Source organism: Streptomyces sp. NPDC104371 (assembly GCF_055583785.1).
In genome coordinates, this window is the sequence record NZ_JBVJNF010000002.1 from 256,104 (window position 1) to 313,774 (window position 57,671).

Genomic DNA, 57,671 nt, shown 5'->3' on the forward strand with positions numbered 1-57,671 from the left:
CGGCAACACCCGCGCCCGGCCGAGTTCCAGGGCCAGGGCGGCCACCGTCAGGGCGGCCGACCCGTACAGCTCGTCCCGGGACATGCCGACCACCCTGGCCGAGCCCGCCGCCGTCAGGACACCCACGCCGAGGAAGGCGTACGGCCCCCAGTCGGCGAAGGTGGCCCGGCGGGGCTTCCATTCCGCGATCCTCATGGCCCCAGTGTCCGGCACGCCCCGCTCACTCCCAGCGGAACCAGCGCGCGGCCCCGGCGGTGAGCAGCACCGTCCATCCGGCGAGCACGCCGAGGTGGGTCCAGCCCGGCCAGTGCCCGGCGGCGGCCTGGTTCAGGGCCTGGGCGGCGGCGCCGAAGGGGGTGTAGCCGACGATCCGGGCCAGGAGGTGGGGCATGGCCTGCACCGGCACCCACAACCCCGCGCAGAACATCATCGGGAAGAGCACCGCGCTCCCGATCGCACCGGCGATCTTCGTGGTGCGGGACAGCGCGGAGATCACCGAGCCCAGCGAGAGGGCGACCAGGACGGCGAGCACCAGGGCGATCGCGTACCCGAACGGCTGCTCGGGCAGGCGTACGTGGAAGGCGAGCCGCCCGACGAGAAGGGAGAGCAGCGCCGAGGCGAGGGCCGCGCCCGCGAAGACCACCATGTGCGCCGCGAGCAGGGTGACGGGGCGGATCGGGGTGGTGGACATGCGGCGCAGGATGCCCTGTTCGCGATATCCGGTGAGGACCTGCGGCATGGCCTGCACACCCCCGAGGATCAGGCCGAGCAGGACCGCGATCGGGACGTAGGTGTCGACGAGCCGGAGGCCGCCGAGCGAGTCGTCGTGCTCCCGGAAGGACGGGATGGAGCCGAGGATCACCAGCAGCAGGGTGGGGAACAGCAGGATCCAGAAGATCGCGCCGGGTTCACGGCGGAAGAGGCGGACCTCGGTGCGCAGTACGGCAGTGTCGAGCGCCGGGGAACTCATGCGGTGGCCTCCGTCAGGTCCAGGAACGCGTCGTCCAACGTGGCGTCGGTGACACGGAGTTGGTGGGCGGTGATGTGGTGGCGGGCGAGGAGCGTGATGACCGCGTTGACGGTCGCGTCGGTGCCGGAGAGTGTGATCCGGCCGTCCTTGGCGGCGAGGGAGGCCAGTTCGGGCAGGGCGTTCAACTCCCGTTCGTCCAGCGGCGCGGACGGCAGGAAGCTGACGACGGTGGCACCCGCCGAGCGCCGGATCAGTCCCTCAGGGGTGTCCAGCGCGGCGATACGGCCCCGGTCGATGACCGCGATCCGGTCGCACAGCCGTTGCGCCTCCTCCATGAAGTGCGTGACGAGCAGGACGGTGACCCCGCCCGCCCGGACGTCCTCGATGAGCTGCCAGGTGTCACGGCGGGCGCGCGGATCGAGCCCGGTGGTCAGCTCGTCGAGGACGACGATGCGGGGGTTGCCGACGAGGGCGAGCGCGATGAACAGCCGCTGCTTCTGGCCGCCGGAGAGCTTGGCGAAGCGGGTGGTGAGCTTCTCGGTGAGACCGAGGCGTTCGGCCAGGGGGCGCCAGTCGGCCGGGCGCGGATAGAAGGTGGCGTACAGCTCGAGCGCCTCGCGCACGGTGAGCTTGGCCTGGAGTTCGCTCTGCTGGAGCTGGGCGCCGAGCACGCGGGTGACCTGCTCGTGGTCGGCGATCGGGTCGAGGCCGGTGACGCGGACCCGGCCCGCGTCGGGGACCCGGAGGCCCTCGACGCACTCGACGGTGGTGGTCTTGCCGGCGCCGTTCGGGCCGAGGATCCCGAAGATCTCCCCCTCCTCGACGGCGAAGGAGACCCCGTCGACCACGGCCCGGCCTCCGTAGGACTTGCGCAGTTCGCTGACTTCGATGACGGACATGGCAGCAGCGTCCCGCCGACCGCGGTCGGCGCACATCGCCCGAGGCGCTCGAAGCGGCATCGGCCGATCGGCTGATGCGACGCTACGACCCCGGGGCCGGGCACGGGCGTTCGGGCCGCCGAAGCCGCAGGTCGTAGGACCAACGGCGGACGGGGATCCGGCCAAAACTCGGTGGGCGAGGTGCGGGTCAGTCCGTAGGCTCGCTGGTGATGCCCACGACACCTGCCTCCGCCGAAGACCCTGCTGAACGGCCCCGTCCGGAAGAGCGTTCGGCCGTCCGTACGCTGCTGCGCCTGTGGCCGTACGTACGACCGGTGCGCGCGCGCCTGGTCACCGCCGCGCTCGTCGCGGTCGTCGCCTCCTGTATGGGGCTGGTGATCCCGCTCGTACTGAAGTGGATGGTGGACGGGCCCATCGCGGAACGCGACTCCGCAGGTGTGTGGCGGGGCGCGCTGTATCTGCTGCTGCTCGGGGTCGCCGAGGCGCTGCTGTTCGGGCTGCGGCGCTGGCTGGTGGCGCGTCCGCTGTCGCGTGTCGAGGCGGAGATGCGGGCGGATCTGTACCGGCATCTGCAGCGGCTGCCGATCGCCTTCCACGACCGGTGGGCGTCCGGTCAGTTGCTCTCCCGGGGCACGACGGACCTGATGCTGCTGCGCATGTTCCTCGCCTTCCCGATGACGTTCCTCTTCGTCAACGGCGTGACGATCCTGGTCGGCGTGGTCATCATGCTGCTCCAGGACTGGACGCTGGGGCTGGTGATGCTGGCGCCCGCCGTGCCGCTGATCGCCCTGAGCGCGGTCTTCGAGAAGCGGTACGCGCACGCGGCCCGGCAGGCGCAGGACCAGGTCGGGGATCTGACGACGGTGGTCGAGGAGAGTGTGCTCGGCATCCGCATCATCAAGGGGTTCGGCCGCCACCGCAGCCAGGCGCGGGCGTTTCGCGAGCTGTCCGGGAAGCTGCGCGGCACCGAGCTGCGCAAGGCCCGGCTGCTCGCGACCATCTGGGCGGTCATCATGGCCCTGCCGGAGGTGGCCATCGGGGCCACGCTGGTGGTGGGAGCCGTGCAGGTCTCGGACGGCTCGCTGTCGACGGGCACGCTGGTCGCCTTCCTCTCCACGGCGCTCGCCCTGCGCTGGCCGGTGGAGTCGATCGGCTTCCTGCTGGCGATGAGCCAGGAGGCGACCACGGCGACGGAACGATACTTCGAGGTGATGGACGCGCGACCGGAGCAGGAGACCGCGCCCGCCGTCCCCACCGCCGGGCCCGCCGGTACGGGGCTGCGCTTCGAGAACGTCCGCTTCCGCTACCCCGACGCCCCCGCCGGCTCCACACCGCTCCTGGACGACGTCGACCTGCACATCCGCCCCGGTGAGTCCATGGCCCTGGTCGGCGCGACCGGCAGTGGCAAGACGACGCTCACCGCGCTCATCCCCCGGCTGCACGAGGTGACCGAGGGCCGGATCACCCTCGACGGGCAGGACATCACCGAGCTGCGCCGCGAGGAGCTGCGGGCGATGGTCGCCGTCGCCTTCGAGGAGCCCACCCTGTTCTCCGCGAGCGTCGCCGACAACGTCCTCATGGGCGCGAGCCCCGACGCGGGCACGGACGAGCTGCACCGCGCCCTCGCCGTGGCCCAGGCCGACTTCGTCCACGCCCTGCCCGACGGCCCCACCACCCAAGTGGGTGAACAGGGCCTCAGCCTCTCCGGCGGCCAGCGGCAGCGCCTCGCGCTGGCCCGCGCCGTCGTCGACCGCCCCCGCTTCCTGGTCCTGGACGATCCGCTGTCCGCGCTGGACGTGCACACGGAGGCGGCCGTGGAGGCCGCGCTGCGCCAGGTGCTCCAGGGCACCACCGCCCTGATCGTGGCCCACCGCCCGTCCACGGTGCTGCTGGCCGACCGCGTCGCCCTGCTCTCCGGCGGCCGGATCGCCGCCGTCGGCACCCATCACGAACTGCTGCGCACCAACGCCGAGTACGCCCTCCTCATGTCGGGCCGGCCCACGGAGGAAGAAGAGGACGACGACCGATGACGGCTCCCACGACCTCCGCCCCCACCACCGGGGACGCCCAGGACGCGCCGCGCCCCCGGGCCGCCGACGACCCCTTCGACCGGGACGTCCTGCCCTCCGCCCCGGGCGCCACGGCCGCCCTGCTGCGCTCGCTCCTCACGCCCATGAAGGCGCGCGTGGCCGGCACCACGCTTCTGCTGCTGCTCCAGCAGGCGGCGGTGCAGGCGGGCCCGCTGCTGGTGGCGTACGCGATCGACACCGCCGTACCGGCGCTGCGCCGTGACGACCACGGGCCGCTGATCGCGGTGGCCGTCGGCTATCTGCTGTGCGCGCTGGCCTCCGGGGCGTTGCAGTGGGCGTTCATCGTCGCCGCGGCCCGGGTCAACCAGGACGTCCTGCTGGACCTGCGCGGCCGGATCTTCCGCCATGCGCAGGCGCTCAGTGTGGACTTCCACGAGCGGTACACCTCGGGCCGGCTCATCTCCCGCTCCACCACGGACGTGGAGTCGCTGCGCGAGCTGCTGGACGAGGGGCTCCAGGAGCTGGTCACGGTCATCCTGTCCTTCGTCTACATCGCGGCGATGCTGCTGTGGCTGGACCTGGGCATCGGCGCGGTCGCCGTGGCGTCCTTCGGGCCGCTGTATCTGCTGGTACGGCTCTACCAGCGGCGCGCGGGACGGGTCTACCGGGAGCGGTCCACGGCGATCGCGGCGGTGATCGTGAAGTTCGTGGAGACCATGAACGGCATCCGTCCGGTGCGCGCCTTCCGCCAGGAGGCCGCGAACGACGCCGCCTTCCGTACGCTCAACCGCCGTCACGAGGCCACCAACGGCAACGCGCTGCTGGAGATGGCCCGTTATGTCACCGGCTCCCGGCTGGTGGCCAACACGGCGGTCGCGGGCATGGTGCTGTGGGGCGCCTACCGGGTGTCGGACGGCACGCTGGAGCTGGGTGTGCTGGCGGCGGCGGTGCTGTATCTGCGGCGGCTGTACGACCCGATCGACCGGCTCGGCATGTTCCTCAACTCCTACCAGTCGGCGGCGGCTTCACTGGAGAAGATCGCCGGTCTGCTCGCCCAGAAGCCCTCGGTCCCCGAGCCCGCGGCGCCCCGGCAGCTTCCCGCGCGCCGTACGGAACTGCCGGGCCGCGAGGTCGTGTTCGACGACGTGAGCTTCGGCTATCGCACCGGGGGCGAGGTGCTGCCCCGCTTCGGGCTGACCCTCCCGGCCGGGCAGACCGTCGCGGTGGTCGGCTCCACGGGCGCCGGCAAGTCCACCCTCGCCAAGCTGCTGGCCCGCTTCTACGACCCCTCCCACGGCCGGGTGCTGCTGGACGGCGTCGACCTGCGCGACCTCTCCATGCCCGCGCTGCGCGGCGGAGTGGTGATGGTGACCCAGGAGGCGTTCCTGTTCTCGGGCACGGTCGCCGAGAACATCGCGATCGGCCGCCCGGACGCGACCCGCGAGGACATCGAGCGCGCGGCGAAGGCGATCGGCGCGCACGACTTCATCAGCGCCCTGCCGGACGGCTACGACACGGACGTCCGCAAGCGGGGCGGGCGCATCTCGGCGGGCCAGCGTCAACTGGTCTCCTTCGCACGGGCGTTGCTCGCCGACCCGGCGGTCCTCATCCTGGACGAGGCGACCAGCTCCCTGGACATCCCGGGCGAACAGGCGGTGCAGCGGGCGATGGTGACGGTGCTGCGCGGCCGTACGGCCGTGGTGATCGCCCACCGCCTGTCGACGGTGGAGATCGCCGACCGGGTCCTGGTCATGGAGCACGGCCGCATCGTGGAGGACGGCAGCCCGGCCGAACTGATCGAGGGCAAGGGGAGGTTCGCGGATCTGCACCGGGCCTGGCGGGACAGTCTGGCGTGACGGGGAGAGGTTGCCTCACTCCTCCGGCCCGCCGATCAGCTCCGTCACGTCGCAGACCATGTCGCAGTACCCGTCGCCGTCCGCGACCCGGTAGCGCGTCAGGTCGCGTTCGTAGGCCAGGCCCGGCAGGTAGACGTCGAGCATCCCCACGAGCCGCTTCGGCGTCCCCGCGCGGTCACGCAACCGCACATCGACGCCGACCGTGATCTCCTCCGGCTGGTTCTCGCCGGGGATACGGACGTAGTAGCGACCGGTCTCGTCGTCCGCCAGGACGAAACCCCACAGAGCGCAGTCCTCCAGGTCCCGCACCTGCGCGGTCAGGGCGCGCAGGGGCAGGTCCAGGGCATCGCTGATCGTGGGGCCGCATGCGGCGGCGATCTCGGGGTACCGCTGCCGCACGTCGTGTACGGGGATGCCGAAGGTGTCCGTCTCGGCGGGCCGGGCGAGTCGGCCGAGGGCGTGGTCGGCCGCCAGGCGGCGCAGCGCGAGGATGTGCAGAAGGGGGTCCAGCAGATCGCCTTCGGCATCGGTGACGGCGATGTCGAAGGCGACCGACGAGGACAGGTCTCGCCCGTTCCACAGCGCCACACGGGGGCCGCCGTCCGCGCCACGGGGCGGCAGGACACCGCGCAACACCAGTGCGTCGCCGGTCAGCGGTACCGCGACGAAGCCGCGCAGCCAGTACAGCAAGCCCTCGTACTCGGGACCTGCCACGGTGACGTGGGGGTGCCACTCGTCAGGCGCTGTGGGGACGATCCTCATGCACGGTTCACCGCATCCGGGCACTTGTTCCCTGGCCGCCCCGTGCAGTAGGCGGTGATGACGCCGACGATACCGCTGCCGTCCGTGACCCGGTACCGTCCGTCCTGCGTCGCCTTCGCGTTCTGCACCCAGGCCCGGAGCCGGGCGAGTACATGACCGCGGCCGTCGACCAACACCCCGCCGTACTTGAGGCGATGCGGATTGCCCCGCCTCTCCTGCGGGGTCTGTCGTTCCGGATGCTCACTGGTGATCACCTTGATCACCTTCGTATTGGTGATGTTGTGCGGACGCGAGAAGTGGCTCCAGCCCAGTTCTCCGTTTCCGAAGCGTGTCGGAATCCTCAGGCCGTTCGCGTCCTTGCTCCACACCTTCACTCGCTGGTTCCAATGGTCGGACAGGGCCGATCGCGTCTCGGACGAGGCCCCGTCCGACAGAGCCGAGGAGGCGGGCAGTCGCAGCGACCGCGCCGCGGACAGCGCCGCGAACCCTTCGTTGCTCAGGACATACATGCCAGGTGCCAGGGCGGAACCCCGGACCTCCGCCGACAACGGCGCCGCGACGGACGCGGCCATGGCGGAACACAGAAGGGACCCGGACACGACGGCGACGGACAGAATGCGACCGATCTTCATTTCATCTCCCCGTATTCCTGTTCAATTCTGACGGCACATCAACTCTCAATTCATGCGCGCCGACAATGACCCTTTCAGGCGGCCTCGGCACATGTCAACGGAGTGCGGGTGGTGCGGAAATGAGAACGCACCGAGCAGACCGAATCCACCGAACACACCGAAAGGAATCGAAAGGAATTCGCATTCCGCTCGCGATGTCATTCCATGGACGGCAAGGAGGCCGCTGCCCTCCCGTGGGGCCGACGACCGGATACCGCCCCCGGACGTGAGTCACCGCACGAGCCGTCGACGCCCGGGAGTTCGGTCGACGCGACCGGCGTGGACAGCGCGGACGGCACGGCGCGGTCGGCCGTCTTCGGTGAACAGTCCGTATAACGAACATGACCATCCGGGCAACGGAGCCTTTCCGGCCAATCTGTTGACGCAGACCTGACAATCACGGGGTTCTCCTGGCACGCTTCCCCACGGCCCGCTCCACAGCCACCCCACAGTGCCACGGCTGTGCCGTAGCAGGCCATGCTCGTGCTCCTGGTTCCGCGTTCCGCTTGTTCTGCCCGGACGGTCCACCTTCCGTCCGGTACCCCCCGGCCGCGCCAGTGCGCGGCCACGCAGAAGGAGTCAGTGTTGAGACGCAGTTCCTCTCGCAGACGCACCTCCCACACTCCCTCCCGTCGCGCCGCCGCGGTCGCCCTCGTTGGCGTCTCCGCCCTGCTGGCCGCAGCCGTCCAGTCCGGTGCCGCGAGCGCCGCGCCGGCCGCGCCCTCGGCCGGGAAGCTCAACTCCGCCCACGCCGCCGTGAAGCTGACCCCCTCGCAGCGCACGGAGCTGCTCCGCGACGCGAACGCGGCGAAGGCGGACACCGCCCGGGACATCAGCCTCGGCTCCCAGGAGAAGCTGGTCGCCCGTGACGTTGTCAAGGACGCCGACGGAACGCTGCACACACGCTACGAGCGCACCTACGCCGGACTCCCCGTGCTCGGCGGCGACTTGATCGTCGACACGAACAAGGCCGGGAAGACCCAGCGGGTCATCAAGGCCGCCAAGGCGACCATCAAGGTCGACTCGCTCACGCCGAAGGTCGCCGCCTCGAAGGCGGAGAGCCAGGCGCTGGCCGCCGCCAAGGACGCGGGCTCCACGCGGACCGACGCGGACCAGGCCCCCCGCAAGGTGATCTGGGCGGCCGACGGCACCCCGGTGCTCGCGTACGAGACGGTGGTCGGCGGGCTCCAGGACGACGGCACGCCCAACCAGTTGCACGTCATCACCGACGCCGCCACCGGCAAGGAGCTGTCCCGCTACCAGGGCGTCAAGACCGGTATCGGCAACACCCGCTACAGCGGCCAGGTCTCGCTGACGACCACGCAGTCGGGCTCGAACTACACGCTGACCGACGGCGCGCGCGGCGGGCACAAGACGTACAACCTCAACCACGGTTCGTCCGGCACGGGCACGCTGTTCTCGCAGACGAACGACACCTGGGGCGACGGCACCAACTCCAACGCCGCGACCGCGGGTGCCGACGCGCACTACGGCGCCGCCGAGACCTGGGACTTCTACAAGAACGTCTTCGGCCGCAACGGCATCGCGGACGACGGTGTGGGCGCCTACTCCCGCACCCACTACGGCAACTCGTACGTCAACGCGTTCTGGGACGACAGTTGCTTCTGCATGACGTACGGCGACGGCTCGGGCAACAACGACCCGCTGACCTCGCTGGACGTGGCCGGTCACGAGATGAGCCACGGCGTCACCTCCTCGACCGCGAACCTCAACTACTCCGGTGAGTCCGGCGGGTTGAACGAGGGCACGTCCGACATCTTCGCCACGGGCATGGAGTTCTACGCCAACAGCCCGAACGACCCCGGTGACTACCTCATCGGCGAGAAGATCGACATCAACGGCGACGGCACCCCGCTGCGCTACATGGACAAGCCGAGCAAGGACGGCGCGTCCCTGGACTACTGGTCCTCCAGCGCCGGCAACAAGGACGTGCACTACTCGTCCGGCATCGCCAACCACTTCTTCTACCTGCTCAGCGAGGGCAGCGGCGCCAAGGTCATCAACGGCGTCAGCTACGACTCGCCGACCTACGACGGGCTTCCGGTCACCGGCATCGGCCGGGACAAGGCGCTCCAGATCTGGTACCGGGCGCTGACCACGAAGTGGACGTCCACCACCAACTACGCGGCGGCCCGCACCGGCACGCTCGCGGCGGCGGGTGAGCTGTACGGCACCTCGAGCAACGAGTACAACGCGGTGGCGGACGCCTGGGCGGCCGTCGCGGTCGGCGCGCGCTCCGGTGGCGGCGGCAACCCCGGTGGTGGCACCGCGTTCGAGAACGCGGCCGACGTCTCGATCCCGGACGGCGGTTCGGCCGTCACCTCGTCGATCACCGCGTCCGGCCTGACCGGCAACGCCCCGTCGAACCTCCAGGTCTCGGTCGACATCGTGCACACCTGGCGCGGTGACCTCCGGATCGACCTGGTCGCCCCGAACGGGACCACGTACCGGCTGAAGAACAACAACATCTCCGACTCCGCGGACGATGTGCACGAGACCTACACGGTCAACGCGTCCACCGCTCCCGCCAACGGCACCTGGCAGCTCAAGGTGCAGGACATGTACTCCGGTGACACCGGCTACATCGATGGCTGGAAGGTGACCTTCCCGTAAGACCTTCCGCTAGGCGGCTCGAACACGAGGACAGGGCGTCGTTCCGGGAGTCTCGGCCCCCGGAACGGCGCCCGTTCACCTGCCGGAAACACGAAGCGGGCCGACGAGTTTCAGCCAACATCACCGCAGGGTCCTGACATGTACGCGCCGTTAATGCCAGGCTTCCCCCGCACGACAACCCGCACCGCAAACTTCACCCTTCCGCCGGGCCCCCACGCCTGACGGACCCCCACAGAAGGAGCTTGCGTGACTCCCCCCAACGCGCGTCACCACCGCACCAGCCTGGCCATCGCCACCGCCGTCGCGGCCGGAGCCCTGCTCGCCACCGGCCTGACCGCCGGTGCCGCCTCCGCCCAGACCACGGCGGCCCCGGCCGGCGCGGCGAAGTCCCTCGCCGCCGCCCCGACCGCGCTCTCCGCGTCGGCGCGCTCCTCCCTCATCGCCGACGCCCAGACCACGGCGCCCGACACGGCCCGTCAGATAGGCCTCGGCGCCAAGGAGAAGCTCGTCGTCAAGGACGTCGTCAAGGACGTCGACGGCACGGTCCACACGCGCTACGAGCGCACCTACGACGGCCTCCCGGTCCTCGGCGGCGACCTCGTCGTCCACGAGAAGGCCGGTAAGACCGAGGGCGTGACCCGGGCGACGAAGGCCACCATCAAGGTCGCCTCGACCACGCCGAAGGTCGCCGCCTCGAAGGCGGAGAGCCAGGCGCTGACCGCCGCCAAGGACGCGGGCTCGACCCGCACCGACGCCGACAACGCGCCCCGCAAGGTGATCTGGGCCGGCGACGGCACGCCCGTCCTCGCCTACGAGACCGTGGTCGGCGGCCTCCAGGAGGACGGCACCCCCAACGAGCTGCACGTCATCACCGACGCGGCCACCGGCAAGAAGCTCCACGAGTACCAGGCCATCGAGACCGGCACGGGCACCGGCAAGACCCTGTACTCCGGCACGGTCACCCTCGGCACCAACCTGTCGGGCTCGTCGTACCAGCTCTACGACACCTCGCGCGGCGGCCACAAGACGTACAACCTCGCGCGCGGCACGTCCGGCACCGGCACGCTGTTCACCAACACCACCAACGTGTTCGGCACCGGGGCGGCCTCCAGCTCCAGCTCGGACCAGACGGCCGCCGCCGACGCCGCCTACGGGGCGCAGGCCACCTGGGACTTCTACAAGAACACGTTCGGCCGCAACGGCATCAAGAACAACGGCACGGCGGCCTACTCCCGCGTCCACTACAGCAGCGGCTACGTCAACGCGTTCTGGGACGACAGTTGCTTCTGCATGACGTACGGCGACGGCTCGGGCAACACCCACCCGCTGACCTCGCTCGACGTCGCCGGTCACGAGATGAGCCACGGCGTCACCTCCGCCACGGCCAACCTCAACTACTCCGGTGAGTCCGGCGGGTTGAACGAGGCGACCTCGGATATCTTCGGCACCGGTGTGGAGTTCGCCACCAACAACTCCTCCGACGTCGGCGACTACCTCATCGGCGAGAAGATCAACATCAACGGCGACGGCAGCCCGCTGCGCTACATGGACAAGCCGAGCAAGGACGGCGCCTCGCTGGACTACTGGTCCTCCAGCGCCGGCAACAAGGACGTCCACTACTCGTCCGGCATCGCCAACCACTTCTTCTACCTGCTGTCCGAGGGCAGCGGCGCGAAGACGATCAACGGGGTGTCGTACAACTCCCCGACGTACAACGGCTCCACGGTCACCGGCATCGGCCGGGACAAGGCGCTCCAGATCTGGTACAAGGCGCTGACCACGTACATGACGTCGACCACGAACTACAAGGGCGCCCGTACGGCGACCCTGAGCGCGGCGTCGGCGCTGTACGGCTCCGGCAGCACCGAGTACAACGCGGTGGCCGCCGCCTGGACCGCGGTCAACGTGAGCTGAACCGTCGGCCAGTACGTCAACTGGCCGTAGCGACACAGTCCGCGCAGAGCGGACACGACGACCCCCGGCGGGCAAGCGCACGCCGGGGGTCGCCTTACGCTGGGGCCCATGTCTTCGGCTGAGTTCACCTATACCGACGTCGGCGCCACCCGTGAGCCCGGCCACTGTCCCGAGGGGTTCCACCCGCTGCACGTGCGCGCGCGGATCGGCGAGGGCGAGGCGGTGTTCCGGCGGGCGGCCGAGGCGCTGCTCACCTGGGAGCTGCACCGGGCGCTGGGCGTGGGCGTCCTGGCCGACAAGGACCGGGCGGCCCCCGGGGTCGACGTCACGATCGTCCTCGCGGGCATGGTCAAGGCCCCCTGCCGCGTGGTCTGGACCGTGGAGGAACACCGCCGCGCCGGCTGGGCGTACGGCACGCTGAAGGGTCACCCGGAGTGCGGCGAGGAGGCGTTCGTCGTGGATCGTACGGGTGACGGCACGGTCTGGCTGACGATCAACGCCTTCAGCCGCCCGGCCAAGTGGTACGCACGAGCGGGCGGCCCGGCGACCCGCGGCCTCCAGCACGCATACGCCCGACGCTGCGGCAACGTCCTGCGCAAGCTGTGCGAGGAGGCGGCGGACGACTCGCTCTGAGCCCCGCACCGCGATCCGGCCGAAACTCCACGCAACCTTTCCCGTGTTCCCTCCTCGCCGATATGGCCGATTCCGCCCTCCTCGGTGGTCTTGTGGTGGTTCGGTCCGCACGAGAGGCTGCCAAGCGGCGTGTCGGTCGTGAGGGGGCCGGGGACGGTGAACCCCGGTCGGGACGCGCCGAGTTCAGGAGGGGGACTCGAGTCATGGCTCGGATGAGAAGCGGGTGTCTGCGCTGGGCGAGCGGGGTCACCGCGGCCTGTGCGGTCGTGGCACTCTCGGCCACCGCCCAGCCCGCGCAAGCCGCCCCGGTCGGGACCGTGCTCGGCGCCGACGCTCCGGGCGCCGTCAGCGGGAGCTACATCGTGACACTCAAGGGGGAACCGAAGGACCCGTCGGCCACGGGTCGGGACCTCGCCGGGATGTACGGGGCGGAAATCAGCCACACCTACGGGAAGGTGCTCCACGGGTTCTCGATGCGGGTCGGTCCACGGCAGGCCCGGCGCCTCGCGGCCGACCCCCGCGTGGCCTCGGTCGTCCAGGACACCGCCGTCCGGCTCGACGACGTCCAGCGGGACCCGCCGTGGAGCCTGGACCGCGTCGACCAGCCGGGACTCCCGCTGAACCACGGCTACGCCTGGCCCGAACCGGGGGGCGCGAACGTCACGGCTTACGTCATCGACACCGGCATCCGTATCACCCACAAGGACTTCGGCGGCCGGGCCGCGTACGGCTGGGACTTCGTCGACGACGACAGGACCGCCGCCGACGGCAACGGACACGGCACCCACGTGGCCGGAACCATCGCGGGCACCACCTACGGCATCGCCAAACAGGCGAAGGTCGTCGCCGTACGCGTCCTGGACGACAAGGGGGCCGGAACCACCGCGCAGGTGATCGCGGGCATCGACTGGGTGACCAGGCACGCGAAGAAGCCCGCGGTGGCGAACCTGAGCCTGGGCGGTCGCGCCAACGCGCAGTTGGACGCCGCCGTACGCAACTCCATAGCCTCCGGCGTCACTTACGCGGTGGCCGCGGGCAACGACGATCTCCCCGCGAACCTGTACTCCCCGGCCCGCGTCGACCAGGCCATCACCGTGGGCGCCGCAGACCGCGAGGACGCCCGCGCGCGCTTCTCCAACTACGGCCCGGCGGTGGACCTGTTCGCCCCCGGAGCGGCCATCGTCTCCGACTCGTCCCGGAGCGACACGAGCACGGCCACCGCCTCCGGTACGTCGATGGCCACGCCGCACGCCACGGGCGCGGCGGCGCTGTATCTCGCCGGTCACCCGGGGGCCACCCCGGCGCAGGTGCGCCGCGCCCTGGTCCAGCGGGCGGCCACCGTGAAGATCGCGGGGGCGGGCGCCGGTTCGCCGGACAAGCTGCTCCAGGTCCAGCGCCCCTGACCGCGGCCTCCGCCCACCGACCGGCCTCGCCGACGGGCGGGGCCGGTCGGTGACGTCCTCAGGCGAAGGCGTCCGCCAGCGGCTTCGGCAGGTCGCCGGTGTACAGCACGCCCAGCCGCTGCGTGGCCCGGCTCAGCGCCACGTACAGATCGCTCGTGCCGCATTGGCCGGGCTCGACCACCAGGACCGAGTCGAACTCCAGCCCCTTGGACTGGCGCGCGTCGAGCAGCACCACGCTCCGGGTCAGATCCGGTTCCGCGCCCGCCGTCACCCCGTCCAGTCGCGCGGCGAGCGAACGGTGCAGCGCGCGCGGCGCGATCACCGCGAGCCGACCCTCGGCCGGGGTCATCTCCTTGACCGCCTCGGCCACGGCTCCGGGCAGGTCGTCGGTGACGCGCGCCCAGGGCCGTACGCCCGTGGACCGTACCGAACTCGGCGGCCGGAAGCCGGGGTCCGCCGCGCGCACCACGCTCGCCGCGACGTCCATGATCTCGGCGGGGGTGCGGTAGTTGACGCCGAGGCGGGTGTGCTCCCAGCGGTCCTCGACGTACGGCGCGAGGATCCGCTCCCATGAGCCGACCCCGGCGGCCTCGGCGGTCTGCGCCGGGTCACCGACCAGGGTCATCGAGCGGGTCGGGCAGCGCCGCATCAGCAACCGCCAGGCCATGGGCGACAGTTCCTGCGCCTCGTCGACGATGATGTGCCCGAACGCCCAGGTACGGTCGGCCGCCGCGCGTTCGGCCGCGCTGCGGTGGTCGGCCTCCTCGTGCCGCTCGGCGAACCGCTCGGCGTCGATGATGTCGTGCGCGGACAGCACCTCCGAGGCGTCCGGGTCGCCGTCCTCCTTGTCCTCGAACTCGTAGGTCCGGGACGCGTACGACACGTCCAGCACGCCCTGCGCGTACAACACCTGTTCCGTGCGCTCGCGTTCGGCGCGGGCGCGTGCCGACCGGTCGTCCTCGCCGAGGAGTTCGGCCGCCTCGTCCAGGAGCGGCACGTCGGCCGTGGTCCAGGCGCGGGTGACCGGGCGGCGGACGGCGGCGGCGTCCTCGGCGGACACATACCCCTCGGGGTCGGCGAGGAAGTCGGCGACCAGCCGCTGCGGGGTGATCCGGGGCCACAACTGGTCGATGGCCGACCAGACTTCGGAGTTCTCGGCGAGTTCGTCGCGGATCTGCGTGATGTCGCTCGCGTCGAGGAGGTTGGTGCCGTCGTACGGATCGGTGCCGATCCGCTCGGCGACCAGGTCCGTCAGCGTGTTCAGGATGTGGCCCTCGAAGTGCTCGCGGGCCACGTTGTGCGGCAGCTTGGCCGCGCGGGTGCGCTCGCGGGCGACGCTCACGAGACCCTCGTCCAGCATCAGGACCTCACGGTCGTGCTCGATCGCGATCACCGGGTCGGGCAGCGCCTGCCGGTCCCGTACGAGGGCGGCGAGCACGTCGGCCATGTCGGCGCGGCCCTTCACGGCGGCGGCCTCGGGGGTGTCGGTCGCGGTCGCCTTCACACCGGGGAACAGATCGCCGACCGTGGACAGCAGGACGCCCGTCTCGCCGAGCGAGGGGAGCACCTCGCCGATATAGCCGAGGAAGGCGGGGTTCGGGCCGACGATGAGGACGGCCCGGCGGGCGAGCAACTCCCGGTGTTCGTACAGCAGATAGGCCGCCCGGTGCAGGGCGACGGCCGTCTTGCCGGTGCCGGGGCCGCCCTCCACCACCAGGACGCCGCGGTGGGGCGCGCGGATGATGCGGTCCTGGTCGGCCTGGATGGTCTGCACGATGTCGCCCATCCGGCCGGTGCGGGCCGAATCGATCGCGGCGAGCAGCACGGCGTCACCGGAGGGGTCCTCGTGGCCGGTGCGCTCCCGGTCGCCGAGGTCGAGGATCTCGTCGTGCAGGGCGGTGACCTGGCGCCCCTCGGAAGCGATGTGCCGACGCCTGCGCAGGCCCATCGGAGTGTGCCCGGTGGCCAGGTAGAAGGGGCGGGCGACATCCGCGCGCCAGTCGATCAGGATCGGGGTGCGCTCCGCGTCGTCGGCGCGCAGTCCGATGCGGCCGATGTGGTGGCTCGCGCCGGAGGTGAGATCGATACGGCCGAAGCAGAGCGAACCGTCGACGGCGTTCAGCGCGGCCAGCAGCCCCGAGCGCTCGGCGACGAGGATGTCCCGCTCCAGCCGGGCCTGCATGGGTGTATCGCCCTGCGCCAGCGCGTCCGTGACGGAGCCCTCGGTGTCACCGCGCAGCGCGTCCACACGCGCGTACAGCCCGTCGATGAATTCCTGCTCCCGGCGCAATTCGTCGTCCTGGAATTCGGCGTTTGACAATTCTGCTCCCGCGCGGATATACTGTGGCTACTGAACTTCTCCGCGACACATCCCATTCGAAGTCGCGAACCATCGAATATACGCAAAGAAATCCCCCGGGCGCAATTGCTCGGGGGATTTCTTGTGTACGGCTCGCGCCGTATCGCGGCGCGGCCTCAGAGCACGTCGGCCAGCCCCTCCAGCAGGCGCCGCTTGGGCCGGGCGCCCACCATCGACCGCACGGGCTCACCGTCGCGGAACACCATGAGGGTGGGCGTGCCCAGGACGCCGTACTCGATCGTGGTCTTCGGATTCCGGTCCACGTCCAACTGGACGATCTTCAGCCGCCCGTCCCTCTCCGCGGCGATCTCCCCCAGCACCGGTGCCAACTGCCGACACGGCCCGCACCACTCCGCCGTGAACTGCACCAGCACGGGCAGCTCCGCCCGCACGACCTCCGCCTCGAAGTCGTCGTCCGTCACCTCGCCCACACCAGCGATCTGCTTGATCACCGCTCATGCCCTCCCAGCTCGCACACGGGTTCCGGACCACCCGGAACCAGCGCCTCGGCGGCCAGCTCGTCCCGCGCGCTCTCGGCGCGCGCCAACTGAGCCCCGACCTGCTCCCGTACGGCCTGCAACTCGCCGATGAGCGCGTCGAGTTCGTCCAGCTTGCGCCGGTACACCACGAGTGAGGCCGGGCACGAGTCGCCCTGTGGATGCCCGGCCCGCAGACACTCCACGAAGGGCCGTGTCTCCTCCAGGTCGAACCCGAAGTCCCGCAGGATCCGGATCTGCCGCAGCAGCCTCAGGTCCCGCTCGTCGTACGTGCGGTGCCCGTGGGCGTCCCGCCGCGCGGGCAGCAGCCCCCGTGACTCGTAGTACCGCAGCGCCCGGGTCGTGGTCCCGGCCCGCGCGGCCAGCTCGCCGATTCGCATGAGTACGACCGTAGGTGTTGACGTCGGCGTCAAGGCAAGCGCGGCGGAAGAAGCGGCTTACGGGGCACCGGGGGCCTGGCCAGGGCCGGAACCTCTCTCTGTGGTGCGCGAGCGGTTCCGGCCCGTCGATCAGCTGGTTCAGCGGCGGAGTCGGGGTGCGAGGGCCGTGCGCACGGCCCTGGTCACCTTGTGGGCGGTGGACTCGTCCTCTTCTTCGGACTCCGGCTCCGGTTCGAGCATGTCCCGTACCTGCGCCAGCAGTTGGTTGGTCGACTGCCAGAGCGGGACGAACATGCCGGCGACCGGGCCGACGCCCTGGATCGGGCCGTCGGACAGCTCGGTGACCTTCTTGGCGAGCGCGACCGTGGCCGGGTCCCGAAGGATCAGGTGCACCTCGTCGTCGACCAGCCGGAGGTCCATCTTGCGCGCGGCGGCTTCCTCCGGGTTGGCGTCGGCGGTCGCCTCCGGGTCCAGTTCGTCGATCTTGGCGGCGACCGCGTCCGGGTCGACTCCGAGTTCCCGCAGCACCCTGGCCGCCATGCTGTTCTCCGTCCGCAGCATCGCCTCCAGCAGGTGATGGCTGCCGACCGGTGCGCCACCGGCCAGCGCGCCGGCGGTGGCCACGGTCTCCTCGGTGGCGGGGGTGCCGTTCGGCCAGGGACCGGCCGCGCCGTCCTGCGATCCCTCCAGCGTGGTCAGCACCGCGGCACGGACCTTGCCGATCGGACGGATCCGCTCGGCGAGCACCTGCGCGCCGACGCCCTCACCTTCCCTGACGAGGGCGAGCAGGATGTGCTCCGTACCGATGTCGTGGTGGTGCAGTTGCCGCGCCTCGCGCAGGGCGACCTCGAGCGTCTTCTTCGCGCTCGGCGCGAACGGGATATGGCCGCGCAGCTCCTTCGTACCGGGCTCGACCAGAGCCGCGATATCGGCGCGCGCGGTCTCCTCGTCGTACCCGAGCCGGTGCAGCACGTTCGCCGCCGTGCTGTCCGGCACCTGGAGCAGTCCCAACAGGATGTGCTCCGTGCCGATGTGATGGTGCTTGAGCTTCCTCGCCTCCTCCTGAGCGGTGACGACCACCTTGCGAGCTGTCCCTGTGAACCGTTCGAATGTCATGCTTCTATCGTCACAACCCTGTCAATACACTGCTATTGACAGGGTCACCATGCTGAAAGGAGGGTGCGATGGAGACGCCGTCGAACTGGGAGGACCGGCTCGCGCGCTGGCAGAGCGAACTGGAGTTGTTCGAGCAGTTGGACGAGACCCCCTGGGTCACGCTGGCCAAGGCACAGGCGGAGACCGGCGTTTCGCGCTCGGCGCTGCGGTCCTGGTACCGCAACGGCGAGATCAGGTCCCGCCTGGTGGACGGCCCGAACGGCCCCCAGCGCCTGGTCCAACTGGAAGCGGTGATCGAACGCGCCGCCGCGTCACCGCGTATTCAGCGCCGGGCAGAGCAGGAGGTCAGCCTGGAGGCCCAAGTCGCCTTGCTACGGCACCGCGTTGATCAGCTTGAGCTGCGACTGGCGGCGCTGGAGCAGAAGTGACCGAGGCGAGCGCCCGCCCCCGTCACCCCGGCAGCAGCGCCACATGAAGGGCGAAGACGCCGAGGGCCTCCTTCTCCGGTGGGTAGATGTCGCGGCATGCCGCCAGCAACTCCTCGCGGCCCAGGCCGGGTTCACCGATCGCCGTGTTGTCCTCGGCGTTCAGCATCTCCTCGAAGGAGCTGTACTCCCTGATCTCGGTGATGCAGGTGTGCAGGGAGTCCTCGCCGGAGACGAAGCGCAGGCTGTCTCCGGCCGCCATGCGGCGGATCTTGGGGTAGCCGACGCGGATCTCGATCGTCTTGGTGCCGGTCGCGATCAGGTCGTTCTCCGGGGGTTATCCCACTGTCGTGTGATGTCGCACTGAGTGCCTGCGTGGGGCACCGTGCAACGGTTCTCACGGGGTGTAGCTCTGTGGCTCTTCGTTGGATCACGCGAGGAGCAAGGACAGCTAATGCGCGCATTCCCTGTGAGGATGCCGTCCGGAACCCGGTACTGGACGGTGCTCGACGACGAGCTGGAGGTGATGCCGATCGCGGATGGTTTCCTGCAGCACGTTCGCTTCGGTCTGGACCGTGCCGAATCGACAACGAAGGCGTATGCCGGCGCGGTGGTTCTTTATCTGCGGTGGTGCCTTCGCACCGGCCGCGACTGGCGGGTGGCGGCCACCGACATGGGCTTGTTCATGATGTGGCTGAAGTACGTTCCGGTCGGCGCCGAGGACCAGCAGGTGGTACGCGGACCGGGCACGCGGCCGGTCCGCGGCGAGCGACGCATCAACAAGGTACTCACCGCGGTACGCGGATTCCTGGCCTTCGCGGTCGCCCGGGATGAGGCGCCGTCGTGGATCCTCGGGCAGATCTACGATCTGGCGGACTCGCGCGACCTGCCGCTTGAAGCACAGGCAGAGGATGCCCGGCTGGCCTACCGACTGCGGGCTCAGCACCGGTTGCATGAGCCTGAGACGGTGGTCGACCGGGCCTCAGACATCGAGATCGTGGCGATGTTCCGGGCCTGTCGGTCGGCTCGGGACCGCCTGATCGTTCTGCTCATGGCCCGGGTCGGCCTGCGCCGCGGTGAGCTCACCGGTCTGCGACGCAGCGACGTGCATCTGCTGGTCGACAACGCCAGCCTGGGCTGCCTGGTCGAAGGGGCTCACGTCCACGTTCACCGCCGGGCCAACAGCAACAGCGCGTGGGCGAAGTCTCGACGCAGCAGAGCAGTTCCGCTGGACTTCGTTTCCGTCCAAGCCCTTGACCAGTACGTCGCTGAACGCCACCAGATCCAGGCCGCTGGGGACAGCGACTTCCTGCTGGTCAACCTGTTCCGGGCACCGATCGGGGCCCCGATGCGGCCAGACGCCATCAACGACCTGATCGACGCGCTGGTCAGGCGCGCGGGCATTCCGCGCCGGATCACCCCACACATGTCGCGTCACGCCTTCGCCAGCAACGTCAGGGATGCCGGCGGCAGCCAGGACGAACTGCAGGACCTGCTGGGGCACGCCTACGCATCGTCCAGCGAGCCTTACCTGCACCCTGATCCGAGTCGGCTGCGCGAGGCTGTCGAGCGCGTTCCGACGCCCCGGGTCTTGGTCGAGGAGGCTGGGCGATGACGGCGATGCAGCTTGAATCCTTGCCGGCGGCCGAAAAGGTTGCTGACGAGGCCACCGCAGCCCTGCTGGCCGCGATCACTCCAGAGTTCGCCGCGGCGGTCCAGTGGGACCCGACGGACCTCGTGGTGGTCTTCCCCCAGCAGCACCTGACGCTCGGCTGGAAGAAGTGCGTGGTCCCCGGCTGCGTCAAGGCCCGCTCGCTTGCAAGCGGCATCTGTGCGAGCTGCCACACCCGATGGCGCCGGCTGGGAAGCCCGCCGATGGAGGAGTACATCAAGGCTCCCAAGGTCCTCGTCCGAATGGTGGGTGTCCGTCTCTGCACGGTGACCGGCTGCGAGCGCCCCTGGAAAAGCGAACGGACGCAGCTGTGTCTCGCCCACGAGGTGCAGAAGCGCAAGCTACGGGTGTCCCTGGAAGAGTTCCTGGCCATGCCGGAGGCGACGGCCCACGCCTCGCTGGGACCCTGCCGGGCTGCCTCGTGTCTGCGAGAGCGCGCCGGCCGCGGCGCCTACTGCCTGGGGCACTACAACCGCTGGCGCAAAGCCGTGTGGGCCCAGCCGGATCTGGACGAAGAACAGTGGCGCCGCACCGTCCCCGCGATCGCCGAGGACAACAAGATCAGCTTGCGAGGACTCCCGCTACGAGTGGCTGCCGAGTTCGTCTACGGGCTGCAGCAGCGCAGCCATCACGGGGTGAAGACCAGGTTCAACATGGTGCGTCCGTTGATCGACCAGATCCGACTGCAGCAGGCCAGGACGCTGAGCGACGTGCCGCCCGAGTCCTTGAAGTCGTCCATGCGCCACCTGCGCAACGAGTTCGTACGGCACTGCGAGTTGCTTCAGTCCTCGCCGGAGACCGAGCGGCACAAGGATTTCTGGACGCTCGCCGTCTTCGGATACGCCGGCAACCTCCGGTTCACCGACATCCATCAGCCGTGGCTGCGCGAAGCTACCAAGGCGTGGGCATTCGATGTCCTGCCACAGTGCCGGGGCAGAGGCGTCGCCGGCAGTATGCAGGCGCCGATCGAGGGCATCGTCCAACTGTCCGAGAGCCTGCGCCTGCAGTGCGACGACCACGGTGAGGATCCGCGGAACCTGACCCGGACCGACATCACCGCGTTCTGCAACCGCCTCGCCTACCTCCAGGACCAAGGCGCGCTGTCTCCCCGCCTGCGATCGCGTCACTGCCACTCGGTGCTGCGGCTACTTGCCCGGATGCGCACCATGGGCCTGACCCGACCTGGTCGCCCGCTGCACGGCCTCCCCGAGGACTTCACACTCGGCCGCGAGGACCTGCCGGACGAGCCCGAAGACCAAGAAGCTGGACGGGATCTGCCCGTCGAGGCCATCCGTCACTTGTGCTCCCATCTGGACAAGATCGACGGAGGCAGCGGCATTGAGGTCCGCGCCGCCATCGAGCTCCTGATCGACACCGGCCGCCGCCCCGATGAGATCTGCCAGCTTTCTTGGGACTGCTTGATGCGCGACCAGGACGGCAAACCAGTCCTGATCTACGACAACCGCAAATCCCATCGCCTCGGGCGGCGACTGCCGATCTCCGAGGCCACGGCGTCCGTGATCGTCAAGCAACAGGAGGCGGCCCGCGGCCGTTTCCCCGGCACACCCGTCGCCGACCTGGTGCTGCTGCCCTCCACGGTCGCTGATCCTGACGGTCGCAAGCCGATCAGCGCGGACTGGGTGAGCGGTCGGCACCGGACCTGGGTCGACAGCCTGCCAGAAATTCTCGTGCCCACAGCCGTGGAGACGGACGGCAGGACGGAAACCCGGATGCTGCCGTTCGACAAGCGCCGCATCTACCTCTACGCCTACCGGCACACTTTCGCACAGCGGTATGCCGACGCCGGCGTCCGCGTCGAGGTCCTCAAAGAGCTGATGGACCACAAGCAGCTGTCCACCACACAGTGCTACTACCGCGTCGGCGAAAAACGCAGGCGAGAGGCCGTCGACCGCGTCACCACGATGCAGTTCGACCGGCACGGAAGCCGAATCTGGCGCCGGGCCACCGCCCTGCTCGACTCCGAGCACGCCCGCCGCGCGGTCGGCGAAGTCGCGGTCCCCTACGGCATCTGCACCGAGCCCACCAACGTCGCCGCCGGCGGCGGAGACTGCCCAGTCAGGTTCCGCTGCGTCGGATGTGCCCACTTCCGCACCGACGTCTCCTTCCTGCCCGACCTCGAGGCATACCTCAGCGACCTCCTGCGCAACAGAGAGCGACTGCTGGCCACCGTCGACGCCGACCAGTGGGCGAAGGACGAGGCCATGCCCTCAGACGAAGAAATCCGCCGCGTACGACGGCTGATCACGCGCATCAAGGCTGACGTCGACGAACTCAACGACGACGAACGAGCCCAGATCGAACAGGCAGTCACCACCATCCGACGCGCGCGAAACAGCGTCGTCAACCTGGGTATCCCCCGCCTTCGCCAACCTCTCCCCGACATCCGTCCGGACCGGAGCGCATGACCACCACACCCATGGCTCAGGGACGACGCGCCGACTCCGCCCGCAGGCGCCAGCGCGTTCAGAAGGCACTGAACGACGCCGCAAAGAACGGCACGGAGATCAGCGTCTCGGCGATCGCCCGCAGCGCGGGCGTCGACCGGACCTTTCTCTACCGGCACCGGGACCTGCTCGCTCAAGTTCACGCCGCCGCATCCGAACCACCGGGCGGCCCAGACGCCGCACCACAAGTCAGCAGGGCCTCGCTGCAGGCTGACCTCGCGAACGCTCAGAGCCGTTCCGTTCGCCAGGCCGCCCGGATTCACCAGCTGGAGAACAAGCTCAGCGAACTTCTCGGCGAACAAGCCTGGAGGCAATCCGGACTGGGCGCACCAGACGACATCGAGCAGCTCAAACGGCGCATCACCGCACTTGAGCAACAAGCCGTGGACCTCACACGCCAGCTCCACGAACGCCAGCAAGAGCTCGACGCCGCTCGAGCCGCCAACCGTGAACTGATCACCCGCCTGAACACGGCTCCCCGTCCGCGAGAGGTCCCCTAAAGGCAAGTTCTGGCTGCGGAGGGTGTTCGGCGGACGTATCCGCTAGTGTCGAGGACAGGCGGACACTGTGATCCAGGAGGAGCGGTGTACTACAGCGGGTTGGGGCTCGACCGTGTCGTTGATCGGCGGGGAGACTCGGACTGGATCGAGGCACTGCTGACCAGGGCCAGTACCCAGGTCATTCCCCTGTGGCAGGACGAGTGCCTGGTGCGAAACGAAACGCCGTTGCGGCTGCCCTTGGCCCAGGCGAGGGACATCCTCGTCGCGGCCGGCGACCGGGTGCTGCTCGGCCTCGAAGGCGAGAGGGCGGTGTTCGCGGCTGATGTGTCCGGGCTCGAACGGGAGAGCGCCGTCGAGCTGGCCGGCGCGGACAGGATGCTGGACGTGCGGGCGATGGTTCCCACCATCACGCCGGACGAAGCGGGTCTGCTGGCGTACGCGCGGGGAATTCTGCACTGGAACCGCAATCAGCGGTTTTGTGGCGCCTGCGGGGGCCCGGCCCGGTCCTGCAATGGTGGCCACCTGCGGACCTGCCAGAACTGTGGGAAGCTGCTGTTCCCGCGGATCGAACCGGCCGTGATCGTGCTAGTCGAGCTTCCGGGCACGCCCCGGCGCTGCCTGCTCGGCCGCCATGCGGCATCCGGCCCGAACCGCTTCAGCACACTGGCCGGGTTCGTCGAGATTGGCGAGAGCTTCGAGGACACGGTGCGCCGCGAGGTGCGGGAGGAAGCCGGCGTCACCGTGGGTGCGGTGACCTACCAGGGTTCCCAGGGGTGGCCGTTCCCGGCCGGGGTGATGATCGGGTTTCGCGCCGAGGCCGTTTCCGATGCGATCGATGTGGACAACGTGGAAGTGGTGGAGGCACGCTGGTTCACGGCCGCGGAACTGCGCGCGCGGCTGGCGGACGCTACTCTCGGCGGCCCGTACCGGGTCGATTCGATTGGCAAGGCGCTCATCGACCAGTGGCTGGCCGACACAGACTGAACCGATGCGGTGCGAAGACAGATTTTACGCTGCCTCGCTTATCTTCTGCTTCAACTCGGCCACCGCCTGCGTCCGTCGGCTAGCCGACGCCCACCCAGCCGCATACCAAGCCCAGTTGGACCAGTCGCTTCGGCTCCTTGCCTCACTCGAACGGGTATCCGAGTGGTGATGAAAGGCTGGCTGGTGTGCCGCCTCGCGGGACTGGGCCGAGTATCGCGGCGTGGGACCCAAGTGACGAGCTCCCCGCACGACACGCCTGGGTCTTCCACAGCGCATCGGCCGCAAGGCGGGCGGACCGGAACCCTTGGCCCGCAACTGAACACGCCTCTGAGAAGAGGTGGCTGGTCGAGCGGACGTTCGCGTGGCTGATGAGCTCACGCCGCCTGGCCCGTGACTACGAGGCCCGCACCGACAGTTCGGAGGCCATGATCTGGTGGTCGATGAGCATGGTCATGAGCCGACGCCTCGCCCGTCGACGCTGCTGAACATCCCCGGGCTCTCCTCGGTCAGCCAGCCTCGCGCGGCCAGGCGCTTGGTCTTCGACCGGACACCCTCGACCTTCGCGGGAACCGGTTCCAAGCCCAACGCCGAGGCGAGCTGCCGGCAGTCCACCGCCTCGCCCCGCTCCACGAGGATTTCCATGATGCGCCGGTAGTCCGGCGCGAGGATGGCGGCGTCGAGCCCTGCCCGCCACACCGGCACCACCGAGCCGGGCACCGCACCCGCGACCGGCACCGGCCGGTCGGCGTCGACATTCGGCGCCTGTCCGCGCTCATTCGGCTCCGCCAGGACCTGCCAGACCGTTTCACGGGCGATCACGAATCGCTGCCAGACGGCTTCCGCCTCCCGCAGTTCCGCCTGGAGATCCTCAACCCGCTGCCGGGCCGCACGCTCCCGCTCCTCCAACAGCCCCATCACCGACGGCATCAGGCACCTCCACCGAACAGACGACACGACACGTCATCCCTGCCGCCGAGACGCCGTCCTCACTCCCGACCAGCGGTAACTCAGCGATCACCTTCGGCACGACAACGGCTTCTAAAGGGCCGTCACCAGTTGCCGAAGCAGCGTGGGCTCAACCGGGTGAACGGGCCTATCCCAGAAGGCTGTGACGCCGTGATCACACCAGCCACAACGCGATCACGGCATCACATCGGCCGGAAACAGGAGATCACCCTCTTCCCCGTGGAGATCGAGATCAAAAAGGCGGTTCGCTGCTGCAGCCGCCCGCCCAGAGGTCTTCGTCTTGCTCGTCAGGCAGCAGACCTGTCTGTTCTCCCCAGGACTTGAGACCACGGCTGGCGATGAAGCGGTACGAACGGTTGTCGCTGGAGATCAGCACATCACGGACCAGCGGCGTGAGACGGGCACGCTGCTCAACGAGCTCTGGGGCGTCCAGGAGTGGAACAGCCGCAGCAATGGCTGCTTCCTGAACCGCAAGGTCCGGAGAGTGGAGAAAAGCAGAGACAGCCTGGAACAGGCTGGGACGCAGTGCCCGGACCTCGACGGACTCTGGATAGTCCACCGGGCAAAGACCCACGCGAGCCATGTGTGCCTCTGCCTCGCTGTCGACCTCGAAAGCTACCGAATTCACCCAGTCCATCAAGGCAGCGCGCAACGGAAGGGCCTGGCCGTCACGGTCGGTCACAACGGTGTCAGTGCGCGGGTCCCTGAGGATCTTGGCCACATATGCCGCCGCAGGCACGGTCGCTGAGTAGATCGTGTTCTGGTGATGCACCGGATCGTTGAGGTGTCGCAGAGCCCTGGCCTGCGTGCCGACGTCGTCCGCCAACAGCCCGGCCAGCAGAGCAGGCGTTCCTGAGGCCGGCCCACAGGCATGTTCGAGCGAAGCCCAGTCGGTCCCTGCCAGCAGATCCCGCGGGTCAGGCAGCAGACCGTCAACATCCGTGATCGTCGCGCATCGAGTATGGCTGTTGTTCCCATGCCTGCCCCAGCCACCTCATGCGCATAGCGGGACAGCCCTTTGGGAGGAAACCGGTGAGTCCGCCTGCACCACACCTGTCGCAGACGCTACATTCCATATCCAAGCCGCTGAGCTGCAAGAACTTCGTCAAGAGCCTGTATCACGCGCCGGGACCCCCAGAGAATGCCGCAAGTAGGGCTTGCGGATGTTGAGCACGTGCTTGCCGGACGGTGGCTGGGGCTTGCGCATCGCGGGCATCGGAGGCTCCTTCGGTGAAGCGGACCGGGCGGGGTAGCTCTCAGACCAGTACCCCGGCCGACTCCTCCACCTCCAGCAGCGACTCGCTGTGCCGCTCCTCCTCGAACGCCTTGCGGCCGCCGCGCAGGCCGAACAGTCGCTTGGTGAGGGCGATATAGAGGACCGCGATGATGTTGAGGGTCAGCGTGGTGATCTTCACGGCGCTGACGTGCTCGGTGAGTTCGTAGATCTCCAGGGGGAGGAACGCGGCCGTGGCGACCACCGTCAGGTACTCCGCCCAGCGCTTGGCGTACCAGAGGCCCACCGCCTCGATGATCTCGATCAGCGCGTACGCGACCAGCAGCGTGGCCACCAGCAGCAGGGTGGAGTGCTTGTAGCCGAAGGTCTTCTGGATGGTGCCGACCACGGGTGAGTGGTCGAGGTCGTAGTGGAAGTGCCGGAAGACAGGGCGGAGTACGTCCAGGTACTCGTTGAACAGGCGGCGTACCGCGTCCTGGCTGTTGCTGAACTTCCACACCGCCACCGCGACCAGCACGATGAACACCCCGCGCAACGCGCGCTCGATCGCGAGGAAGCGCAGGATGAACAGGTCGTGCAGCACCTTGCCGCGCGGCACCAGCGGCGCGTCCTCCGCCGGGCCCGCGCCGTGCGGCTCGCCGAGCGCGAAGTCGCCGCAGCGCAGACAGCGCCACACCTCCCCGAGGGCGGTCGTGGCGTGCAGGCGGACGCGCAGCCGGGGGTCGTCCGGCGCGTACGTCACATGGCCCTTGCGTGCGCAGGTACGCCGGTCCCAGTCGATCGCCATTCCCCCGTGCTCTCCTTCGTCTGTAACGGCCGTGCCGCGCCTGGTGATTCGGCGCCGCACGGTAGTGCATCGGGGTAAGAGACGACCGCGAGGGGATTTCAGTTCACGTCGCCGCCGGGCGACGGACCGCGCCGACCCCCTTGCCCCGATCAGGAAGGATCGCCATGACCAGCAGCGTGCACACCATCGAGGTCCCGCTCGGGCGCGACGGTGACGACGTCGTCCGGGTGCAGATACGTGAAGTGGACGAGTCGCTCGTGAGAGTCGGTCGCGGGGGGCGTTCCGCCGCGCGTGCCTCGCGGACGTTCGGGGAGATGCTGGACACCGTACGGCCGGTGGCGGAGAGCTTCGTGGGGAAGCTGGGCGGGCTGGTGAACGCGCCGGACGAGATCACGCTCGAGTTCGGGGTGTCCCTGTCCGCCGAGGCCGACGTCGTCATCGCCAGCACCGCCACCGAGGCCAACTTCTCGGTCAGTCTGACGTGGCACAGGAGTGACCGAAAGGGCAGTGCCCAGCAGAGTGCCACGGGGGATACTGAACAAGGGAGTTGACCCCGTGTGAGGGCACCGGGGCCAAGCGTGCCTGGGGGTCACGATGACGTTCGACGCGGCAGCCCACTCCAGAAGTCCTGAGACGGCCCTCGCGGCGGCCGTGGTCCGGGTGTCCGGGGCCGGTACCGGGCCGGACGCCCGGACCGGCGGCGCGGGGTTCGTCGTCGCCCCCGATCTCGTCCTCACCTGCGCGCACGTCGTCGCGGACGCGCTCGACCGGCCGCGTCGCGAGACGCCCGCGCCGGGCGCCGAGGTCGTGGTGGAGCTGGTGCTGGCCGGTGGCGCCCGCTCCCGCGCCACGGTCGCGCACTGGGTGCCCATCAGGGACGACGGCACCGGCGACATCGCCGTCCTGCGGCTGCGCACCCCGCTCCCGCGCGCGGAACCGTTGGGGATGGCGGGACCCCGGACCGCATGGGGCCATGACGTACGGGTCTTCGGGCTGCCGGACCGCTCCCCGGGCGGGATCTGGTACGTGGGGCGGCTGCGCGGCGAGACCGCCGAGGGATGGGTGCAGTTGTCGGGCGCCGACGCGCAAGGGGCACCCATCGAGGAGGGCTTCAGCGGCAGCCCCGTATGGGACGAACAGACCGGCGCGGTCGTGGGCATGGTCTTCGCCACTCAACTGTCGGGCGCCCAGCAGAGCTTCCTGATCCCCACCAGGACGCTGATCGAGGAGGTGCCCGCCCTCGCGGCCGTGCTCGACCCCGCCTCGCCCTTCCGCAGCCTCGTCCCCTTCCAGGAGGCCGACGCGGGCGTCTTCTTCGGCCGTGACGCCGAGGCCGAGGCCGTCGTCGCGCTGCTCACGGGGAACGCCGGTCATCCATGGGTCACCCTCGTGGGTCCCTCCGGCTGCGGCAAGTCCTCGCTGGCCCTGGCGGGGGTGGTGCCCCGGCTCCGGGCCCGCGGGTACGAGGTCATCACCCTGCGGGCCACGGAGTCCGGTTCGCTCCGCTCCGCCCTCGCCGCGGCGCGGGCGCGCAGCGATCGTACGGACGGCCTTCCCCCGCTGCTCATCGTCCTCGACCAGGCCGAGAGCCTCCTCGCCCGCACGGACCGTGCCCTGGAAGAAGCCGTACGGATCCTCCTCCCCGAACACCCGGAACACCCGGAACACCCGGAACACCCGAAACACCCAGGACAACCGGAACACGCGAACCGCCCAGAACGCCGGGCCCCCGGCGTACAAGTCCTGCTCACCCTCAGATCCGACTTCCTGGAGGCGGCGCTCTCCCACCCCCTCATCGGCCCCGCGCTCAGCCGTGGCGCCATGAGCCCGCTCGCCCCGATGCGCCGGGAGCAGCTCGACCAGGTCGTCCGAAGACCCGTCGAGGCGCTCCCGGCCGTGGACTACGACCCCGGGCTGGTCCGGCGCATCGTCGACGACGCCGACCACCAGCCCGGCGTGCTTCCGCTGCTCGGCTTCGTCCTCGGCATGCTGTGGGAGGACCAGTCCGTCGGGCGGCTGCGGTTCGCCACGTACGAGGCCATCGGTGGCGTCGGCGGCGCGCTGGGACGGCACGCGGAGAGCGTGTGGGCCACGGCGGTCGGTGAAGGCGAACGGGACGACGCATTGCGGCTGTTGACCGCACTGGTACGCGTACTGCCCGGCGGCGAGGCCCCGTTGCGGGCCGTGCTCGGCCGCGCGGAGGCGGGCCCGGAGCGCTGGCGGATCGCCGAGGCGCTGGCCCGCGGACGGATCCTCGTTCTCGGCACGGACCCGGAGCACGGCCAGACCGTCGAGCTGGCACACGAGGCGCTGATCACGGCCTGGCCGACGCTCGCCGAACAGGTCGCCCGCAACCGTGAGTTCCTCGCCTGGCGCGCGGAACTGCGGCACGCCATCGACAACTGGCGCGGCGCCGGACAGGAGGCGGAGCAGCTCCTCGCCGGAGAGCGACTCGAAGAGGCCAGGCGCATGCTGGCCGAGCGGCCCGATGAACTCACCGCGGAGGAACGGCGGTTCGTCGAGGAGAGCGAGCGACGGCGGGCCGCGGCGGCGCGCGCCGTAGCGGTGAACCGGCGGATCAAGAGGGCGCTCACCGGGCTGCTGGCCGCCGCCACCGCGGTCGTCCTGGTCGTCGCGCTTCTGTACGTCGCCAAGAACCACGAGCTGGACTCGCAGCTCCGGCGGGCCGCCTCCGATCAACTGGCGTCGCAGGCCGAGCAGTTGGACGACGTCTCGCTGACCACGTCCGGGCTCTTCAGCGCTGCCGCCTACGCGACCGCGGACGGGGCCGAGGCCAGGTCCGCCCTGATCGCGCAGTATCTGCGGACGCGGAACGTCGACCATGTGGTACTCGACGGTCTGGGCGAGGTCGAGGACATCGCCGTGAGCGAGGACGGCCGCCGGATGCACACGCTGCTGCGCAGCGGCGAGACGGTCGACCTCGATCTGGACAGCGGCGGCGCGCGGACGGCAAAGCGTTCGCTGGTGCAGGGCAACGGCACCGCTCTGCTGAGGCTCTCGCCCGACGGATCCGTCTCCGCCCGCGCCTCGGACTGGGGCCATGTGTCCCTGGGCCTCCGTACGGGGAAGACCTGGCGCAACACCTCCCTGCGCGGCAACGAGGACGTGCGCCGCAACCCCCGTGCGGCCACCGATCTGCGCTTCGACGCCACGGGGCGGCGGGTGCTCGCCGCCGTCCCCGGCGAGGGGGTGCTCGTCTGGCGGGTCGAGGGCGGTCGGCGTCTCGGCAAGGCCCTCACCGCCCCCGACGGCTGGGAAGTGACCCAGGCGTGGTTCGGCCCCGACGAGGACACCGTCATCGGCCGGCTCACCCCGCGCGACGCGGCCGAGGACGCGGCGGGCCGACTCGTGACCTGGCGGCTGGGCAGCGGACAGCGGCGGACCCCGTGGGGTACGGGGACGACGGGTCGCGTCACAGTCAGCGGCGACGGCGGCACGCTCGTCCGGTGCACGCCCGAGGGGATCCTGGAAGCGTGGGACCTCTCGGGCACACCGAAGGTACGGCGCTCCTACGACAACCGGGTCCTCGGCCTGCTCTGCCCGCTGTACACGCCCCGCCTGGACCGCACGGGCCGCTATCTGCTCAACCCCGCCCGGCGCGTGGGGACGACACTGAGCCGGTACCAGTTCCTGGTGCTGGACATCGACAAGGGGCGGCCCGGTCTCCTCGAACTGCCCGCGCCCGCCCAGCAGGACCAGGTCGTCACCGGTCAGGCACAGGTGCCCGCGGTCGCGTTCACCGGGCCGCCGGACGCGTTACGGGCCACGGTCACGACCGGCGGCAGCGTCGTCACCGCACGGGTCCGCGTACCGACCGCCTTCGACAGTGACATGCTGCTCAGCCGGATCAGGACGATCGACGCCGACCACCGCCGGATCACCTCCGTCAGCACGGACGGCACGGCTCTGCGTCTGTGGGACCTGACCTCGCACCGGCTGCTCGGCCAGGCGCGCCCGTCACGCACCCTGGCGCAGCAGTACGCGTCGTACACCCCGGACGGCAAGCGGCTGTTGACGGTGTCCGCCGACGGCCGTTCCGTCCTGGTGTGGCGGCTGACCGACGCCTCCGGAAGCCCGGCGCTCACCGAGGACCGCCGGTTCGACCTGCCGACGCCCCCGGGGGTCGACGGGGCGGGCGCGGACAAGAAGACCGGTCTCACCCCGGCCTGGGTGAACGTGTCCTTCCAGGACGACGACCACGCCGTGATCTCCGCGATGTCGTACGTCAGTCGGTGGCGGCTGTCGACCGGGCGGATCGCGGGCGAGGTGTACCACCCGGCGCACCAGGACCCGGCCGAGATCGCGAACGCCGCCGCGAACACCTTCGCCACGGCGCGCCCCGGCCATCCACAGGCGGCCGTCCGTACCGCGGACTACGGGCGGATCGAGATCTGGGACTTCGACAAGGGCAGGTCGGTCGAGACACTCAGCAGGAAGCAGGGCTACCGCTCGGTCAAGGACGTCCGGTTCGCGCCCACCGGCGATCTGCTGGCCGTCCTGGAACACGGTGGCATGGTCAGGCTGTGGGACATGACCGGGAAGAAGTGGCGTGAGCCCCTGACGTACGACGGCGTCTACTGGCTCGGCGCGTTCTTCTCGGCGGACACCCTCGGGACACAGGCCCCGACGAACGAGTTCACCGTGTGGGACGTCCATGACCGCAGCGAGAAGTACCACTTCATGCCCGGTTACGGCGCGACCAGCGACCTGACCTCGGACGGTGGACGGCTCGCCTACGTCGACGGCGGCGACGCCCGGCTGATCTCCCTCGACCCGGCGGACTGGACCGACCGCGTGTGCGCTCTCGCGGGCCGCGAACTCACCTCTACGGAGAAGGAGTTGGCGCCACCGGGGAGCAGGGTGGACGACCTCTGCGAGCACGCCCGCTGACCGGCCGCGCCAACTCCTCCAGCGGCGGCGCGGGGTAGCGCCGGCCGGGGGGTTTCGGCCGGTGGTCCGGGGTGTCGGCCGAGGGGTGGTGCGCGGGGTCGGTAGGAGAGGGGCGTGAGATTCCCTTTCGATTCCCTGAGACCTCCGAGCACATCGAGACCTCCGAGAACATCCGGCGCACCGGGTACACCGGGTACGCCTGACGTCCCGCGCACACCGCGCACGCTGCCGGGAGGCCGGGCGCGCGGCGCGCTGACGGCGATGGTGGCCACGCTGGTCGCGGCGCTCTGCCTGACCGGGCTGGCCGCCCCGTCCGCGAGCGCGCAACAGTCCCCGCCGACCGATGTCGCTCTGGCCACGGGCTGGAACGTCTACGGCGAGTTGGGGGACGGCACCACCACCGCCACCACCACGCCCGTCGACGTACACCTTCCCGCCGGTACGCGGCTCACCGACATCGCCGCCGGTGACTTCCACAGTCTGGCGGTGACCTCCGACGGCCGCGTCCTCGCCTGGGGGTTCAACGACCACGGGCAGTTGGGGGACGGCACCACCGTCAACCGCAGCACGCCGGTGGAAGTGCACCTTCCCGCGGGCGTCCGGGCCACCGCGGTCGCGGGCGGTGAAGTGCACAGTATGGCGTTGACCTCCGACGGCCGCGTCTTCGCCTGGGGGGCCGGCTTCTGGGGGCAGTTGGGGAACGGCACCAACGCCGACACCAGCACGCCGGTCGAGGTGCACCTTCCCGCGGGCACCCGGGCGACAGCCATTGCCACCGGCTACAACCACAGTCTGGCGCTGACGTCCGACGGCCGCGTCCTCGCCTGGGGCCTCAATGACCGGGGGCAGTTGGGGGACGGCACCTTCACCGACCGCAACACGCCGGTCGAGACGCTCCTTCCGGCCGGCGTTCAGGTCACCGCCATCGCCGGTGGTGGCTACCACAGTCTGGCGTTGACGTCCGACGGCCGTGTCTTCGGCTGGGGCCTGAACACCGAGGGTGAGTTGGGGGACGGCACCTTCACCAACAGGAACACGCCCGTCGAGACGCTCCTTCCGGCCGGTGTTCAGATCACCGCCATCGCCGGGGGCGGCCAGCACAGTCTGGCGGTGACCTCCGACGGCCGCGTCCTCGCCTGGGGCCTCAACATCAACGGGGCGTTGGGAGACGGCACCACCGTCAACAGCAGCACGCCGGTCGAGGTGCTCCTCCCCGCGGGCACGCGCGTCACCGCCGTCACCGGCGGTTCGTACCACAGTCTGGCGGTCACGTCCGACGGCCGCATCCTCGGCTGGGGGTACAACATCTTCGGGCAGTTGGGGGACGGCACCACCGTCAACCGCCTGACGCCGGTCGAGATGCTCCTACCCCCGGACGTCCGCGCCACCGCGGTCGCCGCGGGGTACGGGCACAGCCTGGCGCTCGCCGTACGGGCGGAGACCACCACCACGCTCACCGCCACCCCGACCACGGCCACCCCCGGCGAGCCGGTCACCCTCACCGCGCACGTGACGTGCACCACCGGCACGCCCACCGGCACCGTCGAGTTCTTCGACGACGACACCCTCATCGGCACCGCCACGCTGGACCCGCAGGGCACTGCGACGGTCACCACGACGGACCTCCGCCTGGGCACGCATCGGATCACCGCCCGGTACCTGGGGAACGCGGACTGCCCGGCCTCCGTGTCCGAAGTGGCCGTGGTGACCGTCGAGGTGGTACCGGTGGCCGAACTCACCCTGACCAAGCGGGTCGTCTCGAAGGGGCCGTTCCGTGTCGGGCACCGGGTCGAGTACGCCTACACCGTCACCGACACGGGCAGCACCACGCTGCACGACGTGACGGTCACGGACGATCTGGTCCAGCACGTGACGTGTGAGGCGACCTCCCTCGCCCCCGGCGAGAGCACCACCTGCACCGGCACGCACACGATCACCCGGTCCGATGTCACCCCGTGCAAGACGGCCGAGGAGCGCGGCGGGGACCACGGCAAGGGCAAGCACCAGGTCATGCGCTGCGAGGTCACCAACACCGCGCACGCGACGGCGATCGAGCCGAACGGCAACCGGGTCACCAGCAACACGGCCACCGCCACCGTCACGGTCACGGTGGAGAAGAAGAAGGAGCACTGCCGCAAGCAGCACGGCGGCCACAAGAAGACGTACGGCGGACGCGACTGCGACGGTCACCACCGCCGGACGGCCCGACAGGCGTAAGCGGTACGCCTCGTAACACACCTACGCGCGCCCCCGCTTCGGACCGGTCCGGTCCGAGGCGGGGGCGCGCGGTGCGTCCGACGACGAGTCGTGGCTCAGCCCACGGTCACCCGTTCGTTCGCCTTGTCCGTCTCGTCCGTCCCTTCCGCGACCAGCTCAGCCATGGCGTTGGCCTTGTTGCCGCGGGGCAGCAGCAGGGCCACGACGAGCGTGCCCACGCCGAGGATCACGGCGCCGATCAGGCTGGTGTGGGCGACGGCGTCCGCGAAGGACGCGCCGACCGCGTCCTTCATCTGCTGGGCGCCCTGGGCGAGTTGACCCGCCTGCGCCTTGAGCTGCGCGGCCTGCTGGGGGTCGGTCGCCTGCGCGGCCTGCGTCGCGAGCTGCCGGGCCTTGTCCCCGATGCCCTGCGCGACGGCGTATCCGGCGCCGACCGAGTCCTGCGCGGTGGCCAGGGCGCTCGCCGGGAGCTTGCTGCCGGTGGTGGCGTCGGAGAGGTGGTCGGAGTACGAGGTGGCGAGCAGCGAACCGAGGATCGCGATGCCGAGCGAGCCGCCCAGCTCCAGCGAGGTGTCGTTCACGGCGCCGCCGACGCCGAGTTCGGACTCCGGGAAGGCGCCCATGATCGCGTCGGTGCAGGGCGAGAGGGCGAGCCCGATGGCCAGGCCGAGGATCACCAGGGGCGCCACGAGGTCGCCGTACGCGGACGAGGCGTCCACCTGGGTCAGCAGGGCGAGGGCCACGGTGCCGCCGACCATGCCCGCGCTGACCGTCCACTTCATGCCGACCCGCGGGGTGAGGTACCCGGTCAGCGCCGAGCCGACGAAGACCGCGCCGGCCAGCGGCAGCATGCGTACGCCGGTCGCCAGGGCGTCGTAGCCGAGGACGAACTGGAGGTGCTGCGTGAGGTAGTAGAAGGCGCCGAAGACGGCCAGGAAGAACAGCGCGACGGCGAGGTTGGCCCCGGCGAAGCGGCGGTTGGTGAAGCGGCGGACGTCGAGGATGGGGCGCGGGTGGCGCAGCTCCCACAGGACGAAGGCCAGCAGGCCCGCGCCCGCGACGACCGCGGCGGTGATCGCCTTGGTGTCCCAGCCGAAGTGCGGGCCCTCGATGATCATGAAGACCAGTGCGCCGACCCAGACCACGGAGAGCAGACCGCCGACGTAGTCGATGCGGTCGTGGTGACCGGCCTTGGACGGCGGGACCAGGACGAAGGCGGCGACCAGCGCGACGGCGGCGATCGGCACGTTGATCAGGAAGGTCGAGGCCCAGCCGTGGTCCTTCAGCAGCGCGCCCGCGACGACCGGACCGGCCGCGATCGCGAGTCCGGCGGTGGCGGTCCACAGGGTGATCGCCTTGGCGCGCTCGGCGCGCGGGAAGGTCGCGGCGAGCAGGGAGAGCGTGGCGGGCATGATCAGCGCGGCGCCCACGCCCATGACCGCACGCGCGGCGATGACGGTCTCGGAGCTGTCGGCGAGGTAGCCGAAGACGGAGCCACCGGCGAACACCAGCAGACCGAGGACGAGCGCGCCACGGCGGCTGTACTTGTCGCCGATCGCGCCGAGCAGCAGCATCAGCGCGGCGTACGGGACGGTGTAGCCGTCGATGACCCACTGGAGGTCGGCGCTGGAGAGGCCGAGGTCGCGGGTCATGTCGGGCGCGGCGACGGTGAGGGCGGTGTTCGCCATCACGATGATCAGCAGGCTCAGGCACAGGACGAGCAGCGCCCACCAGCGCCGGGCGTAGGGCCGACCCGTCCTTTCGACCGGTTCCTTGATGACGAGACGCATGGGTGCGGGTCCCTTCCTCTTCTCTTCGCTCGTTCCGGCGTGCACGGGGTGCGCGTTCCGGCGGCCACGGGATGCGCGTTCCGGCAGGTACGGCGCTTCCCGGCGGGTACGGCGCTTCGATTTGCACAGCACCGTGCAATTGCACAACGATGTGCAATGTACGACGTTGCACAGTACTGTGCAACTCAAGGAAGTGGAGGTCTTGGGGAGGCATGGGGACGCAGCGAAAGGGCGTGCACAATGGCAGCCATGACCACGGGTAACGCCAGCCGGGCCGGTGCCAACCACCGCCGCATCCTGGAGGTCGCGCTCGCCGAGCTGCTGCGCGACCCGGACGCGTCCATGGACCAGATCGCACGGGCCGCGGGCGTCGTACGCCGCACGGTGTACGGGCACTTCCCGAGCCGTGAGGCGCTGATCAGCACGCTTGTCGACGGCGCGGTGGAGGCCGTCGCGGCGGCGCACGCGGCGGGCCGCGAGGGGATCGCGGACCCGGCGGAGGCGGTCGCCCGCTCGACGCTCGGGGTGTGGGAGGTCGCCGACCGCTACCGGATCCTGGTCGCCCTCGCCCAGCGCAGCGTCACCGTACAGGGCATCAGCGAGCGGCTGGCGCCGGTCCGCGCGGCGTGTGCCGACGTGCTGACCCGCGGTCTGGAGCAGGGCGTGTTCGCGTCGCCGCTGCCGCCGCCCGCGCTGGCGTATGTACACGAGCAGATGCTGTTCGCGCTGATGGAGGCGGTGAACGAGGGCCTGTTGAGCGCGCGTGAGGCGGGCCCCTCCGCCGCGGTCACGCTGCTGACCACGGCGGGGGTACCCGCCTCACGGGCCACCGGACTGGTGGCGAAGCTGACGTCGGCGGCCGGTAACTGAAAGACCCCTCCGGAAGCAGGCGTTGCTGCCGGAGGGGTCGAAATCGGCGGGAAGGCTCAGGCCTTGGCCAGCTCCTTCTCGGACGCCGCGTCGTGGTCGTCCTCGGAGTCGTCCAGCAGGGTCTTCTCGTCGAAGGGCAGTTCACCGGCGAGCACCCGGCGCACGCGGTCCTTGTCGACCCCGCCGGTCCAGGTGCCGATCAGCAGCGTGGCGACGGCGTTGCCCGCGAAGTTGGTGAGGGCGCGGGCCTCGCTCATGAAGCGGTCGATGCCGACGATCAGGCCGACGCCGTCGACCAGCGCGGGCTTGTGGGACTGGAGGGCACCGGCGAGGGTCGCGAGACCCGCGCCCGTGACACCGGCCGCGCCCTTGGAGGCGATCATCATGAAGATCAGCAGCGTGATCTGCTGGCCGATGGAGAGCGGCTGGTCCATGGCGTCGGCGATGAACAGCGACGCCATGGTCAGGTAGATCATCGTGCCGTCGAGGTTGAAGGAGTAGCCGGTCGGCACGGTGATACCGACGACCGGACGGCTCACGCCGAGGTGCTCCATCTTCGCGATCAGCCGGGGCAGCGCGGACTCGGACGACGACGTCGACAGGATCAGCAGGAACTCGCGGCCCAGGTACTTCAGCAGGTGGAAGATGTTGACGCCGGTGACCAGCCGGACCAGGGCGCCGAGCACCACGATCACGAACAGCAGACACGTGACGTAGAAGCCGAACATGATCGCGGCGAGCGCCTTCAGGGCGTCGAGGCCCGTCTCACCGACGACGGCGGCCATGGCGCCGAAGGCACCGATCGGGGCGACCCACATGATCATGGCGAGGACGCGGAAGACCAGCCGCTGGATGTGCTCCACCCCGCGCAGGATCGGCTCGCCCTTGCGGCCCATGGCCTGGAGCGCGAACCCGACGAGCAGGGCGACCAGCAGGGTCTGGAGGACCTGGCCCTCGGTGAAGGACGACACGAGCGTGGTCGGGATGATGCCGAGGATGAAGTCGACCGGGCCCTCCGACCCCGCCTGGGCCTGGGCCTGGCCCGCGCCCTTCACCGCTTCGGTGAGGTGCATGTTGCTGCCGGGGTGCACGAGGTTGCCGACGACCAGGCCGATGGCCAGCGCGACGAACGACATGGTGATGAAGTAGCCGAGGGCGAGCCCGCCCACCTTGCCGACCTGCGCGGCCTTGCGCACGGAACCGACGCCCAGCACGATCGTGCAGAAGATGATCGGCGAGATCATCATCTTGATCAGGTTCACGAATCCCGTGCCGACCGGCTTCAGCTCCTTGGCGAAGTCCGGCGTGAGAAGGCCCACGGCGATTCCGAGCACCACGGCGGCGATCACCGCGATGTAGAGATAGTGGGTGCGGTCCCGCTTGGCTGCGGGCGCGGCAGGTGCCGCCTGGGGTGTGCTGGACACGACTGCCCTCCTCGACGTCGTCGTCGGATCGTCAGGCGTGCGGCTCACGCCCGGGGGAAACCGGGAGACATGGCTCCCGGGGGGACCGGGAGGCGTGCTCCCGGAAGACCGGAAGACGTGCTTCCTGCTGACCAGAAGGCGCGTACCCGGCAGACCAGAAGCGCCTTCCCGGCGGGCCGGGAAGCGGAGCGCTCCTGGGGGGATGGGGCGACTATCTCCCGCCCTGTGAAGGCGGTCACGCTTCTGTTCATTTAGTTCACACCGACATAACCAGCCAGAACGGCGAGGCAGACTTGACTCATGCGTGTGCCCCACCCCCGAAGACCCCGCAGCCTGGCCGGCCAGCTCTTCGCGATGCAGGCCGTACTGATCGCGGTGCTCGTGGCCGGATACGCGCTCTTCACCTTCGTCAACGACCACAACCAGGCCCGCACCGCGGCCGGCCGCCAGGCGATGGCGGTGGCCCGCTCGCTCGCCGACTCCCCTTCCGTACGGGCGGCGATCCGCACCCCCGACCCGTCGCGCACGCTCCAGCCGTACGCGCTCCAGGTGCAGCGGAACACGGGCGTGGACTTCGTCACGATCATGGATCCGCAGGGCATCCGCTGGACCCATCCCAACGCCTCGCTGATCGGTGAGCGCTTCCTCGGTCACACCGCCGACGCGCTGAAGGGCGAGGCCTTCACCGAGACGTACACCGGGACGCTGGGCCCGTCCGTCCGGGCGGTCGCGCCCATCCGGGACCACGGCCGGATCGTCGGCCTGGTGAGCGCGGGCATCACGGTGGAGGCGGTGTCGGCCCAGCTCCAGGAGCAGGTGACGACCCTGGTCGTGGTCGCGGGCGGCGCCCTGCTGCTGGGCGGCATCGGCACGTACGTGATCAACGCGCGGCTGCGCCGCTCCACGCACGGCATGAACGCGACCGAGCTGAGCCGTATGCACGACTACCACCAGGCCGCGCTGCACGCCGTGCACGAGGGGCTGCTGATGCTGGACGGCCGGTTCCAGGTGGCCCTGATCAACGACGGCGGCCGGGAGCTGCTCGGGGTGAGCGGTGAGGTAGTGGGCCGCTCGGTGGCGGACCTCGGCCTGCCGGTGCCCCTGACGAGCGCGCTGCTGTCCTCCGCGCCACGGGCCGACGAGGTGCATCTGACGGCGACACGCGTCCTGATGGTCAGCACGTCCCCGGTCTCCGGCGGCGAGCAGCGCGGCACGGTGGTCACCCTGCGCGATGTGACCCGGCTCCAGTCGCTGATCGGCGAGCTGGACTCGGAGCGGGGCTTCACCCAGGCGCTGCGCTCGCAGGCGCACGAGGCGGCGAACCGTCTCCATACGGTCGTCTCGCTGATCGAGCTGGGGCGTACGGAGGAGGCGATCGAGTTCGCCACCGCCGAGCTGGAGCTGGCGCAGGCCCTCACGGACCAGGTGGTCGCGGCCGTCGACGAGCCGGTCCTCGCGGCCCTGCTGCTGGGCAAGGCGGCGCAGGCGAACGAGCGGGGCGTGGAGCTGGTGGTGTCACCGGACAGCCGGATCGACGACGGGCTGCTGCCTCAGGCGCTGCCCGCCCGGGACCTGGTCACGATCCTCGGCAACCTGATCGACAACGCGGTGGACGCGGCGCAGGGTTCGGTGGGCGCCCGGGTCACGGTGACGGCGTACTCGGCGGGGCCCGAGCTGGTGCTGCGCGTCGCGGACACGGGGACCGGGGTGGACCCCGCGCACGCCGAGGCGGTGTTCGAGCGCGGCTGGTCGACGAAGGCGGCGAGCGGTACCGGCGGCCGGGGCCTCGGCCTCGCCCTGGTCCGCCAGACCGTCCTGCGGCACGAGGGCTCCCTCACGGTGGCGGAGGCGGCCGAAGGCGGGGCCGCGTTCGAGGCGCGGCTGCCGTTGCCTACGGTGGGGGCGGTCCCGGCGGCGGAGCCGGTGACCGGGGCTGCCCCGCACGGAGGTGACGTATGACCGAGCCCATCCGCGTCCTCGTCGTGGAGGACGACCCGGTCGCCGCCGACGCCCATGTGCTGTACGTCGGCCGGGTGCCGGGCTTCGTCGCGGTCGGCAAGGCGCACACGGGCGCGGAGGCGCGGCGCATGCTGGACCGGATCCAGGTGGACCTGCTGCTGCTCGATCTGCATCTGCCGGATGTGCACGGTCTGCATCTCGCGCGGACGCTGCGGGCGGCCGGGTATCACGCGGACGTCATCGCGGTGACCTCCGCGCGGGATCTGGCGATGGTGCGTGAGGGCGTCTCGCTGGGGGTCGTGCAGTACGTGCTGAAGCCGTTCACGTTCTCGACGCTGCGGGACCGGCTGGTGCGGTACGCGGCGTTCCGGGGGACGGCGGGCGAGGCGAGCGGTCAGGACGAGGTGGACCGCGCGCTGGCGACCCTGCGGGCACCGGGTCCCTCGGCGCTTCCGAAGGGACTGAGCGCGCCGACGCTGAAGCGGGTGACGGAGGCGCTGCGGGGTGCCGAGGAGGGGCTCACCGCCTCGGGGGTCGGCGAGAGCGTGGGCATCTCCCGGATCACGGCCCGGCGGTATCTGGAACACCTGGTGGAGACGGGGCGGGCCGGACGGAGTCCGTTGTACGGGCAGGTGGGGCGGCCGGAGCTGATGTACCGCTGGATCAGGAGCTGTTGATCCGCGTGGGCCCCAGCCGCCGTACGGCGCGACCTCCGTGCCCCCACGAGCCGCCGCACACACATTGACCTGACCAGAGCACCCCTCTTACGTTCACCGAGCAGCCATCCCGGCCACAACGACGTGAGCTCGTAGGAGGTCGTGCCCGTGCGCCCCACCGACGCCCGCTCCCGCTCCACCGCCGCCAACTCCCGCTCTACCGCCGCCAACTCTCGCTCCCGCTTCCGCTCCGCTCCCCCGCTCACCGCGCTCGTCGCGCTCGCGGTCGCCGCCACCGCTCTCAGTGCCTGCGGCTCCGGTTCCGGCAGCGACGCGAACACCGTGAAGGTGTCCTTCAAGCAGTCCACGGACAACTCGATCCATGTCACGGACGACTATCTCGCCGCGGTGAAGAAGCAGTTCGAGAAGGCGAACCCCGGCAAGAAGGTCCGGCTGATCCCCATCAAGGCGCCGGACTCCGAGTACTACACCAAGGTCCAGCAGATGCTGCGGTCCCCGAAGACCGCCCCGGACCTGGTCTACGAGGACACCTTCCTCATCAACTCGGACATCACCAGCGGCTACTTGAGGCCCCTCGACCCCTATCTGGCCAAGTGGAAGGACTGGGGCCGGTTCATCGACACCGCGAAGACGGCGGCGCGGGCCGAGGACGGGAAGACGTACGGCGTCCCGGACGGCACCGACACCCGCGGCCTCTGGTTCGACAAGGGCATCTTCGAGAAGGCCGGGCTGCCCGTGGACTGGCAGCCGAAGACATGGGACGACGTGCTGGCCGCGGCGCGCGCGATCAAGCGGAAGGTCCCCGATGTCACGCCCCTGAACGTCTACACCGGCAAGCCCGCCGGTGAGGCCGCCACCATGCAGGGCTTCGAGATGCTCCTGTACGGCACGGGCGACGGCACGTCCGACCCGCTCTACGACAGGACGAGCAAGAAGTGGCGCACCGCGGGCCAGGGCTTCAAGGACGCGCTCGCGTTCGTCCGCACCGTCTACCAGGAGAAGTTGGGCCCGGACGTCTCCCAGGCCCTCGACCCCAACATCCAGACGATCGTCCGCGGTGAGCTGCTCCCCAAGGGCAAGTTGGGCATCGCGCTGGACGGATCGTGGCTGCCGCAGGACTGGTTGCCGGGCAGCGGGCACGAATGGCCCGACTGGTCGAAGAAGTTGGGGCTCGCCGCCATGCCCACCCAGCACGGCCAGGCCCCCGGCAAGGTGAGCGTGTCCGGCGGCTGGACCTGGTCGATCCCCGCGAAGGCGGGCAACCCCGACCTGGCGTTCAGGTTCATCGAGCAGATGCAGACGGAGGCGAACGCCCGTAAGTGGTACATCGCCAGCTCCGGTATCGCGGTCCGCGAGGACGTGGCCGCGGACCCGTCGTACGCGAGCGCACAGCCCGGGATCAAGTTCTTCACGGACCTGGTGAGCACGACGCACTACCGCCCGGCGTACCCCGCCTATCCCAAGGTCTCCACGGCCGTCCAGGAGGCCATGGAGGGGGTGACGACGGGTGACGCGTCGGTGGAGAAGGCGGCGCGCGACTACGACGAGGCCCTCAAGGCGGCCACCGGCAACCAGGTGACCGGCCCATGAGCGCCGCGACGGACACCACCGCCCCGGTCCGACGGGGCGTCCGCCGCCGCTCGTTGACGCGTGCGCTGCCGGTCGCCCCGGCCGTGGTCCTGCTGTTCCTGTTCCTGGCGGGCCCGATCGCGTACTGCGCGTACATCGCCTTCACGGATCTGCAGTTGACCGGGCAGGCCCACTCCTCCTTCGTCGGCCTCGCGAACTTCCGTACCGCGTTCCGGGACGAGGCGTTCCTCAACGCCGTATGGCTGACGCTGGTGTTCACGGTCCTGTCCTCGCTGGTGGGCCAGAACACGCTGGGCCTGGCGCTGGCCTCGCTCATGCGGCGGGCCTCGAAGCCGGTGCGGACGCTGACGGGCGGCATCGTGATCACGGCGTGGGTACTGCCCGAAGTGGTCGCGGGGTTCCTGCTCTACGCGTTCTTCCGCCGGGAGGGCACCTTGAACGCGGTCCTGGACTGGCTCCATCTCCCGCGCCAGAACTGGCTGTTCACCCTGCCGATCCTGGCGGTCTCGTTCGCGAACGTCTGGCGCGGCACGGCGTTCTCGATGCTGGTGTACTCGGCGGCGCTCGACGACATCCCGAAGGAGATCACGGAAGCGGCGGAGGTTGACGGCGCGTCAGGTCCGCGTCGGTTGTGGCACATCACGCTGCCGATGATCCGCCGCTCGATCGGCACGAACCTGATGCTCAACACCTTGCAGACGCTCTCGGTCTTCGGGCTGATCTGGGTGATGACCCGCGGCGGTCCGGGCAACAAGAGCCAGACGCTGCCCCTGTTCATGTACGAACAGGCCTTCCAGAACAGCATGATCGGCTACGGCACGGCGGTGGCACTGCTGCTTCTGCTCGTCGGTTCGCTGTTCGCGCTCGTGTATCTGCGGCTGCTGCGTACGGAGGTGTGAGATGGCCTCCCCGCTCGCGTCCCGCCGCACCGGCCGCCGACTGGCGGCCGACGCCGGACTCCTCGTGGTGGCGGCGACGTTCGTGCTGCCGCTGGCCTGGGTGATCCTGTCCTCGGTGGATCCGCACGCGGATCTGCGGGTGAAGGCCCCCGACGGGCTCACCCTCGCCCACTTCACCGCCGTGCTGAAGCCGGACATCACCTTCACCCCCCTGCTCAACAGCCTGCTCCTGTGCGGCGGGGGAACCCTGCTGACGGTGGTGTGCGCGGCGCTGGCCGCCTACCCGCTCTCCCGCTTCCCCTCCCGGCTGAACCGGCCGTTCCTGCTGACCATCCTGTTCGCGACGAGCCTGCCGATCACCGCGATCATGGTGCCGGTGTACGCCCTGTACGTCCGGGTGAACCTGATCGACACCTTGCAGGGGACCGTCCTCTTCTTCGCGGCCTCCCAACTCCCCTTCGCCATCTGGCTGATGAAGAACTTCATGGACAGCGTGCCGAAGGAGCTGGAGGAGGCGGCGTGGACGGACGGCGCGAACTCGGCGCAGTCGCTGGTACGGATCGTGCTGCCGCTGATGGCACCGGGCGCGGCGGTGGTGACCGTCTTCTCGTTCGTGATGATGTGGGGGAACTTCTTCGTCCCCTTCATGCTGCTGCTCACCCCGGACCAGATGCCCGCGTCGGTGAGCATCAACGAGTTCTTCGGCAACCGCGGCATGGTCGCCTACGGCCAACTGGCCGCGTTCTCGGTCATCTACTCGACCCCGGTGATCCTGCTGTACGTCCTCATCGCACGACGACTGGGCGGGGGGTTCGCGCTGGGCGGGGCGATGAAGGGATGAGAACGGACCCCACAAGCCCCGGAAGCCCCAGCAGCTCCAGAAGCCCTAGAAGACGGACTCCGTCTCGTCCATCCGGTCCTTGGGGACCGTCTTCAGCACGGTCACCGCCTCCGCCAGCGGCACCATCTGCACGTCCGTGCCGCGCAGCGCGGTCATCTTGCCGAACTCGCCGCGGTGCGCCGCCTCGATCGCGTGCCAGCCGAAGCGCGTCGCCAGCACCCTGTCGTACGCGGTCGGTGTGCCGCCGCGCTGGATGTGGCCGAGGATGACCGGCCGGGCCTCCTTGCCGAGCCGTCTCTCCAGCTCGTAGGCCAGCGCGGTGCCGATGCCCTGGAAGCGCTCATGGCCGTACTGGTCGATCTCGCCCTTGCCGTAGTCCATCGTGCCGTCGGCGGGGTGCGCGCCCTCGGCGACGCAGACCACCGCGAACTTCTTGCCGCGGGCGAAGCGTTCCTCGACCATCTTGACGAGATCGGTGGGGTCGAAGGGGCGCTCGGGCAGACAGATGCCATGGGCACCGGCGGCCATGCCGGACTCCAGGGCGATCCAGCCCGCGTGCCGCCCCATGACCTCGACGACCATCACGCGCTGGTGGGACTCCGCGGTGGTCTTCAGCCGGTCCATGGCCTCGGTGGCCACGGTCACCGCGGTGTCGAAGCCGAAGGTGCGGTCCGTGGACGAGATGTCGTTGTCGATCGTCTTGGGGACGCCGACCACGGGCAGGCCCGCGTCCGACAGCATCCGCGCCGCCGTGAGCGTGCCCTCGCCGCCGATCGGGATCAGCGCGTCGATACCGAAGTCGCGGATCATGTCCGAGGCGTTCTCACAGGCCTCGCGGAGACGGTCGCGCTCCAGGCGTGAGGAGCCGAGGATGGTGCCGCCGCGGGCCAGGATGCCGCTGACCGCGTCGAGGTCAAGGCTTCGGTAGTGGCCGTCGAGCAGTCCTCGGTAGCCGTCCTCGAAGCCGATCACCTCGTCGCGGTAATGCGTGACCGCACGGTGCACCACTGACCGGATCACTGCGTTCAGGCCCGGACAGTCGCCGCCTGCGGTGAGTACTCCGATGCGCATCGTGCTGTTTCTCCTGCTCGCTGTGGATTTCGGTGACCCAGTCCGATTGTTTCACGGCAAGCGGCAGGTGGCGTGGGCTGACAACACCGCCCTGACGGGCGCCCTAACCAGCGCCAAGGGTATTGTCAAGAGGGTCCCACTCACCCGTATGGGGAGAATTTTTACGGGACCCACAACCCCATATGCACCGCATATACGCATCACCCCATACATGCGTCCGGAATCGGTTTCGTGGAGTGCCTCGGGGGCCCGCCCGAGGCCTGCCACCCCGAGCGACGAAACGGAGATCACGCGTGACGCGCAGCGTGTACGTGACCGGGATCGACCGCGGCGACGGCCGCCAGGTCGTGGAGCTGGGAGTCATGGAGCTCCTGACGCGCCAGGTCGACCGTGTGGGGGTCTTCCGCCCTCTCGTCCACGACGACGGACCGGACCGTCTCTTCGAACTGCTGCGCGCCCGCTATCGGCTCTCCCAGGACCCGGCGACCGTCTACGGCCTCGGGTACGAGGAGGCGTCCTCGCTCCAGGCGGAGCGGGGCACGGACGAACTGGTCGCGACGCTGGTCGACCGCTTCCACCGGGTGGCCCGCGACTACGACGTCGTCCTCGTCCTCGGCACCGACTACGCCGACACCCAGCTCCCCGACGAACTGGCCCTCAACGCCCGGCTCGCCAACGAGTTCGGGGCGGCCGTCATACCCGTGGTGGGCGGACGCGGCCAGAGCGCCGAGTCGGTGCGCGCCGAGACGCGCAACGCCTACCGCGCGTACGCGGGCCTGGGCTGCGACGTGCTCGCCATGATCGTCAACCGGGTCGCCGCCGAGGACCGCGACAAGATCGCCGAGCGGCTCGACTCCCGGCTCCCGGTGCCCTGTCACGTCCTGCCCGACGAGCCCGCTCTCTCGGCCCCCACGATCGCCCAGATCACCCACGCCCTGGACGCCCGGGTCGTGCTCGGTGACGACGCGGGCCTCGCGCGGGACGTGCTCGACTTCGTCTTCGGCGGCGCGATGCTGCCGACCCTTCTCGCCGCCCTGACCCCGGGCTGTCTGGTGGTGACCCCGGGCGACCGCGCGGACCTGGTCATCGGCTCGCTCGCCGCGCACAGCGCGGGCAACCCGCCGATCGCCGGGGTGCTGCTCACCCTGGACGAGGTGCCCGGCGAGGAGATCCTCGCCCTCGCCTCCCGGCTCGCCCCCGGCACCCCGGTGCTCTCCGTCCCCGGCAACAGCTTCCCCACCGCCGCCCGCCTCTTCGCCCTGGAGGGGAAGCTGAACGCGGCCACCCCGCGCAAGGCGGAGCGGGCGCTCGGGCTCTTCGAGCGGTACGTCGACACCGCCGATCTCCTCACGCGGGTGTCCGCGCCGAGCAGCGACCGGGTCACCCCGATGATGTTCGAGCACAAGCTGCTCGAGCAGGCCCGTTCCGCGCGGCGCCGGGTCGTGCTCCCGGAGGGCACCGAGGAGCGCGTGCTGCACGCGGCCGAGGTGCTGCTGCGCCGCGGCGTCTGCGACCTCACGCTGCTCGGGCCCGTCGACCGGATCCGCAAGAAGGCCGCGGACCTCGGCGTCGACATCGGCGACGCGCAGCTCATCGACCCGGCCACCTCCGAACTGCGCGACACCTTCGCCGAGAAGTACGCCGCGCTGCGCGCCCACAAGGGCGTCACGGTGGAGCTGGCGTACGACGTGGTCGCCGATGTGAACTACTTCGGCACCCTGATGGTCCAGGAGGGCCTCGCCGACGGCATGGTCTCGGGGTCCGTGCACTCCACGGCCGCCACCATCCGGCCCGCCTTCGAGATCATCAAGACCCGGCCCGACGCGAAGATCGTCAGCTCGGTCTTCTTCATGTGCCTGGCCGACAAGGTGCTCGTCTACGGCGACTGCGCCGTGAACCCCGACCCGAACGCCGAGCAGCTCGCCGACATCGCCATCCAGTCGGCCACCACCGCCGAGCGGTTCGGGGTCGAGCCGCGGATCGCGATGCTCTCGTACTCCACCGGTACGTCCGGCTTCGGCGCCGACGTCGACAAGGTGCGCGAGGCGACGGAGCTGGTGCGCCGGCGCCGCGACGATCTGAAGATCGAGGGTCCGATCCAGTACGACGCCGCCGTGGAGCCCACCGTCGCGGCGACCAAGCTGCCCGGCTCCGCGGTCGCGGGACAGGCGTCCGTACTGATCTTCCCGGACCTCAACACCGGCAACAACACCTACAAGGCCGTGCAGCGCTCGGCCGGCGCCATCGCCGTCGGCCCGGTCCTCCAGGGTCTGCGCAAGCCCGTCAACGACCTGTCCCGGGGCGCCCTCGTCCAGGACATCGTCAACACCGTCGCCATCACGGCGATCCAGGCCCAGGCCCCGCAAGGGAAGGCGACCGCCCAGTGAGCCCGTTCCGCGTCCTCGTCCTCAACTCCGGCTCCTCGTCGCTGAAGTACCAGCTCCTGGACATGCGGGACCACGCCCGGCTCGCCGTGGGCCTCGTCGAGCGCATCGGCGAGCAGACGTCCCGGATCACGCACACGGTGCCCGCCACGGGCGAGACCCGTGAGCAGAACGGGCCGATCGCCGACCACGAGACCGCTCTCAAGACCGTCGCGGAGGAGCTGGACCGGGACGGGCTCGGGCTCGACTCACCGGACCTGGCCGCCATCGGCCACCGCGTCGTGCACGGCGGCATGTTCTTCACCGAGCCGACCCTCGTCGACGACGCCGTCATCACCGAGATCGAGCGGCTCGTCCCCGTCGCACCGCTGCACAACCCGGCCAACCTCACCGGCATCCGTACGGCCATGGCGCTGCGCCCCGATCTGCCGCAGGTCGCCGTCTTCGACACGGCGTTCCACACGACCATGCCGGAGTCCGCGGCGCGCTACGCCATCGACGCCCGGATCGCGGACCGCTACCGGGTGCGGCGGTACGGGTTCCACGGCACCTCGCACGCCTATGTGTCCCGGGCGACCGCCGCGCTGCTCGGCAAGCGGCCCGAGGACGTCAACGTCATCGTGCTGCACCTGGGCAACGGGGCGTCCGCCTCCGCGGTCAGGGGCGGCCGGTGCGTGGACACCTCCATGGGGCTCACCCCGCTGGAAGGCCTGGTGATGGGCACGCGCTCCGGCGATCTGGACCCGGCCGTCATCTTCCATCTGCAACGTGTCGGCGGAATGTCCATGGACGAGGTCGACACTCTCCTCAACAAGACGAGCGGTCTGTTCGGGCTGTGCGGGGACAACGACATGCGGGAGATCCTGCGCAGGATCGACGAAGGCGACGAGGAGGCACGGCTCGCCTTCGACATCTACATCCATCGGCTGAGGAAATACATAGGCGCCTACTACGCGGTACTCGGCCGGGTGGACGCGGTCGTCTTCACCGCGGGGGTGGGCGAGAACGCGGCGCCGGTACGGCAGGCCGCCATCGCGGGCCTGGAGGGGCTGGGCCTGGCGGTGGACGGCGATCTGAACGCCGTACGCGACGACGAGCCGCGGCTGATCTCGCCCGCGTCCGCGCGGGTGGCGGTCGCGGTGGTGCCCACGGACGAGGAATGGGAGATCGCCACACAGACCTATGCGCTGATCGGAGCGGATCAGAAGCGGAAAGGAAGCTGACCGCAAGGCGATCGGAAGCTGACCGGAAAGGGAACTGACGTCTGAGCGACCGTCCGCCCATTTGTATCGCTCTGTATGGCCCGTCAGACGGAATATTCCGAAGCGAAACAAACCGATAGGATCGCGCCATGCGCCGTTCGAAAATCGTCTGTACTCTCGGCCCCGCGGTCGACTCCCACGAAATGCTCGTCGCGCTGATCGAAGCCGGCATGAATGTCGCCCGCTTCAACTTCAGCCACGGCTCGCACGAAGAGCACCAAGGACGGTACGACCGCGTCCGTGGCGCGTCGACGGAGACCGGCCGGGCCGTCGGTGTCCTCGCCGACCTCCAGGGTCCGAAGATCCGGCTGGAGACCTTCGCCGAGGGCCCGGTGGAGCTGGTGCGCGGTGACGAGTTCGTCATCACCACCGAGGACGTGCCGGGCGACAAGTCGATCTGCGGGACGACGTACAAGGGGCTGCCGGGCGATGTCAGCAAGGGCGACCAGGTCCTGATCAACGACGGCAACGTCGAGTTGAAGGTGCTGGACGTCGACGGCCCCCGGGTCAGGACGACCGTCGTCGAGGGCGGCATCATCTCCGACCACAAGGGCATCAACCTGCCCGGCGCCGCGGTGAACGTCCCGGCGCTGTCCGAGAAGGACATCGACGACCTGCGGTTCGCGCTGCGCATGGGCTGCGACATGGTCGCGCTCTCCTTCGTCCGGAACGCCGACGACGTCAAGGACGTCCACCGCGTCATGGACGAGGAGGGGCGCCGCGTCCCGGTCATCGCCAAGGTGGAGAAGCCGCAGGCGGTGGCGAACATGCGGGACGTCGTGATGGCGTTCGACGGGGTGATGGTCGCCCGCGGTGACCTGGCCGTCGAATACCCGCTGGAGAAGGTGCCGATGGTGCAGAAGCGGCTCATCGAACTGTGCCGCCGCAACGCCAAGCCGGTGATCGTGGCGACCCAGATGATGGAGTCGATGATCACCAACTCCCGTCCCACGCGCGCCGAGGCGTCCGATGTCGCCAACGCGATCCTGGACGGCGCCGACGCGGTCATGCTCTCGGCCGAGTCCTCCGTGGGCGCGTACCCGGTCGAGACGGTCAAGACGATGTCGAAGATCGTCGCCGCGGCCGAGGAGGAGCTGCTCTCCAAGGGCCTCCAGCCCCTCGTGCCGGGCAAGAAGCCGCGCACGCAAGGCGGTTCGGTGGCCCGTGCGGCCTGTGAGATCGCGGACTTCCTCGGTGGCAAGGGCCTGGTGGCCTTCACCAAGTCCGGTGACACCGCGCGCCGCCTCTCCCGCTACCGGGCGACGCAGCCGGTCCTCGCGTTCACCACGGACGAATCGACCCGTAACCAGCTCACGTTGAGCTGGGGCGTGGAGCCGCATGTCGTGCCGTTCGTGAACAGCACCGACGAGATGGTCGACCAGGTCGACCAGGAGCTGGTGAAGCTCAAGCGGTTCAACTCCGGTGACATCGTGGTCATCACGGCCGGTTCCCCGCCCGGTGTGCCGGGCACCACCAACATGGTCCGCGTCCACCACCTGGGCGGCGAGAACCACTGACGCACCGACATCGAGGGCGCCCCCTGCGGACAGGGGGCGCCCTCGATGCTGTGCGGCTCGCGAACGGGCCTTGAAGGTCGCTCAGTTGGCGCCGGTGACGTACTGGTGCATGCCGGGCAGATGCAGCGTCCCGCCGAACTGACCGGCCTGGGTGATCTTCACCTTCGTGAAGTAGATCAGCGGGATGTTCAGCGGCGGCGGGCTGTCCGGGCTGAACGTGACCGGGATCAGGCCGAACAGATTGCCGGAGATGCTCTCCGTGTACATCACGGTGTCGCCGTCGCGGATGGTCGACGTCGTGCCCTTCCCGGCCTGGACGTGGTACTTCAGGCCACCGGGACCGTCGACGATCTGGTGCAGGTCACCGATGTCGGTGCCGCCCGAGACGACGTACTTCAGGGCCTTCTTGACGGTCCCGTTCGCCGTGCGGACCTGGACGACGCCCTGGTAGTCGGCGTCCTTCAGCAGCAGCGAACTGGCCTCCAGGTGCCAGGGGTCGTCGGGCAGCGCCACGGTGTCCTCGACACCGCCCTTGTCGTCCGTGGCCACGGGGCACTCGTCCGCCGAGGGGCTCGCGCTGTCGGACGGGCTCGGGGTCGTGGACGGGTCCGGGGTCGTGGACGGGTCCGGGGTCGTGGACGGGTCCGGCTGCTCGGGGTCGGGCGTCGGGCCGGGGGTCTCCTCGGCGTCGGTCCCGGGCTGCGGGTCCGGCGTGCCCGTCGTGTCCTGCGCGGGGTCGTCGGCCGTACCGGTGACGGTCTTGGCGGGGTCCTCGGCGGCGCTCTTCGTGCCGCCCTCGGTCGCGGTGGCGGAGGGGGTCGGCTCGGGGGAGTCGCTCGCCGACGGGGCGCCGCCGGGCGTGAGGGCGTCCTTGAGCGCGTTGCCGAGGTCGTCCAGCAGATTGCCGCCGCTCGCCGAGGCGGAGGGGGCCGGGTCCGGCGTCGGGGTCGGGGTGGGGTCCGGGGTGGGCGCGGTCTTGGCGCGTGCGCCCGCGTCCGCCGAGGGGACCGTGTCCGTCGCCCTCTTCGATGCCGTGTCAGGAGTGGCCGGGGCCTGGTCCGCCGAGGTCGAGGGGGCCTGGTCCGCCGTACCGGCGGAGGCCGACGTCTCGGGCGAGGCGGGCGGGGACGCGGGGGCGGACGGGTCCGGGGACTCGGTGCCCTTGTCACCGGTCAGGGCCTCCACGCAGTCCTGGTACTCGTCGGCGGTCAGGCTCCGGGCCGCCGGGTGGTCGTCGGCGGCGGCGAGCGTGGAGTTGAGTCCGAGGCCCATGAGGACCGCCGTCGGCATCGCGGCCAGGGCTATCGCCCGGCCCGCGGGCATATGGAATCTGGTGAACAGCGGCTTCCTCGGGGCCGCGTGGCGCGGCCCGGTTCTCACGCGGGACGCCTCCGCATCAGTCCCACGGGCCACCTCGTCAGCCGGCACTGTGCCTCCCGTTCGCCCCGTTCGCCGGGCTCGTTTCTGACAGATCGTTCGGCTCGCTCACCCCGTCCGCGGCTTCCTCGGGCGCGGGGGCGGCCTGGGGTGCTTCGCCCTGCCCGCCGCTGTCCTGACCGCCGCTGTCCCGCCCGCCGAGGGCCGGCTCCGCGGCCATCACCTTGGGCGCGCCGGCCATCGCCTCGGGCTCACCGGGCGCGGCCTTGGCCTCACCCGGCGCCCAGGCGACCGCCATCGCGCCGCCGATCAGGGCGAACAGGAAGCCGAACAGGAAGCCGCCGAAGTTGGAGACCGGGATGGACACCAACGCGAGGAGAATCGCCGCGACTCCCGCGAAGGTCCGTACATGCCGCTGGAACCAGAGGCTGACGCCCAGGACCACGAGCAGCACGCCGATGATGAGCGACCCTGCCCCCGCGGTGGTGGACATGGCGAGCGTGAGATGCCCGAGCTGGAGGTTCGCATACGGGAAGTACATGATCGGGAAGCCGCCCAGCAGGACGAAGAGTCCGGCCCAGAACGGACGGGTGCCCCTCCAGTCACGGAACTTCCGCCGGATGACTCGGAGGTAGTGCTCGTTCTGCCCAGGCGACTCGGCGCTCATGGAAACAGCTCCCTGGAACGGTGTTGCTGTGAGACGTACTGGTGGTGCGAAAGGGGTGGGCGGGCGAGTCGGCCACCGGGCTGCTCACCCGCCCCGGGGTGCCTAGTAGCACTCCTTGGTGCCCGTGGACAGCGACATCTTCAGACCGCTGAGCTTGAAGGTGCCGGCGGTGGTCGCCCACGCCGTCTGCTTCACGTTCTTCAGCGTCGCCGACTCGGCCTGCTGGGCGAACGCGTTGGGGTTGGCCAGCCCCTTGTCGACCTCGCCCTTCTTCATGCCCGGACCAGGACCGCCCGCGAGCGATCCGGCGGACACACCGATGTTGATGTTGTGGAACTCAGCGTCCGCGTTGAGGTCCTCGACATCGATGTAGAGGTTGTCGGCCTCGACGGGCGTGCTGCCGCCGCCCGCCTTCAGCACCAGGCTGACCGAGCCGAGTATCGGGATGTTCGGCGTCACGACCGACTGGCACATGTTCTTGATCGTGGCAGTCTTGAACGCCGAGACCGCGACCGGGTGGGCGGCCTGCTTGCCGTCGAGGGTGACCCCCTGGTCCAGGGCCCCGTACTGCGAGAAGCCCTGGCCTTCGAGCTGGTCAGCCGTCACCTTGAACGACTGGCCCGACACACTGAACGACGCGGCGAGAGCGCCCTGCGCGAGGGCGACACCTATCGCTGCCGTGGCGGCCACGCTGGGCACCATGACCACAGCGAACCGCTTCCATCTGGTCCCGCCACGCACCTGGGACTCCATATTTCCTCCTTCTCGGACGTACATCTCCTGACCCGGCTCGCTACCGGTCGGCGGCCCAGCCGGGCAGGGATGGGAGAAGTGCTACGTCCTCGGGAAGAAGAGCGCCGCGCTCGACGGCACGAACCGCGCCCGAATCACCGGCGATCACCCCCGAGCGACAACCACTGGTCGCGCCTGACACGCATCACGCACAACCTGTCGGACAGGCTCCGCCATGGCGGAGACCCCCCTGCCCAGGACCCGGTGTCACTGCCACCGGCCCCTGCTCGGTGGGGACCCACGACGTTCCGTCGACCCAACTGGCGGTCGGCGACGGTGATGGACCGAGCGTCGCCGATCGTGGTGCATTCTCGCCGCCCCCGCAAGGGGGCTCGTTACTCGCTAGTAACGGCCGGATAACCAAACAACGACTTGTCGGCATCGACCGGCAACTCTTCGTAGCGGAACGGGAGATGACGTAACGGAAGAAGTACGGACAGAAGCACACGGGTCAACAGGCCCGAGTTACTGCAAGTAACAGCGGCCGCGATTGCCAAGATTTGGCAAAGCGCGGCCGCGGTGTGCCTCCGTCGGCAATGCTCATACCCGGGCATCCCTCACCCGGGGGATGGTCAACGAGCGGTCAGAACAGCGCCCTTGCGAGCGCGCGACGCGCCGCCGCCACCCGCGGGTCCTCGGCTCCGACCACCTCGAACAGCTCCAACAGCCTCAGCCGCGCGGCGTTCTTGTCCTCACCCGCCGTGCGCTGCACGGTCTCGATGAGCCGGCCGAACGCGTCCTCCACATGACCGCCGACCAGGTCCAGGTCCGCGGCGAGGATCTGCGCCGGTACGTCATCGGGCTTGTCCGCGGCGTCCTTGCGCACCCGCTGCGGGTCCATGCCCTGCACCCGCTTGAGCAACTCGGCCTGGGCCAGGCCCAGTTTGGCCTCCGTGTTGCCCGGGTCCTCGCTCAGCACGTTCTTGTACGCCTGGACCGCGCCGCCCAGGTCGCCCGCGTCCAGGGCCCGTACGGCCGCTTCGAGCAGCACGTCATGGGGGCCCGCAGGGGGCTCGGGGGCCGCCTGGGCGCCGCCCGGCTCCGCGTCCGCGTCGACCGTCAGGCCGGTCAGACCGAAGCGCTCCTCGGCGACCTGCACGAGCTGGTCGAGGGTCGCGCGGATCTGCTCCTCGGGGGCGACCCCCTGGAAGAGCGGCAGCGCCTGCCCCGCGACGACGGCGAAGACGGCCGGGATCCCCTGGACCCCGAACTGCTGCATCAGCATCTGGTTGGCGTCGACGTCGATCTTGGCGAGCACGAAGCGGCCGTTGTACTCGGTGGCCAGCCGCTCCAGGACCGGGCTCAGTTGCTTACAGGGCTGACACCACTCGGCCCAGAAGTCGATGACGACGGGCACCTCGGTGGAGCGCTGGAGAACCTCACGCTCGAACCCCGCCTCATCGACGTCGATGACGAGATCGGCCGGGGAGACCGCCCCTCCCCCGCCCTGCCGGGCCGCTTCGGCGCGCGCCTGTTCCGCCTTCGCCTTGGCCTCTTGGGCGGCCTTCACCGCGGCGAGGTCGACGACTCCGCTCATGGACATGTTCCGTGGCTGCATGAGTACATCCTCCCCCTTCCGCAGGCCGCTGTGAAAAGCGCTGTGACGGCCGTGCCCGGCCGGTGCTCGGTCTGCGCCGGGTCCCCACCCGGCGCGCGTGGCTGTCGCTCAGGCGTGCGTCAGTGTCGTCTTGACGCCACGCTTTCGCTACGGGTCGTAGCGTAACTCCCCTGAGGGGGCGCCGTACCCCCTCGGCCGGTGATCTCCCTCACCACTTCACACCACGTACAGATACGGCCGACCACGCCGACGGATAAGGTCACCGCCATGCAGAGCCGCAGGCCCGCCGCCCGAACGGGGCGCCCTCGCAGCGCCGCCGCGGACACCGCGATCCTCGCGGCGACCCGGGAGGCGCTGGTCGAGCTGGGCTGGTCGAAGCTGACGCTGTCGGACGTGGCGACACGCGCGGGGGTCGCGAAGACGACGCTCTACCGCCGCTGGGCGGGCAAGAACGAACTCGTGGTGGACGCGGTCGCGGAGCTGTTCGACGAACTGGAGCTGCCCGACCGGGGCAGCCTGGCCGCCGACATCGAGGGCGTGGTCCTCCAGTTCGCGGCGATCCTGGACCGCCCGGAGGCCAAGAGCGGGCTGATGGCGGTGGTCGCCGAGTCGATCCGGGACGACGCCCTGCGCGCCCGTATCCGCACCTCGATCGTGGACCGGCAGAAGCGCCTGGTGCTGGAGGGCAGGGCACGGGCCACGCTGCGCGGCGATCTGCCCCAGGAGCGGGATCCGGGCGCCGCCTCCCGCGCGGCCGACCTGATCTTCGACCTGGTGGCGGGCGCGGTGGTGCATCGCACGCTGGTCAGCGCACGCCCGGCGGACGAGGCATGGGTACGCGACCTGACGCGGCTGCTGGTGCTGGGACTGGCGGGGGCGGCACGGGCCTCGTAGACCGCGCCGCCCCGTCCCACAGAGGTGGTCAGAACCCGGCGGGCTCCGCGTACACACCCCACTCGTCCCGCAGCACCCCGCAGATCTCGCCGAGCGTCGCCTCCGCGCGGACCGCGTCCAGCATGGGCTCGATCATGTTCGAGCCGTCCCGTGCCGCGCGCAGCATCGCGTCCAGGGCCGTACGCACGGCCGCGTCGTCACGCGCCGCCCGCCGGCCTCCGAGCGCCCGTACCTGCTCCCGCTCCACCTCGTGGCTGACCCGCAGGATCTCCAGATCGCCGGTGACCGAGCCGGTGGCGACGTTGACGCCCACCACCCTCTTGTCGCCCTTCTCCAGCGCCTGCTGGTAGCGGAACGCGGACTCCGCGATCTCGCCCGTGAACCAGCCGTCCTCGATCCCGCGCAGGATGCCGGAGGTGATCGGCCCGATCGGATGCCGCCCGTCGGGGTGCGCTCTCAGACCGCGCTCCCTGATCTGCTCGAAGATCTTCTCGGCGTCGGCCTCGATCCGGTCCGTCAACTGCTCCACGTACCACGAACCGCCCAGCGGATCGGCCACGTTGGCGACGCCGGTCTCCTCCATGAGGACCTGCTGCGTCCGCAGCGCGATCTCCGCCGCCTGCTCGCTCGGCAGGGCCAGCGTCTCGTCGAGGGCGTTGGTGTGCAGCGAGTTCGTGCCGCCGAGGACCGCCGCCAGCGCCTCCACCGCCGTACGCACCACGTTGTTGTACGGCTGCTGCGCGGTCAGCGAGACTCCGGCGGTCTGCGTGTGGAAGCGCAGCCACTGCGCCTTCTCGCTCTTCGCGCCGTACACGTCCCGCATCCAGCGGGCCCAGATGCGGCGCGCGGCACGGAACTTGGCTATCTCCTCGAAGAAGTCGACGTGCGCGTCGAAGAAGAAGGACAGGCCGGGGGCGAAGACGTCCACGTCGAGACCGCGGCTGAGCCCCAGCTCCACGTATCCGAACCCGTCCGCCAGCGTGTACGCCAGCTCCTGCGCGGCCGTCGCGCCCGCCTCCCGGATGTGGTACCCGGAGACGGACAGCGGCTTGTACGCGGGGATGCCGCTCGCGCAGTGCTCCATCAGGTCGCCGATGAGGCGCAGATGCGGCTCGGGCTGGAAGAGCCACTCCTTCTGGGCGATGTACTCCTTGAAGATGTCCGTCTGGAGCGTGCCGTTGAGGACGGCCGGGTCCACGCCCTGGCGCTCGGCGGCGACCAGGTACATGCAGAAGACGGGGACGGCGGGGCCGCTGATCGTCATCGAGGTCGTCACGTCGCCCAGTGGGATGTCCTTGAACAGGACCTCCATGTCGGCCGCCGAGTCGATCGCCACCCCGCAGTGCCCGACCTCGCCGAGCGAGCGCGGGTCGTCGGAGTCACGGCCCATGAGGGTCGGCATGTCGAAGGCGACGCTCAGGCCACCGCCGCCGGCCTCCAGGATCATCTTGTAGCGCTCGTTGGTCTGCTCGGCGTTGCCGAATCCGGCGAACTGCCGGATGGTCCACGTCCGCCCTCGGTAGCCGGTCGGATACAGACCGCGGGTGTAGGGGTACTCTCCCGGCCAGCCGATCCGCTCGAAGCCCTCGTACGAGTCACCCGGCCGTGGTCCGTACACGGGCTCCACCGGGTCACCGGAGAGCGTCGTGAAGTCGGCCTCGCGCTTGCGCGAGGCGTCGTAACGGGCCTGCCAGCGACGGCGGCCCTCCTCGATGGCGTCAGCGTCCATACCCTCGAATTTACTAGGACGTCCAAGTAAATGTCGACGGGAGACCGCCGTACGCATTCCGTACGGCGGTGTGTTCCGGGTCTCA

Annotated in this window: 45 protein-coding genes and 1 pseudogene (1 of these 46 only partly in view); 25 read left to right on the forward strand and 21 right to left on the reverse strand. The window is 70.1% G+C overall.

The features are described from left to right. The 3 genes in view from ACZ60T_RS06975 to ACZ60T_RS06985 are tightly spaced (at most 25 nt apart) and all read right to left on the reverse strand, a layout consistent with a single transcriptional unit that may run on beyond the window. A protein-coding gene (locus ACZ60T_RS06975; protein ID WP_469665041.1) for a sensor histidine kinase crosses the window boundary here: on the reverse strand, nucleotides 1–195 show its beginning. It extends 1,056 nt beyond the left edge of the window; only the first 195 of its 1,251 coding nucleotides appear in the window; the start codon lies at nucleotides 193–195; its stop codon lies off the left edge, out of view. A gap of 25 nt (nucleotides 196–220) precedes the next feature. Next, nucleotides 221–970, reverse strand: coding sequence for an ABC transporter permease (locus ACZ60T_RS06980; protein WP_365622606.1), 750 nt, complete (start codon nucleotides 968–970; stop codon nucleotides 221–223). Then, the gene (locus ACZ60T_RS06985; RefSeq protein WP_365622604.1) at nucleotides 967–1,869 is read right to left on the reverse strand and encodes an ABC transporter ATP-binding protein; all 903 of its coding nucleotides are present in this window, start codon (nucleotides 1,867–1,869) and stop codon (nucleotides 967–969) included. Before ACZ60T_RS06985 ends, ACZ60T_RS06980 begins: the two co-directional genes overlap by 4 nt. Before the next feature lie 209 nt (nucleotides 1,870–2,078). Here ACZ60T_RS06985 and ACZ60T_RS06990 point away from each other — a divergent pair, with 209 nt between their 5' ends. Continuing rightward, nucleotides 2,079–3,899, forward strand: coding sequence for an ABC transporter ATP-binding protein (locus tag ACZ60T_RS06990; RefSeq protein WP_365622602.1), 1,821 nt, complete (start codon nucleotides 2,079–2,081; stop codon nucleotides 3,897–3,899). Further along, nucleotides 3,896–5,755 carry an ABC transporter ATP-binding protein gene (locus tag ACZ60T_RS06995; protein WP_469665044.1) on the forward strand — a complete coding sequence of 620 codons (1,860 nt, stop codon included), beginning with the start codon at nucleotides 3,896–3,898 and terminating at the stop codon, nucleotides 5,753–5,755. Before ACZ60T_RS06990 ends, ACZ60T_RS06995 begins: the two co-directional genes overlap by 4 nt. Nucleotides 5,756–5,770: 15 nt before the next feature. On the opposite strand, the gene ACZ60T_RS07000 is transcribed toward ACZ60T_RS06995, so the two are convergent. Then, complete coding sequence (locus ACZ60T_RS07000) at nucleotides 5,771–6,517, reverse strand: hypothetical protein (protein WP_469665046.1); 747 nt, start codon at nucleotides 6,515–6,517, stop codon at nucleotides 5,771–5,773. After that, the gene (locus tag ACZ60T_RS07005; RefSeq protein WP_469665047.1) at nucleotides 6,514–7,149 is read right to left on the reverse strand and encodes a hypothetical protein; all 636 of its coding nucleotides are present in this window, start codon (nucleotides 7,147–7,149) and stop codon (nucleotides 6,514–6,516) included. The genes ACZ60T_RS07000 and ACZ60T_RS07005 overlap by 4 nt, the downstream gene beginning before the upstream one ends. Before the next feature lie 624 nt (nucleotides 7,150–7,773). On the opposite strand from ACZ60T_RS07005, the gene ACZ60T_RS07010 reads away from it, so the two are divergent. The 4 genes from ACZ60T_RS07010 (at nucleotide 7,774) to ACZ60T_RS07025 (ending at nucleotide 13,772) form a co-directional block, all read left to right on the forward strand. Continuing rightward, nucleotides 7,774–9,822: a M4 family metallopeptidase gene (locus tag ACZ60T_RS07010; RefSeq protein ID WP_469665049.1), complete on the forward strand. Its 2,049-nt coding sequence runs from the start codon at nucleotides 7,774–7,776 to the stop codon at nucleotides 9,820–9,822. Nucleotides 9,823–10,068: 246 nt separating this feature from the next. Beyond that, nucleotides 10,069–11,736, forward strand: a complete 1,668-nt coding sequence (locus tag ACZ60T_RS07015; RefSeq protein ID WP_469665051.1) for a M4 family metallopeptidase — start codon at nucleotides 10,069–10,071, stop codon at nucleotides 11,734–11,736. A 108-nt stretch (nucleotides 11,737–11,844) separates the two neighbouring features. Further along, on the forward strand, nucleotides 11,845–12,369 hold the full coding sequence (locus tag ACZ60T_RS07020; protein ID WP_365622588.1) for a DUF1990 family protein: 525 nt from the start codon (nucleotides 11,845–11,847) through the stop codon (nucleotides 12,367–12,369). A 203-nt stretch (nucleotides 12,370–12,572) separates the two neighbouring features. Further along, on the forward strand, nucleotides 12,573–13,772 hold the full coding sequence (locus ACZ60T_RS07025) for a S8 family peptidase (RefSeq protein ID WP_469665054.1): 1,200 nt from the start codon (nucleotides 12,573–12,575) through the stop codon (nucleotides 13,770–13,772). Between the two features lie 58 nt (nucleotides 13,773–13,830). Here ACZ60T_RS07025 and ACZ60T_RS07030 read toward each other — a convergent pair whose 3' ends face one another. From ACZ60T_RS07030 to ACZ60T_RS07045, 4 genes are all read right to left on the reverse strand, one after another. After that, nucleotides 13,831–16,110 carry a HelD family protein gene (locus ACZ60T_RS07030; RefSeq protein WP_469665541.1) on the reverse strand — a complete coding sequence of 760 codons (2,280 nt, stop codon included), beginning with the start codon at nucleotides 16,108–16,110 and terminating at the stop codon, nucleotides 13,831–13,833. 137 nt (nucleotides 16,111–16,247) lie between these two features. Then, a complete protein-coding gene (trxA, locus tag ACZ60T_RS07035) occupies nucleotides 16,248–16,580 on the reverse strand; it encodes a thioredoxin (RefSeq protein WP_469665542.1) in 333 nt (110 codons plus the stop codon). After that, nucleotides 16,580–17,008, reverse strand: coding sequence for a MerR family transcriptional regulator (locus tag ACZ60T_RS07040; protein ID WP_469665056.1), 429 nt, complete (start codon nucleotides 17,006–17,008; stop codon nucleotides 16,580–16,582). The genes trxA and ACZ60T_RS07040 overlap by 1 nt, the downstream gene beginning before the upstream one ends. Before the next feature lie 138 nt (nucleotides 17,009–17,146). Further along, on the reverse strand, nucleotides 17,147–18,124 hold the full coding sequence (locus ACZ60T_RS07045) for a Clp protease N-terminal domain-containing protein (RefSeq protein ID WP_469665058.1): 978 nt from the start codon (nucleotides 18,122–18,124) through the stop codon (nucleotides 17,147–17,149). Nucleotides 18,125–18,192: 68 nt separating this feature from the next. Between ACZ60T_RS07045 and ACZ60T_RS07050 the strand changes: the two genes are divergently transcribed. Next, nucleotides 18,193–18,552 (forward strand): excisionase, encoded by a 360-nt coding sequence (locus ACZ60T_RS07050; protein ID WP_469665060.1) that lies wholly within the window; start codon nucleotides 18,193–18,195, stop codon nucleotides 18,550–18,552. Nucleotides 18,553–18,574: 22 nt separating this feature from the next. Here the strand turns inward: ACZ60T_RS07050 and ACZ60T_RS07055 are convergent, their stop codons facing one another. Then, nucleotides 18,575–18,871, reverse strand: a complete 297-nt coding sequence (locus ACZ60T_RS07055; RefSeq protein WP_469665543.1) for an ASCH domain-containing protein — start codon at nucleotides 18,869–18,871, stop codon at nucleotides 18,575–18,577. Nucleotides 18,872–19,024: 153 nt separating this feature from the next. Between ACZ60T_RS07055 and ACZ60T_RS07060 the strand changes: the two genes are divergently transcribed. The 5 genes and pseudogenes from ACZ60T_RS07060 to ACZ60T_RS07080 all read left to right on the forward strand — a co-directional run. Further along, the gene (locus ACZ60T_RS07060) at nucleotides 19,025–20,164 is read left to right on the forward strand and encodes a tyrosine-type recombinase/integrase (protein WP_365622542.1); all 1,140 of its coding nucleotides are present in this window, start codon (nucleotides 19,025–19,027) and stop codon (nucleotides 20,162–20,164) included. Continuing rightward, entirely contained in the window at nucleotides 20,161–22,647 is a 2,487-nt protein-coding gene (locus ACZ60T_RS07065; protein ID WP_469665062.1) for a tyrosine-type recombinase/integrase, read from the forward strand. Before ACZ60T_RS07060 ends, ACZ60T_RS07065 begins: the two co-directional genes overlap by 4 nt. Next, nucleotides 22,644–23,186 carry a DUF6262 family protein gene (locus tag ACZ60T_RS07070; protein WP_469665064.1) on the forward strand — a complete coding sequence of 181 codons (543 nt, stop codon included), beginning with the start codon at nucleotides 22,644–22,646 and terminating at the stop codon, nucleotides 23,184–23,186. Before ACZ60T_RS07065 ends, ACZ60T_RS07070 begins: the two co-directional genes overlap by 4 nt. 84 nt (nucleotides 23,187–23,270) lie before the next feature. Then, entirely contained in the window at nucleotides 23,271–24,170 is a 900-nt protein-coding gene (nudC, locus tag ACZ60T_RS07075; RefSeq protein ID WP_365622548.1) for an NAD(+) diphosphatase, read from the forward strand. Nucleotides 24,171–24,502: 332 nt separating this feature from the next. Then, nucleotides 24,503–24,655, forward strand: a pseudogene (locus ACZ60T_RS07080) (IS5 family transposase); the annotation flags it as partial. Here ACZ60T_RS07080 and ACZ60T_RS07085 read toward each other — a convergent pair. From ACZ60T_RS07085 to ACZ60T_RS07095, 3 genes are all read right to left on the reverse strand, one after another. Then, a complete protein-coding gene (locus tag ACZ60T_RS07085; RefSeq protein ID WP_469665066.1) occupies nucleotides 24,621–25,097 on the reverse strand; it encodes a hypothetical protein in 477 nt (158 codons plus the stop codon). The pseudogene ACZ60T_RS07080 and the gene ACZ60T_RS07085 overlap by 35 nt on opposite strands. A 271-nt stretch (nucleotides 25,098–25,368) precedes the next feature. Next, entirely contained in the window at nucleotides 25,369–25,962 is a 594-nt protein-coding gene (locus ACZ60T_RS07090) for a hypothetical protein (protein ID WP_469665067.1), read from the reverse strand. Nucleotides 25,963–26,392: 430 nt separating this feature from the next. Further along, nucleotides 26,393–27,157, reverse strand: a complete 765-nt coding sequence (locus ACZ60T_RS07095; RefSeq protein ID WP_469665069.1) for a DUF2127 domain-containing protein — start codon at nucleotides 27,155–27,157, stop codon at nucleotides 26,393–26,395. Between the two features lie 164 nt (nucleotides 27,158–27,321). Between ACZ60T_RS07095 and ACZ60T_RS07100 the strand changes: the two genes are divergently transcribed. The 3 genes from ACZ60T_RS07100 to ACZ60T_RS07110 all read left to right on the forward strand — a co-directional run bounded on the left by ACZ60T_RS07100 (nucleotide 27,322) and on the right by ACZ60T_RS07110 (nucleotide 34,285). After that, a complete protein-coding gene (locus ACZ60T_RS07100; protein ID WP_469665070.1) occupies nucleotides 27,322–27,708 on the forward strand; it encodes a CU044_2847 family protein in 387 nt (128 codons plus the stop codon). Nucleotides 27,709–27,751: 43 nt separating this feature from the next. Continuing rightward, complete coding sequence (locus ACZ60T_RS07105) at nucleotides 27,752–32,068, forward strand: nSTAND1 domain-containing NTPase (RefSeq protein ID WP_469665072.1); 4,317 nt, start codon at nucleotides 27,752–27,754, stop codon at nucleotides 32,066–32,068. Nucleotides 32,069–32,329: 261 nt separating this feature from the next. Then, on the forward strand, nucleotides 32,330–34,285 hold the full coding sequence (locus tag ACZ60T_RS07110; protein ID WP_469665074.1) for an RCC1 domain-containing protein: 1,956 nt from the start codon (nucleotides 32,330–32,332) through the stop codon (nucleotides 34,283–34,285). 95 nt (nucleotides 34,286–34,380) lie between these two features. On the opposite strand, the gene ACZ60T_RS07115 is transcribed toward ACZ60T_RS07110, so the two are convergent. Next, nucleotides 34,381–36,075 (reverse strand): MFS transporter, encoded by a 1,695-nt coding sequence (locus tag ACZ60T_RS07115; RefSeq protein WP_469665076.1) that lies wholly within the window; start codon nucleotides 36,073–36,075, stop codon nucleotides 34,381–34,383. Nucleotides 36,076–36,315: 240 nt separating this feature from the next. On the opposite strand from ACZ60T_RS07115, the gene ACZ60T_RS07120 reads away from it, so the two are divergent. Further along, nucleotides 36,316–36,945, forward strand: a complete 630-nt coding sequence (locus ACZ60T_RS07120) for a TetR/AcrR family transcriptional regulator (protein ID WP_365622530.1) — start codon at nucleotides 36,316–36,318, stop codon at nucleotides 36,943–36,945. A gap of 56 nt (nucleotides 36,946–37,001) precedes the next feature. On the opposite strand, the gene ACZ60T_RS07125 is transcribed toward ACZ60T_RS07120, so the two are convergent. Beyond that, nucleotides 37,002–38,369 carry a cation:dicarboxylate symporter family transporter gene (locus ACZ60T_RS07125; RefSeq protein ID WP_469665078.1) on the reverse strand — a complete coding sequence of 456 codons (1,368 nt, stop codon included), beginning with the start codon at nucleotides 38,367–38,369 and terminating at the stop codon, nucleotides 37,002–37,004. A 300-nt stretch (nucleotides 38,370–38,669) separates the two neighbouring features. Between ACZ60T_RS07125 and ACZ60T_RS07130 the strand changes: the two genes are divergently transcribed. From ACZ60T_RS07130 to ACZ60T_RS07150, 5 genes are all read left to right on the forward strand, one after another. Beyond that, nucleotides 38,670–40,328 (forward strand): ATP-binding protein, encoded by a 1,659-nt coding sequence (locus tag ACZ60T_RS07130; RefSeq protein ID WP_469665080.1) that lies wholly within the window; start codon nucleotides 38,670–38,672, stop codon nucleotides 40,326–40,328. Then, nucleotides 40,325–41,005, forward strand: coding sequence for a response regulator (locus ACZ60T_RS07135; protein WP_252422475.1), 681 nt, complete (start codon nucleotides 40,325–40,327; stop codon nucleotides 41,003–41,005). Before ACZ60T_RS07130 ends, ACZ60T_RS07135 begins: the two co-directional genes overlap by 4 nt. Before the next feature lie 141 nt (nucleotides 41,006–41,146). Beyond that, nucleotides 41,147–42,595, forward strand: a complete 1,449-nt coding sequence (locus ACZ60T_RS07140) for an extracellular solute-binding protein (RefSeq protein ID WP_469665083.1) — start codon at nucleotides 41,147–41,149, stop codon at nucleotides 42,593–42,595. Next, a complete protein-coding gene (locus ACZ60T_RS07145) occupies nucleotides 42,592–43,494 on the forward strand; it encodes a carbohydrate ABC transporter permease (RefSeq protein ID WP_469665085.1) in 903 nt (300 codons plus the stop codon). Before ACZ60T_RS07140 ends, ACZ60T_RS07145 begins: the two co-directional genes overlap by 4 nt. Nucleotide 43,495: 1 nt before the next feature. Further along, nucleotides 43,496–44,335, forward strand: a complete 840-nt coding sequence (locus ACZ60T_RS07150) for a carbohydrate ABC transporter permease (protein WP_469665087.1) — start codon at nucleotides 43,496–43,498, stop codon at nucleotides 44,333–44,335. Nucleotides 44,336–44,380: 45 nt separating this feature from the next. On the opposite strand, the gene ACZ60T_RS07155 is transcribed toward ACZ60T_RS07150, so the two are convergent. Then, nucleotides 44,381–45,406, reverse strand: coding sequence for an ATP-dependent 6-phosphofructokinase (locus tag ACZ60T_RS07155; RefSeq protein WP_365622517.1), 1,026 nt, complete (start codon nucleotides 45,404–45,406; stop codon nucleotides 44,381–44,383). Between the two features lie 293 nt (nucleotides 45,407–45,699). Here ACZ60T_RS07155 and pta point away from each other — a divergent pair, with 293 nt between their 5' ends. The 3 genes from pta to pyk all read left to right on the forward strand — a co-directional run bounded on the left by pta (nucleotide 45,700) and on the right by pyk (nucleotide 50,569). Continuing rightward, on the forward strand, nucleotides 45,700–47,793 hold the full coding sequence (gene pta, locus ACZ60T_RS07160) for a phosphate acetyltransferase (RefSeq protein ID WP_365622515.1): 2,094 nt from the start codon (nucleotides 45,700–45,702) through the stop codon (nucleotides 47,791–47,793). After that, the gene (locus tag ACZ60T_RS07165) at nucleotides 47,790–49,013 is read left to right on the forward strand and encodes an acetate kinase (protein ID WP_469665089.1); all 1,224 of its coding nucleotides are present in this window, start codon (nucleotides 47,790–47,792) and stop codon (nucleotides 49,011–49,013) included. Before pta ends, ACZ60T_RS07165 begins: the two co-directional genes overlap by 4 nt. A gap of 128 nt (nucleotides 49,014–49,141) precedes the next feature. Beyond that, complete coding sequence (gene pyk, locus ACZ60T_RS07170; protein ID WP_469665091.1) at nucleotides 49,142–50,569, forward strand: pyruvate kinase; 1,428 nt, start codon at nucleotides 49,142–49,144, stop codon at nucleotides 50,567–50,569. Nucleotides 50,570–50,650: 81 nt separating this feature from the next. Here pyk and ACZ60T_RS07175 read toward each other — a convergent pair whose 3' ends face one another. The 4 genes from ACZ60T_RS07175 to ACZ60T_RS07190 all read right to left on the reverse strand — a co-directional run bounded on the left by ACZ60T_RS07175 (nucleotide 50,651) and on the right by ACZ60T_RS07190 (nucleotide 54,963). Beyond that, nucleotides 50,651–51,949 carry a hypothetical protein gene (locus tag ACZ60T_RS07175; protein WP_469665093.1) on the reverse strand — a complete coding sequence of 433 codons (1,299 nt, stop codon included), beginning with the start codon at nucleotides 51,947–51,949 and terminating at the stop codon, nucleotides 50,651–50,653. Nucleotides 51,950–51,986: 37 nt separating this feature from the next. Beyond that, nucleotides 51,987–52,613 (reverse strand): DUF6114 domain-containing protein, encoded by a 627-nt coding sequence (locus ACZ60T_RS07180; protein WP_469665095.1) that lies wholly within the window; start codon nucleotides 52,611–52,613, stop codon nucleotides 51,987–51,989. A gap of 102 nt (nucleotides 52,614–52,715) precedes the next feature. Continuing rightward, nucleotides 52,716–53,366, reverse strand: a complete 651-nt coding sequence (locus ACZ60T_RS07185; protein ID WP_365622505.1) for a DUF6230 family protein — start codon at nucleotides 53,364–53,366, stop codon at nucleotides 52,716–52,718. A gap of 622 nt (nucleotides 53,367–53,988) precedes the next feature. Further along, nucleotides 53,989–54,963 carry a tetratricopeptide repeat protein gene (locus tag ACZ60T_RS07190; RefSeq protein WP_365622503.1) on the reverse strand — a complete coding sequence of 325 codons (975 nt, stop codon included), beginning with the start codon at nucleotides 54,961–54,963 and terminating at the stop codon, nucleotides 53,989–53,991. 267 nt (nucleotides 54,964–55,230) lie between these two features. Here ACZ60T_RS07190 and ACZ60T_RS07195 point away from each other — a divergent pair, with 267 nt between their 5' ends. After that, complete coding sequence (locus ACZ60T_RS07195) at nucleotides 55,231–55,857, forward strand: TetR/AcrR family transcriptional regulator (RefSeq protein WP_469665098.1); 627 nt, start codon at nucleotides 55,231–55,233, stop codon at nucleotides 55,855–55,857. Between the two features lie 28 nt (nucleotides 55,858–55,885). Here the strand turns inward: ACZ60T_RS07195 and ACZ60T_RS07200 are convergent, their stop codons facing one another. Next, complete coding sequence (locus tag ACZ60T_RS07200; protein ID WP_365622499.1) at nucleotides 55,886–57,586, reverse strand: acyl-CoA mutase large subunit family protein; 1,701 nt, start codon at nucleotides 57,584–57,586, stop codon at nucleotides 55,886–55,888. Nucleotides 57,587–57,671 lie beyond the last annotated feature (85 nt).

What these genes read in the sequence shown, in the direction of transcription:
- ACZ60T_RS06980 (WP_365622606.1), bottom strand. Translation starts at nt 970, where the DNA reads ATGAGTTCCCCGGCGCTCGACACTGCCGTACTGCGCACCGAGGTCCGC.
- ACZ60T_RS06985 (WP_365622604.1), bottom strand. Translation starts at nt 1,869, where the DNA reads ATGTCCGTCATCGAAGTCAGCGAACTGCGCAAGTCCTACGGAGGCCGG.
- ACZ60T_RS06990 (WP_365622602.1), top strand. Translation starts at nt 2,079, where the DNA reads ATGCCCACGACACCTGCCTCCGCCGAAGACCCTGCTGAACGGCCCCGT.
- ACZ60T_RS06995 (WP_469665044.1), top strand. Translation starts at nt 3,896, where the DNA reads ATGACGGCTCCCACGACCTCCGCCCCCACCACCGGGGACGCCCAGGAC.
- ACZ60T_RS07000 (WP_469665046.1), bottom strand. Translation starts at nt 6,517, where the DNA reads ATGAGGATCGTCCCCACAGCGCCTGACGAGTGGCACCCCCACGTCACC.
- ACZ60T_RS07005 (WP_469665047.1), bottom strand. Translation starts at nt 7,149, where the DNA reads ATGAAGATCGGTCGCATTCTGTCCGTCGCCGTCGTGTCCGGGTCCCTT.
- ACZ60T_RS07020 (WP_365622588.1), top strand. Translation starts at nt 11,845, where the DNA reads ATGTCTTCGGCTGAGTTCACCTATACCGACGTCGGCGCCACCCGTGAG.
- ACZ60T_RS07025 (WP_469665054.1), top strand. Translation starts at nt 12,573, where the DNA reads ATGGCTCGGATGAGAAGCGGGTGTCTGCGCTGGGCGAGCGGGGTCACC.
- ACZ60T_RS07040 (WP_469665056.1), bottom strand. Translation starts at nt 17,008, where the DNA reads ATGCGAATCGGCGAGCTGGCCGCGCGGGCCGGGACCACGACCCGGGCG.
- ACZ60T_RS07045 (WP_469665058.1), bottom strand. Translation starts at nt 18,124, where the DNA reads ATGACATTCGAACGGTTCACAGGGACAGCTCGCAAGGTGGTCGTCACC.
- ACZ60T_RS07050 (WP_469665060.1), top strand. Translation starts at nt 18,193, where the DNA reads ATGGAGACGCCGTCGAACTGGGAGGACCGGCTCGCGCGCTGGCAGAGC.
- ACZ60T_RS07060 (WP_365622542.1), top strand. Translation starts at nt 19,025, where the DNA reads ATGCCGTCCGGAACCCGGTACTGGACGGTGCTCGACGACGAGCTGGAG.
- ACZ60T_RS07065 (WP_469665062.1), top strand. Translation starts at nt 20,161, where the DNA reads ATGACGGCGATGCAGCTTGAATCCTTGCCGGCGGCCGAAAAGGTTGCT.
- ACZ60T_RS07070 (WP_469665064.1), top strand. Translation starts at nt 22,644, where the DNA reads ATGACCACCACACCCATGGCTCAGGGACGACGCGCCGACTCCGCCCGC.
- ACZ60T_RS07085 (WP_469665066.1), bottom strand. Translation starts at nt 25,097, where the DNA reads ATGCCGTCGGTGATGGGGCTGTTGGAGGAGCGGGAGCGTGCGGCCCGG.
- ACZ60T_RS07095 (WP_469665069.1), bottom strand. Translation starts at nt 27,157, where the DNA reads ATGGCGATCGACTGGGACCGGCGTACCTGCGCACGCAAGGGCCATGTG.
- ACZ60T_RS07100 (WP_469665070.1), top strand. Translation starts at nt 27,322, where the DNA reads ATGACCAGCAGCGTGCACACCATCGAGGTCCCGCTCGGGCGCGACGGT.
- ACZ60T_RS07105 (WP_469665072.1), top strand. Translation starts at nt 27,752, where the DNA reads ATGACGTTCGACGCGGCAGCCCACTCCAGAAGTCCTGAGACGGCCCTC.
- ACZ60T_RS07110 (WP_469665074.1), top strand. Translation starts at nt 32,330, where the DNA reads ATGGTGGCCACGCTGGTCGCGGCGCTCTGCCTGACCGGGCTGGCCGCC.
- ACZ60T_RS07115 (WP_469665076.1), bottom strand. Translation starts at nt 36,075, where the DNA reads ATGCGTCTCGTCATCAAGGAACCGGTCGAAAGGACGGGTCGGCCCTAC.
- ACZ60T_RS07120 (WP_365622530.1), top strand. Translation starts at nt 36,316, where the DNA reads ATGGCAGCCATGACCACGGGTAACGCCAGCCGGGCCGGTGCCAACCAC.
- ACZ60T_RS07130 (WP_469665080.1), top strand. Translation starts at nt 38,670, where the DNA reads ATGCGTGTGCCCCACCCCCGAAGACCCCGCAGCCTGGCCGGCCAGCTC.
- ACZ60T_RS07135 (WP_252422475.1), top strand. Translation starts at nt 40,325, where the DNA reads ATGACCGAGCCCATCCGCGTCCTCGTCGTGGAGGACGACCCGGTCGCC.
- ACZ60T_RS07145 (WP_469665085.1), top strand. Translation starts at nt 42,592, where the DNA reads ATGAGCGCCGCGACGGACACCACCGCCCCGGTCCGACGGGGCGTCCGC.
- ACZ60T_RS07150 (WP_469665087.1), top strand. Translation starts at nt 43,496, where the DNA reads ATGGCCTCCCCGCTCGCGTCCCGCCGCACCGGCCGCCGACTGGCGGCC.
- ACZ60T_RS07155 (WP_365622517.1), bottom strand. Translation starts at nt 45,406, where the DNA reads ATGCGCATCGGAGTACTCACCGCAGGCGGCGACTGTCCGGGCCTGAAC.
- pyk (WP_469665091.1), top strand. Translation starts at nt 49,142, where the DNA reads ATGCGCCGTTCGAAAATCGTCTGTACTCTCGGCCCCGCGGTCGACTCC.
- ACZ60T_RS07180 (WP_469665095.1), bottom strand. Translation starts at nt 52,613, where the DNA reads ATGAGCGCCGAGTCGCCTGGGCAGAACGAGCACTACCTCCGAGTCATC.
- ACZ60T_RS07185 (WP_365622505.1), bottom strand. Translation starts at nt 53,366, where the DNA reads ATGGAGTCCCAGGTGCGTGGCGGGACCAGATGGAAGCGGTTCGCTGTG.
- ACZ60T_RS07190 (WP_365622503.1), bottom strand. Translation starts at nt 54,963, where the DNA reads ATGCAGCCACGGAACATGTCCATGAGCGGAGTCGTCGACCTCGCCGCG.
- ACZ60T_RS07195 (WP_469665098.1), top strand. Translation starts at nt 55,231, where the DNA reads ATGCAGAGCCGCAGGCCCGCCGCCCGAACGGGGCGCCCTCGCAGCGCC.
- ACZ60T_RS07200 (WP_365622499.1), bottom strand. Translation starts at nt 57,586, where the DNA reads ATGGACGCTGACGCCATCGAGGAGGGCCGCCGTCGCTGGCAGGCCCGT.